General features: G+C 73.0%; 51 protein-coding genes (2 of these 51 cut by a window edge). 23 read left to right on the top strand and 28 right to left on the bottom strand.

What is annotated here, in order from left to right:
• From AB0C62_RS11340 to AB0C62_RS11325, 4 genes are all read right to left on the bottom strand, one after another.
• On the bottom strand, positions 1 to 1057 hold the 5' portion of the coding sequence (locus AB0C62_RS11340) for an LLM class flavin-dependent oxidoreductase (protein WP_355880174.1). The gene continues 62 nt to the left of window position 1, outside the view; 1057 of the gene's 1119 nt are visible here — the first part of the coding sequence; its start codon is at positions 1055 to 1057; the stop codon falls past the left edge of the window.
• A gap of 98 nt (positions 1058 to 1155) precedes the next feature.
• Complete coding sequence (locus AB0C62_RS11335; RefSeq protein WP_362971844.1) at positions 1156 to 1932, bottom strand: glucose 1-dehydrogenase; 777 nt, start codon at positions 1930 to 1932, stop codon at positions 1156 to 1158.
• 10 nt (positions 1933 to 1942) lie between these two features.
• Positions 1943 to 2884, bottom strand: coding sequence for a TIGR03619 family F420-dependent LLM class oxidoreductase (locus AB0C62_RS11330; protein ID WP_362971842.1), 942 nt, complete (start codon positions 2882 to 2884; stop codon positions 1943 to 1945).
• Positions 2885 to 2995: 111 nt separating this feature from the next.
• Positions 2996 to 4255, bottom strand: a complete 1260-nt coding sequence (locus tag AB0C62_RS11325) for an amidohydrolase family protein (protein WP_362971840.1) — start codon at positions 4253 to 4255, stop codon at positions 2996 to 2998.
• Between the two features lie 247 nt (positions 4256 to 4502).
• Between AB0C62_RS11325 and AB0C62_RS11320 the strand changes: the two genes are divergently transcribed.
• Both AB0C62_RS11320 and AB0C62_RS11315 read left to right on the top strand, forming a co-directional pair.
• Positions 4503 to 7460 carry a BTAD domain-containing putative transcriptional regulator gene (locus AB0C62_RS11320; protein WP_362971838.1) on the top strand — a complete coding sequence of 986 codons (2958 nt, stop codon included), beginning with the start codon at positions 4503 to 4505 and terminating at the stop codon, positions 7458 to 7460.
• Positions 7461 to 7703: 243 nt separating this feature from the next.
• Positions 7704 to 7883, top strand: coding sequence for a hypothetical protein (locus tag AB0C62_RS11315; RefSeq protein ID WP_362971836.1), 180 nt, complete (start codon positions 7704 to 7706; stop codon positions 7881 to 7883).
• Positions 7884 to 7989: 106 nt separating this feature from the next.
• Here AB0C62_RS11315 and AB0C62_RS11310 read toward each other — a convergent pair whose 3' ends face one another.
• Complete coding sequence (locus AB0C62_RS11310) at positions 7990 to 9588, bottom strand: FadD3 family acyl-CoA ligase (protein WP_362971834.1); 1599 nt, start codon at positions 9586 to 9588, stop codon at positions 7990 to 7992.
• Positions 9589 to 9687: 99 nt separating this feature from the next.
• Between AB0C62_RS11310 and AB0C62_RS11305 the strand changes: the two genes are divergently transcribed.
• The 3 genes from AB0C62_RS11305 to AB0C62_RS11295 are packed head-to-tail and all read left to right on the top strand — an operon-like array spanning position 9688 to position 12099.
• Entirely contained in the window at positions 9688 to 10836 is a 1149-nt protein-coding gene (locus tag AB0C62_RS11305; RefSeq protein WP_362971832.1) for a lipid-transfer protein, read from the top strand.
• Positions 10837 to 10849: 13 nt separating this feature from the next.
• Positions 10850 to 11275, top strand: coding sequence for a zinc ribbon domain-containing protein (locus AB0C62_RS11300; protein ID WP_362971880.1), 426 nt, complete (start codon positions 10850 to 10852; stop codon positions 11273 to 11275).
• The gene (locus tag AB0C62_RS11295) at positions 11272 to 12099 is read left to right on the top strand and encodes an enoyl-CoA hydratase/isomerase family protein (RefSeq protein ID WP_362971830.1); all 828 of its coding nucleotides are present in this window, start codon (positions 11272 to 11274) and stop codon (positions 12097 to 12099) included. The genes AB0C62_RS11300 and AB0C62_RS11295 overlap by 4 nt, the downstream gene beginning before the upstream one ends.
• 12 nt (positions 12100 to 12111) lie before the next feature.
• Here AB0C62_RS11295 and AB0C62_RS11290 read toward each other — a convergent pair whose 3' ends face one another.
• From AB0C62_RS11290 to AB0C62_RS11280, 3 genes are all read right to left on the bottom strand, one after another.
• Positions 12112 to 12753 carry a hypothetical protein gene (locus tag AB0C62_RS11290; RefSeq protein ID WP_362971828.1) on the bottom strand — a complete coding sequence of 214 codons (642 nt, stop codon included), beginning with the start codon at positions 12751 to 12753 and terminating at the stop codon, positions 12112 to 12114.
• 61 nt (positions 12754 to 12814) lie between these two features.
• Positions 12815 to 15142 carry a serine/threonine-protein kinase gene (locus AB0C62_RS11285; RefSeq protein WP_362971826.1) on the bottom strand — a complete coding sequence of 776 codons (2328 nt, stop codon included), beginning with the start codon at positions 15140 to 15142 and terminating at the stop codon, positions 12815 to 12817.
• A gap of 264 nt (positions 15143 to 15406) precedes the next feature.
• Positions 15407 to 16162, bottom strand: coding sequence for a VOC family protein (locus AB0C62_RS11280; protein WP_362971824.1), 756 nt, complete (start codon positions 16160 to 16162; stop codon positions 15407 to 15409).
• 157 nt (positions 16163 to 16319) lie between these two features.
• Between AB0C62_RS11280 and AB0C62_RS11275 the strand changes: the two genes are divergently transcribed.
• The gene (locus tag AB0C62_RS11275) at positions 16320 to 16967 is read left to right on the top strand and encodes a TetR family transcriptional regulator (RefSeq protein WP_362971822.1); all 648 of its coding nucleotides are present in this window, start codon (positions 16320 to 16322) and stop codon (positions 16965 to 16967) included.
• A 138-nt stretch (positions 16968 to 17105) separates the two neighbouring features.
• Here AB0C62_RS11275 and AB0C62_RS11270 read toward each other — a convergent pair whose 3' ends face one another.
• Together AB0C62_RS11270 and AB0C62_RS11265 are read right to left on the bottom strand one after the other, a co-directional pair.
• Complete coding sequence (locus AB0C62_RS11270) at positions 17106 to 17708, bottom strand: nitroreductase/quinone reductase family protein (RefSeq protein ID WP_362971878.1); 603 nt, start codon at positions 17706 to 17708, stop codon at positions 17106 to 17108.
• A gap of 632 nt (positions 17709 to 18340) precedes the next feature.
• The gene (locus tag AB0C62_RS11265) at positions 18341 to 19528 is read right to left on the bottom strand and encodes an acyl-CoA dehydrogenase family protein (protein WP_362971820.1); all 1188 of its coding nucleotides are present in this window, start codon (positions 19526 to 19528) and stop codon (positions 18341 to 18343) included.
• A gap of 142 nt (positions 19529 to 19670) precedes the next feature.
• Between AB0C62_RS11265 and AB0C62_RS11260 the strand changes: the two genes are divergently transcribed.
• Both AB0C62_RS11260 and AB0C62_RS11255 read left to right on the top strand, forming a co-directional pair.
• Positions 19671 to 20864 carry an acetyl-CoA acetyltransferase gene (locus AB0C62_RS11260; protein ID WP_362971818.1) on the top strand — a complete coding sequence of 398 codons (1194 nt, stop codon included), beginning with the start codon at positions 19671 to 19673 and terminating at the stop codon, positions 20862 to 20864.
• 62 nt (positions 20865 to 20926) lie between these two features.
• Positions 20927 to 21583, top strand: a complete 657-nt coding sequence (locus tag AB0C62_RS11255; RefSeq protein WP_362971816.1) for a pyridoxal 5'-phosphate synthase — start codon at positions 20927 to 20929, stop codon at positions 21581 to 21583.
• Positions 21584 to 21612: 29 nt separating this feature from the next.
• Here the strand turns inward: AB0C62_RS11255 and AB0C62_RS11250 are convergent, their stop codons facing one another.
• The 4 genes from AB0C62_RS11250 to AB0C62_RS11235 form a co-directional block, all read right to left on the bottom strand.
• Positions 21613 to 22524, bottom strand: coding sequence for a GNAT family N-acetyltransferase (locus tag AB0C62_RS11250; RefSeq protein ID WP_362971814.1), 912 nt, complete (start codon positions 22522 to 22524; stop codon positions 21613 to 21615).
• Positions 22525 to 22625: 101 nt separating this feature from the next.
• Positions 22626 to 23231 (bottom strand): GNAT family N-acetyltransferase, encoded by a 606-nt coding sequence (locus tag AB0C62_RS11245; RefSeq protein ID WP_362971812.1) that lies wholly within the window; start codon positions 23229 to 23231, stop codon positions 22626 to 22628.
• 31 nt (positions 23232 to 23262) lie between these two features.
• Entirely contained in the window at positions 23263 to 23664 is a 402-nt protein-coding gene (locus tag AB0C62_RS11240) for a Zn-ribbon domain-containing OB-fold protein (protein ID WP_362971810.1), read from the bottom strand.
• A 236-nt stretch (positions 23665 to 23900) separates the two neighbouring features.
• Positions 23901 to 24353, bottom strand: a complete 453-nt coding sequence (locus AB0C62_RS11235) for a DoxX family protein (protein WP_362971808.1) — start codon at positions 24351 to 24353, stop codon at positions 23901 to 23903.
• 414 nt (positions 24354 to 24767) lie between these two features.
• Between AB0C62_RS11235 and AB0C62_RS11230 the strand changes: the two genes are divergently transcribed.
• Complete coding sequence (locus tag AB0C62_RS11230) at positions 24768 to 25979, top strand: NAD(P)/FAD-dependent oxidoreductase (RefSeq protein WP_362971806.1); 1212 nt, start codon at positions 24768 to 24770, stop codon at positions 25977 to 25979.
• Between the two features lie 115 nt (positions 25980 to 26094).
• The gene (locus AB0C62_RS11225; protein ID WP_362971804.1) at positions 26095 to 26310 is read left to right on the top strand and encodes an FAD-dependent oxidoreductase; all 216 of its coding nucleotides are present in this window, start codon (positions 26095 to 26097) and stop codon (positions 26308 to 26310) included.
• A 65-nt stretch (positions 26311 to 26375) separates the two neighbouring features.
• On the opposite strand, the gene AB0C62_RS11220 is transcribed toward AB0C62_RS11225, so the two are convergent.
• Positions 26376 to 26801 (bottom strand): SRPBCC family protein, encoded by a 426-nt coding sequence (locus tag AB0C62_RS11220; protein WP_362971802.1) that lies wholly within the window; start codon positions 26799 to 26801, stop codon positions 26376 to 26378.
• A gap of 935 nt (positions 26802 to 27736) precedes the next feature.
• Here AB0C62_RS11220 and AB0C62_RS11215 point away from each other — a divergent pair.
• From AB0C62_RS11215 to AB0C62_RS11190, 6 genes are all read left to right on the top strand, one after another.
• Positions 27737 to 29299, top strand: a complete 1563-nt coding sequence (locus tag AB0C62_RS11215) for a DUF4331 domain-containing protein (RefSeq protein ID WP_362971800.1) — start codon at positions 27737 to 27739, stop codon at positions 29297 to 29299.
• 79 nt (positions 29300 to 29378) lie between these two features.
• The gene (locus AB0C62_RS11210) at positions 29379 to 30710 is read left to right on the top strand and encodes a tetratricopeptide repeat protein (protein ID WP_362971798.1); all 1332 of its coding nucleotides are present in this window, start codon (positions 29379 to 29381) and stop codon (positions 30708 to 30710) included.
• The gene (locus AB0C62_RS11205; protein ID WP_362971796.1) at positions 30707 to 32389 is read left to right on the top strand and encodes a sulfite exporter TauE/SafE family protein; all 1683 of its coding nucleotides are present in this window, start codon (positions 30707 to 30709) and stop codon (positions 32387 to 32389) included. Before AB0C62_RS11210 ends, AB0C62_RS11205 begins: the two co-directional genes overlap by 4 nt.
• Positions 32390 to 32451: 62 nt before the next feature.
• Positions 32452 to 32898 (top strand): profilin, encoded by a 447-nt coding sequence (locus tag AB0C62_RS11200; RefSeq protein ID WP_362971794.1) that lies wholly within the window; start codon positions 32452 to 32454, stop codon positions 32896 to 32898.
• Between the two features lie 109 nt (positions 32899 to 33007).
• On the top strand, positions 33008 to 35233 hold the full coding sequence (locus tag AB0C62_RS11195) for an acetate--CoA ligase family protein (RefSeq protein ID WP_362971792.1): 2226 nt from the start codon (positions 33008 to 33010) through the stop codon (positions 35231 to 35233).
• A 214-nt stretch (positions 35234 to 35447) separates the two neighbouring features.
• Positions 35448 to 36227, top strand: a complete 780-nt coding sequence (locus tag AB0C62_RS11190; protein ID WP_362971876.1) for an enoyl-CoA hydratase-related protein — start codon at positions 35448 to 35450, stop codon at positions 36225 to 36227.
• 109 nt (positions 36228 to 36336) lie between these two features.
• Here AB0C62_RS11190 and AB0C62_RS11185 read toward each other — a convergent pair whose 3' ends face one another.
• Positions 36337 to 37305, bottom strand: coding sequence for a hypothetical protein (locus AB0C62_RS11185; RefSeq protein WP_362971790.1), 969 nt, complete (start codon positions 37303 to 37305; stop codon positions 36337 to 36339).
• 158 nt (positions 37306 to 37463) lie between these two features.
• Between AB0C62_RS11185 and AB0C62_RS11180 the strand changes: the two genes are divergently transcribed.
• Positions 37464 to 38075, top strand: coding sequence for a flavin reductase family protein (locus AB0C62_RS11180; protein ID WP_362971874.1), 612 nt, complete (start codon positions 37464 to 37466; stop codon positions 38073 to 38075).
• A 14-nt stretch (positions 38076 to 38089) separates the two neighbouring features.
• Here AB0C62_RS11180 and AB0C62_RS11175 read toward each other — a convergent pair whose 3' ends face one another.
• Entirely contained in the window at positions 38090 to 39424 is a 1335-nt protein-coding gene (locus tag AB0C62_RS11175; protein WP_362971788.1) for an MFS transporter, read from the bottom strand.
• 71 nt (positions 39425 to 39495) lie between these two features.
• Between AB0C62_RS11175 and AB0C62_RS11170 the strand changes: the two genes are divergently transcribed.
• Positions 39496 to 40545, top strand: coding sequence for a helix-turn-helix domain-containing protein (locus AB0C62_RS11170; RefSeq protein WP_362971786.1), 1050 nt, complete (start codon positions 39496 to 39498; stop codon positions 40543 to 40545).
• An 81-nt stretch (positions 40546 to 40626) separates the two neighbouring features.
• On the opposite strand, the gene AB0C62_RS11165 is transcribed toward AB0C62_RS11170, so the two are convergent.
• From AB0C62_RS11165 to AB0C62_RS11155, 3 genes are all read right to left on the bottom strand, one after another.
• On the bottom strand, positions 40627 to 41676 hold the full coding sequence (locus tag AB0C62_RS11165; protein ID WP_362971784.1) for a Zn-dependent alcohol dehydrogenase: 1050 nt from the start codon (positions 41674 to 41676) through the stop codon (positions 40627 to 40629).
• 71 nt (positions 41677 to 41747) lie between these two features.
• The gene (locus AB0C62_RS11160; protein ID WP_362971782.1) at positions 41748 to 42983 is read right to left on the bottom strand and encodes an acyl-CoA dehydrogenase family protein; all 1236 of its coding nucleotides are present in this window, start codon (positions 42981 to 42983) and stop codon (positions 41748 to 41750) included.
• 44 nt (positions 42984 to 43027) lie between these two features.
• Complete coding sequence (locus tag AB0C62_RS11155) at positions 43028 to 43939, bottom strand: SDR family NAD(P)-dependent oxidoreductase (protein ID WP_362971780.1); 912 nt, start codon at positions 43937 to 43939, stop codon at positions 43028 to 43030.
• A 96-nt stretch (positions 43940 to 44035) separates the two neighbouring features.
• Between AB0C62_RS11155 and AB0C62_RS11150 the strand changes: the two genes are divergently transcribed.
• Entirely contained in the window at positions 44036 to 44962 is a 927-nt protein-coding gene (locus AB0C62_RS11150; RefSeq protein ID WP_362971778.1) for a cyclase family protein, read from the top strand.
• 430 nt (positions 44963 to 45392) lie between these two features.
• Here the strand turns inward: AB0C62_RS11150 and AB0C62_RS11145 are convergent, their stop codons facing one another.
• The 4 genes from AB0C62_RS11145 to AB0C62_RS11130 form a co-directional block, all read right to left on the bottom strand.
• On the bottom strand, positions 45393 to 45854 hold the full coding sequence (locus AB0C62_RS11145; RefSeq protein WP_362971776.1) for an ATP-binding protein: 462 nt from the start codon (positions 45852 to 45854) through the stop codon (positions 45393 to 45395).
• Between the two features lie 479 nt (positions 45855 to 46333).
• Complete coding sequence (locus tag AB0C62_RS11140) at positions 46334 to 47236, bottom strand: acyl-CoA dehydrogenase family protein (protein ID WP_362971774.1); 903 nt, start codon at positions 47234 to 47236, stop codon at positions 46334 to 46336.
• Between the two features lie 7 nt (positions 47237 to 47243).
• Positions 47244 to 48398, bottom strand: a complete 1155-nt coding sequence (locus AB0C62_RS11135) for an acyl-CoA dehydrogenase family protein (RefSeq protein WP_362971772.1) — start codon at positions 48396 to 48398, stop codon at positions 47244 to 47246.
• The gene (locus tag AB0C62_RS11130; protein ID WP_362971770.1) at positions 48398 to 49585 is read right to left on the bottom strand and encodes an amidohydrolase family protein; all 1188 of its coding nucleotides are present in this window, start codon (positions 49583 to 49585) and stop codon (positions 48398 to 48400) included. The genes AB0C62_RS11135 and AB0C62_RS11130 overlap by 1 nt, the downstream gene beginning before the upstream one ends.
• A 217-nt stretch (positions 49586 to 49802) precedes the next feature.
• Between AB0C62_RS11130 and AB0C62_RS11125 the strand changes: the two genes are divergently transcribed.
• Positions 49803 to 51335 carry an AMP-binding protein gene (locus AB0C62_RS11125; RefSeq protein ID WP_362971768.1) on the top strand — a complete coding sequence of 511 codons (1533 nt, stop codon included), beginning with the start codon at positions 49803 to 49805 and terminating at the stop codon, positions 51333 to 51335.
• A 96-nt stretch (positions 51336 to 51431) separates the two neighbouring features.
• Here the strand turns inward: AB0C62_RS11125 and AB0C62_RS11120 are convergent, their stop codons facing one another.
• Together AB0C62_RS11120 and AB0C62_RS11115 are read right to left on the bottom strand one after the other, a co-directional pair.
• Positions 51432 to 51944 carry an EF-hand domain-containing protein gene (locus AB0C62_RS11120; RefSeq protein ID WP_362971766.1) on the bottom strand — a complete coding sequence of 171 codons (513 nt, stop codon included), beginning with the start codon at positions 51942 to 51944 and terminating at the stop codon, positions 51432 to 51434.
• Between the two features lie 229 nt (positions 51945 to 52173).
• Complete coding sequence (locus AB0C62_RS11115; RefSeq protein ID WP_362971872.1) at positions 52174 to 52542, bottom strand: STAS domain-containing protein; 369 nt, start codon at positions 52540 to 52542, stop codon at positions 52174 to 52176.
• A gap of 548 nt (positions 52543 to 53090) precedes the next feature.
• Between AB0C62_RS11115 and AB0C62_RS11110 the strand changes: the two genes are divergently transcribed.
• Positions 53091 to 53672: a sigma-70 family RNA polymerase sigma factor gene (locus AB0C62_RS11110; RefSeq protein WP_362971764.1), complete on the top strand. Its 582-nt coding sequence runs from the start codon at positions 53091 to 53093 to the stop codon at positions 53670 to 53672.
• Positions 53669 to 55036 (top strand): zf-HC2 domain-containing protein, encoded by a 1368-nt coding sequence (locus tag AB0C62_RS11105; protein ID WP_362971762.1) that lies wholly within the window; start codon positions 53669 to 53671, stop codon positions 55034 to 55036. Before AB0C62_RS11110 ends, AB0C62_RS11105 begins: the two co-directional genes overlap by 4 nt.
• A 164-nt stretch (positions 55037 to 55200) precedes the next feature.
• On the opposite strand, the gene purU is transcribed toward AB0C62_RS11105, so the two are convergent.
• Complete coding sequence (gene purU, locus AB0C62_RS11100) at positions 55201 to 56085, bottom strand: formyltetrahydrofolate deformylase (RefSeq protein ID WP_362971760.1); 885 nt, start codon at positions 56083 to 56085, stop codon at positions 55201 to 55203.
• Between the two features lie 115 nt (positions 56086 to 56200).
• Positions 56201 to 56701 carry a hypothetical protein gene (locus AB0C62_RS11095; protein WP_355880060.1) on the bottom strand — a complete coding sequence of 167 codons (501 nt, stop codon included), beginning with the start codon at positions 56699 to 56701 and terminating at the stop codon, positions 56201 to 56203.
• A gap of 117 nt (positions 56702 to 56818) precedes the next feature.
• On the opposite strand from AB0C62_RS11095, the gene AB0C62_RS11090 reads away from it, so the two are divergent.
• A protein-coding gene (locus AB0C62_RS11090) for an ABC transporter substrate-binding protein (protein WP_362971758.1) crosses the window boundary here: on the top strand, positions 56819 to 57126 show its beginning. It continues 994 nt past the right edge of the window; 308 of the gene's 1302 nt are visible here — the first part of the coding sequence; its start codon is at positions 56819 to 56821; the stop codon falls past the right edge of the window.

The following is a 57126-nucleotide window of genomic DNA, read 5'->3' as shown; positions in this document are numbered from 1 at the left end:
CGTGTTCGCCGATCAGCCGGATCGTCTGGAGCGTCTCCTCCTTGGGGACACCGACGGGCAGACCGAAGCTGAGCTGGTCGGCGCCGGCCTGCTCCCAGCGCTTGCACTGGCTGAGCACCTCACCGGGGTCGCCACAGATCAACAGCTCCTCCTGGATGAGGAGTTCGACGAACTCGGCGTTGTACTCCGGGAGGGTCTCCGGCCAGACGGGGAAGCCCTCGGGGCGCGGGAAGGTGTCGTGGTAGCGGAAGACGAGGGAGGGCAGGTAGTGCAGCCCGCCGCCGACCGCGATGCGGATCGCCTCGTCGTGGGTGGGGGCGCAGATCGCGGTGGTGGTCACCATCACGTTGTCGTTGACGAAGTCGCCGATGGGCTCGGCGTTCACGACGGCGGTCTTGTACTGCTCCAGGACCCACTCCATGTCGGAGACCTTCTGCACGCTGAAGCCCAGCACGCCGAGCCCCTTGCGGGCGGCCATGGAGTACGAGGGCGGCGACCCGGCGGCGTACCACATCGCGGGGTGCGACTTCCCGTACGGCTTCGGCAGGATCTTGCGCGGCGGGAGCTGCCAGTGCTTGCCCTGGAAGCCCACGTACTCGTCCTGGAGCCACATCTTGGGGAACTCCGCGATGGTCTCCTCCCAGATCTCCTTCGTGTAGTTCATGTCGGTGATGCCGGGGAGGAAGCCGAGGATCTCGTGCGAGCCGGCGCCGCGCCCGGACCCGAACTCGAAGCGATTGCCGGTGAGATGGTCGAGCATGGCGACCTTCTCGGCGACCTTCACCGGGTGGTTGACCTGGGCGAGCGGGTTGAAGATGCCCGAGCCCAGGTGGATGCGGTCCGTGGCGTGCGCCAGATAGCCGAGGTAGACGTCGTTGGCCGAGAGGTGCGAGTACTCCTCCAGGAAGTGGTGCTCGGAGGCCCAGGCGTACTTGAAGCCGGACTTGTCCGCCTGGATGACGTACTCGGTCTCCTCCATCAGCGCCTTGTGCTCCGCGAGCGGATCGGTCTCGGCCCGCTTGCCCACGTATCCCTGTACAAAGAGCCCGAATTCCAAGGAGGTTCACCGTCCCCATCCCGTTATCTGACGAACCGTCAGATCGTGTGAGCCGACTGTTCCACCGTGCGCATGGACCGTCAATAGCTGACGCGGCGTCAGAGAACGCTGACGCCCGCGAGCCAGCCGCCGTCGACCACGAACGGCTGCCCGGTGATGTACGAGGAGTCCTCGCCCGTCAGGAACAGGGCGAGCCGCGCCACGTCCTCGGGCCGGCCGATCCGGCCGAGCGGCACCAGCTTGCTGTAGAACGCGTCCAGCGCCTGCGAGGCCTCCTCGGTGTCCGCGCCCGGCGAGAGCTGGGCCGGGTTGCTCATGGCCGTGTCGATCGCGCCGGGGCAGACCGCGTTGACGCGGATCCCCTTCTCGGCGAGTTCGAGCGCCGCCACCCGCGTGAGGCCCACGATGGCGTGCTTGGTGGCCGCGTACGCGCCCACGTACGCCATGCCGGTGAGCCCCGTGAACGACGCCGTGTTCACGATCGTGCCGCCGCCCGCCTCGGCGATCTCGGGCGCGAGGGTCTTGATCCCGAGGAACACCCCGACCTGGTTGACCTGCACGATCTGCAGGAACTCCTCGAGCGGGGTGTCGACGAGCGCGTTGAAGCGCAGGATGCCGGCGTTGTTGACCAGTCCGTCGATCCGTCCGTACGCGGCCTTCGCCGAGCGCGCCGCCTCCGCCCAGTCGGCCTCCTGGCTCACGTCCAGGTGGACGTAGTGCGCGCCGATCTCCTTGGCGAGCGCCTCCCCCTGCTCGTCGAGCACGTCCGCGACGACGACGCGCGCGCCCTCCGCCACGAAGAGCCGCGCCTCCTGTTCGCCCTGCCCGCGCGCCGCGCCGGTGACCACGACGACGCGCCCGTCCAGCTTGCCCATGACCGACTCCCTAGGTGAGGTGGGGTGCGACGTCCGAGCCGAACGCCGCCATCTGGTCGAGGAGTTCGGCGCGGTCCCGGCTGCGGAACCGCACCTGGATCTGGTGCACGCCCATCGCGCCGTACGCGCGCAGCGACTCGGCGAGCGCCTCGGGTGCGCCGTGCAGCGTGCGGCGCCCGACCTCCCAGCCGGGCTCGCCGACGTACAGCGGCTCGGTGATGGCGCCGACCGTGAGGGGTTCCTCGACGCCCGCCCCCTCGCGCAGCTCCTTCAGCCGGGCGATCTGGCCGGGCAACCGGTCGCGGGGATCGCCCTGCGGCAGCCAGCCGTCCCCGCGCAGGGCGGCCCGGCGGACGGCGGCGGGCGAGGATCCGCCCACCCACACGGGCACCCGCTCCTGTGCGGGCCGGGGGCGCTGGCCGAGTCCCTCGAAGTCGTACGTCTTGCCGTGGTGGACGGGGAACTCGTCCGGCCCGAGCGCGGCGCGCAGCGCGTCGATCGTCTCGTCGAGGACCGCTCCCCGGTGGGTGAAGTCCGCCCCGACCGCGGTGAACTCCTCCTCCACGTGACCGGCTCCGACGCCGAGGACGAGGCGCCCACCGGACAGGTGGTCGAGGGTCGCGTACTGCTTGGCGGTCACCAGCGGATGCCGGAGCCCGACGATCGCGACGTGGCTGAGCAGCAGGACCCGTTCGGTCACCGCCGCGAGGTGGGCGAGGGTGGCGACCGGGTCGTACCAGACGGTGCTCATGGCGTCGGCGAGCCGGTGCGGGATGGCGACGTGGTCGCAGGCCGCGACGTAGGCGAAGCCGGCGCGGTCGGCGGCCCGGGCGATCTCGACGAGGTCCGCGGGCCCGGCCCCGGCCTCCCACGCCTCCGCGTACATGGTGCTCTGCGACTGGACCGGGAGCTGCATCCCGTACGCCAGTCGCCCTTCGGGCAGTACCTGCATGGGCCCGCACCCCTTTGTCCGACGGACCGTCACGTGACGGTTGCCGCCATCGTCGTAGCTGACGGTCCGTCAGACAAGGGGTCGGCGGACACCGGACCGCCGACGGGCGCCTCAGCCGGCCCAGAGCCCCTCGGGAGTGAGCCCGAGGAGGTCGATCGCGTTGCGCCGTACGATCCGGTCGACCACGTCGGCGTCCAGGTGACCCATCTGGGCCTCGCCGACCTCGCGGGACTTCGGCCAGGTCGAGTCGGAGTGCGGGTAGTCGGTCTCGTAGAGGACGTTGCCGACGCCGATCGCGTCCAGGTTCTTCAGACCGAAGGCGTCGTCGAAGAAGCAGCCGTAGACGTGCTCGGTGAACAGTTCGGACGGCGGCCGGTGGACCTTGTCCGCGACACCGCCCCAGCCGCGGTTCTCCTCCCACACCACGTCGGCGCGTTCGAGGATGTAGGGGATCCAGCCGATCTGCCCCTCGGCGTACATCACCTTCAGGTTCGGGAAGCGCTCGAACTTGCCGCTCATCAGCCAGTCGACCATCGAGAAGCAGCAGTTGGCGAAGGTGATCGTGGAGCCGACGGCGGGCGGCGCGTCGGCCGAGGTCGACGGCATCCTGCTGCTGGACCCGATGTGCATGGCGATGACGGTGCCCGTCTCGTCGCAGGCGGCGAGGAAGGGGTCCCAGTCGTCGGTGTGCACGGAGGGCAGCCCGAGGTGGGGCGGGATCTCGGAGAAGGCGACCGCCCGGACGCCGCGCGCCGCGTTGCGCCGCACCTCCTCCGCCGCGAGCCGGGCGTCCCAGAGCGGGACGAGCGTCAGGGGTATCAGGCGCCCCTGGGCCTTCGGCCCGCACCACTCCTCCACCATCCAGTCGTTGTACGCCCTCACCCCGAGCAGGCCCAGCTCGCGGTCGGTCGCCTCGGTGAACGTCTGACCGCAAAAGCGCGGGAAGGTGGGGAAACACAGGGCGGACTGGACGTGGTTGACGTCCATGTCGGCGAGCCGCTCGGGCACGTCGTACGAGCCGGGGCGCATCTGCTCGTAGGTGATGATCTCCAGCTTGATCTCGTCGCGGTCGTAGCCGACGGCCGTGTCGAGGCGGGTGAGGGGGCGGTGCAGGTCCTCGTAGACCCACCAGTCGCCCACCGGCCCCTCGTCGCCCGGGGCACCCATGACGGGCGCGAACTTCCCGCCCAGGAAGGTCATTTCCTTCAGGGGTGCCCGGACGATGCGCGGGCCCGTGTCCTGGTACTTCGCGGGAAGCCTGTCCCGCCAGACGTCGGGCGGCTCGACCGTGTGGTCGTCCACCGAGATGATCCTCGGAAAGGCGGTCCCGTCGTCCGCCGAAGGGCTCTGCGGGGTTTCCGTGGTCTCCATACCGGCCACGGTAGCGCTGATCTGACGACCCGTCAGCTTCTCGTCGGGCACGCTGTGGGCGACCGCCGCCCGGCGGGTGATCGCGCGCGGAGCAGCACGGATGGCCACGGGCGGGTGCGGAGGCCGTGTGAGGACCCTGTGGGGTAGCCGTGCCCCGCCCTGTGATCGCTGTCTCGCACGGCTGACGCATCCCCCGAGAACAAGGCAAACTGGCCTCGTTGTACTGACGTTCGGCAGGGGGACAGCGATGGACGGTGTGCCGCGGGTACCGGAGCAGCGGCGCCCGGGCTCGGAGGAGCCCGCCGCGTTGCGCTTCAGCGTGCTCGGACCGGTGCGCGCCTGGCTCGGCGAGGACGCGTTGCCGGCCGGATCCCCGCAGCAACGCGCGCTGCTCGCCGCGCTGCTGCTCCGCGACGGCCGCACGGCCACGGCCGCCGAACTGATCGACGCCCTGTGGGGCGACGAGCCGCCCTCCCAGGCGCTGGCCGCCGTCCGGACGTACGCCTCCCGGCTGCGCAAGGCGCTCGGCCCCGAGGTCCTGGTCAGCGAGTCCGGCGGCTACGCGATCCGCTCCCTCGGCGAGGGAGCGCTCGACCACACCCGCGCCCAGGAACTCGCCGGACTCGCGGAGAAGGCGCGCGCCGAGGGCGATCTGCCCCGCGCCCGCGACCTGCTCCGGGACACCCTCGCCCTGTGGGACGGCGAACCCCTCGCGAGCATCCCCGGCCCCTACGCGGAGACCCAGCGGGCGCGGCTGGAGGAGTGGCGGCTGCAACTCCTCGAATCCCGGCTCGACATGGACCTGGAGCAGGGCGCTCACGCGGAGGCCGTCTCCGAGCTCACCGCGCTGACCGCCGCGCACCCGCTGCGCGAGCGGCTGCGGGAGCTGCTGATGCTGGCGCTGTACCGCTCCGGCCGGCAGGCGGAGGCGCTCGCGGTGTTCGCCGACACCCGGCGGCTGCTCGCCGACGAGCTGGGGGTGGACCCGCGAGCGGGTCTGCGGGAACTCCAGCAGCGCATTCTGCAGGCCGACCCCGGCCTCGCGGAACCCTCCGCCCCGGCGGCGGAACCCGCCGCGGCCCCCGTGCGCCCCGCCCAACTCCCTGCCACGGTGACCGACTTCACCGGGCGCGCCTCCTTCGTCCGGGAACTGAGCGACGTCCTCGCCGCCGCCTCCTCCGAGGAGGGCCGCGTCATGGCCGTCTCCGCGCTGGCGGGCATCGGCGGCGTCGGCAAGACGACCCTCGCCGTGCACGTGGCGCACCGCTCGCGCGCCGCCTTCCCCGACGGGCAGCTCTACGTCGATCTCCAGGGCGCCGGATCGCGGGCCGCCGAACCCGAGGCCGTGCTCGGCGCCTTCCTGCGCGCCCTCGGCACGGCGGACACCGCCATCCCCGACTCGCTGGAGGAGCGCTCGGCGCTGTACCGCTCGGTCCTCGACGGCCGCCGCGTCCTCGTACTGCTCGACAACGCCCGGGACGCCGCCCAGGTGCGTCCGCTGCTGCCCGGCACCGAGGGCTGCGCAGCGCTGGTGACCTCCCGGATGCGGATGGTGGACCTCGCGGGCGCCCATCTCGTGGACCTCGACGTGATGTCCCCCGAGGAGGCGCTGCAGCTCTTCACGAAGATCGTCGGCCAGGAGCGGGTCGCCTCCGAGCGGGAGGCGGCGCTCGACGTGGTCGCCGCGTGCGGGTTCCTGCCGCTGGCGATCCGCATCGCGGCGTCGCGGCTGGCCGCGCGGCGCACCTGGACGGTGTCGGTGCTCGCGGCGAAGCTCGCCGACGAGCGGCGCCGACTGGACGAGCTCCAGGCCGGCGACCTCGCCGTCAAGGCCACCTTCGAACTCGGCTACGGCCAGCTGGAGCCCGCCCAGGCCCGGGCCTTCCGTCTGCTGGGCCTGGCCGACGGCCCCGACATCTCCCTCGCGGCCGCGGCGGCGGTGCTCGACCTCCCGGCCGAGGACACCGAGGACCTCCTGGAGTCCCTGGTCGACACCTCGCTCCTGGAGTCCGCCGCCCCCGGCCGCTACCGGTACCACGACCTCGTCCGTCTCTACGCCCGTTCCTGCGCGGAACGGGACGAACAGCCCCCGACGGAACGGGCGGCGGCACTCTCCCGCCTGCTGGACTTCTACCTGGCCACGGCCGCGGGCGTGTACGCCCTCGAACGCCCGGGAGACCGGTTGGTGGACCATCTGGAGCCCACCCGGACCGAGGGCCTCGCCTTCGCCGACCGGAAGGCCTCCTGGGACTGGCTGTACTCGGAGGCCGTCCCCCTGCTCGCCTGCGTACGGCAGTCGGCCACCGGCCCGACACTGCGCCGCGCCATCGACCTGCTGTGGGCGGCGGTGGACCTCGCCGAGTCCGGTGCCAACTCCAAGGAGTACGAGGCGGCGGCCGCGGCCCTGCGCGACGCCGCCCGCGGCGCTTCGGACACCCGCGCGGAAGGGCGTGCGGGTGTCGTCCTGAGCAACGCGCTCCTGTTCTCCGGCGTGTTCGACCAGGCGTACCGGGAGGCCCAGCAGGCGCTCCGGCTCGCCGAGGCCTCCGACGACCCGCTGCCCTGCTGCTGGGCGGCGAACATCCTGGGCAGCATCGCCTTCTACCAGAAGCGCTACGCGGACGCGGAGGGCTACTTCAGCCGGGCCATCGAGGAGTTCCGCGGCTGCGGCGACCTCGCCGGGTCGGCGAGCCCGCTCTGCAACCTGTCGCGGCTGCACCTCGCGACGGGCCGGGCCGACAGCGCCGTCGTCCTCGCCGGGCAGGGCACCGAGATCTACGAGACCCTCGGCCACACGCTGCGCGTCGCCAACGGCCGCTACGCGCTGGGCATGGCCCTCGGCAAGAGCGGCCGGCACTCCGACGCGACGAGCGAACTGGAGGAGGCGCTGCGGGTCTTCCGCGACAGCCGGCAGCGCCTGTGGGAGGGCATGGCTCTGTGCCGCCTCGCGGAGGTCGATCTGGACGCCCGCAAGCCGGCCCGTGCGGCGAGCAACGCGGAGATGGCGCTAACCGTGCTGCGGGGCATCGGCGGTGAGTGGCGCCGGGGCAACGTCCTGACCGTGCTCGGCAAGTCACTGAGCGGAATCGGCCAGTCCGGCCGGGCGCAGGTCTGCTGGCGCGAGGCCCTGGAGATCTACGAGAAGCTGGACTCCCCGGAGGCCGCGGAGGTCCGCACCCTGCTGACTCCGGTTGCCGCCGCGTAGTGCCTGACGGGAGCGCTCGCCGCAAGGGGCCGGACCGCAGCGGGCGTTCATCGTTCGTTTATCGCCACGCGGCAGTCTCTGTCTTGTCGATCCGTCGCGTCGGGGGGCAGACGGACCGCCGAAGTGGTCGCCGAACTCGCAGTCTAGGGTGGGCGACCCGAGTGGCCCGCCCGGCCGTCCTCGGGGGAATGGCCGGGCGGGCCCCGTAGTCCCAGAAAGAGCCACCAAAGGGGAGGCAGCACCATGAGCGAGACCGAGAAGCCGATCGCCGAGCCGGACAACACGCACGTCACCGGTGGTGAGGACGGCGAGGAGATCACCCCGCTGAACACCCACGTGACGAGCAGCCCGATCAAGCCGCTCGCCGCGTCGGACGGCGAGGCCAAGCCGGACAACACCCACGTGACGGGCAACCCGGCCTAGAGCCGCACCACACGGGGACCGGAGGCCGCGGCGGCGCGGAGGGGGAGCCGCCGCGGCCGACGTGTGTCCGGGCGTCGCCGGTCTCCCGGTGGCGCCCGTTCGTTCGTCACCGCCCCCGCAACTCCCCCTTCAGCACCTTCCCGCTGGCGTTGCGCGGGAGTTCGTGGACGAAGTCGACCGTGCGGGGGACCTTGTAGTTGGCCATCTCCCGGCGGGACCAGGCGATCAGGTCGTCGGCGGTGAGGGTCGAGTGGGGGCGGCGGACGACGTAGGCGCGGCCGACCTCGCCGAGGCGGGTGTCCGGGGTGCCGACGACCGCGACGTCGGCGACGTCCGGGTGCAGGCCGAGGAGTTGCTCTATCTCGGCGGGATAGGCGTTGAAGCCACCGACGATGAACATGTCCTTGATCCGGTCGGTGATGCGGAGGTTGCCGGCGGGGTCCAGGACGCCCACGTCACCGGTGCGCAGCCAGCCGTCCGGTGACAGCACCTCCGCCGTCGCCGCCGCGTCCTCGAAGTAGCCGCTCATCACGTTGAAGCCGCGCACCAGCACCTCGCCGGGTGCGCCGGGCGGCGCGTCGGCGCCCGCGGAGTCCACCACCCGCACCTCGGTGTCCGGGACGGCCCGGCCCGAGGTCGTGGCGATCACCTCCGGCGGGTCCCCCCTGCGGCACATGGTGACGATGCCGCTCGCCTCGGAGAGGCCGTACGCCGTCAGGACCGTGGCCACGCCCAGTTCCCTGCGCAGGCGTTCCACCAGACGCAGCGGCACCACCGCCGCGCCGGTGACGACCAGGCGCAGCGCGGAGAGGTCGTACGCGTCCCGGGAGGGGTGGTCGAGCAGCGACTGGTGGAGGGTGGGCGGGCCGGGGAGGACCGAGACGCGTTCCGCGGCCACGTTCGCGAGGACCGTGTCCACGTCGAACACCGGCTGCGGGATCATCGTCGCCCCGCGCATCAGGCAGGCGATGATCCCGGCCTTGTAGCCGAAGGTGTGGAAGAACGGGTTCACGATCAGGTAGCGGTCGCCCTCGCGCAGGCCGGCGAGCTCGCTCCAGATCGCGTAGCCGCGCAGGGTCTGGGCGTGGGTGATCAGGGCGCCCTTGGGGCGGCCGGTGGTGCCGGAGGTGAAGATGATGTCCGAGGGGTCGGCACCGGACACGGCGGCGGCCCTGCGGCGGACGGCGTCGTCCCCCACCCCCTCCCCGTCCGCGAGGAAGTCCTTCCAGGTGCGGAAGTCGGCGGGGGCGTCGTCCGCGAGGACCACGACCTGCTCCAGGTGCGGGAGTCCGGGCAGCGGGCCGGAGCCGGGACCCTCGCCGGCCGCCCGCCGCAGCGAGGCCACGTACGAGGTGCCGAGGAACGTGCCGGTGACGAACAGCAGCCTCGCCCGGCTCCGGTCCAGTACGTACGCCGCCTCGGCGCCCTTGAAGCGGGTGTTGAGCGGCACCAGGACCGCGCCCGCCGACACCGCGCCGAGGGCGGAGACGATCCAGTCGAGCGTGTTCGGGGCCCAGACGGCCACCCGGTCGCCGGGCCGGACACCGCTCGCCATGCAGGCCGCCGCCGCCCGCTCCACCCGGGCTCCCAGCTCCTCGTAGGAGACACGGGTCCGGCCCTCGACGACCGCCTCGCGGCCGGCGAAGCGGGTGGCCGCCGACCGCACCAACCCCGGGACGCTTCCCCACTCCAGGTCACCGCGCATCGAGCACCTCCCGCTGCAGCACCACTAGCTGACTGACCGTCAGATTAGCTGTAGCCTGACGACCTGTCAGCAGCCGGGACCGTGCGCGGAGGTGCACCCATGCCAGGGATCAAGGACGCCACGGCCGTCGTCGGCATCGGCCAGACCCCCTTCGCCAGACAACTCCCCGACTCCGAGAAGACCTTGGCCTGCCGCGCCATCCTCGCCGCGCTCGACGACGCCGGCATCGCGCCCGCCGAGGTCGACGGCCTCGCCTCGTACACCATGGAGGAGACCGACGAGGTGGAGGTCGCCAAGGCCGTCGGGTTCGGCGACCTCAGCTTCTTCAGCAAGGTGGGCTACGGCGGCGGCGGTTCGTGCGCCACCGTCGCGCATCTCGCCGGGGCGATAGCCTCCGGCCAGGCGACGGTGGGGGTGGCCTGGCGGTCACGGAAGCGGGGTTCGGGACCCCGGCCGTGGAAGAACACGGCCGTACAGCTCCCCACCCCGACCCAGTGGACGCGGCCCTTCGGACTGCTGCGGCCCGCCGACGAGATCGGGATGCTCGCCCGCCGCTACCTGCACGAGTTCGGCGCGACCCGCGACCACCTGTTCAACGTGGCACTGGCCTGCCGCAACCGCGCCAACCAGAACCCCGCCGCGATGATGTACGAACGCCCGCTGACCCGCGAGATGTACATGACCTCCCGCTGGATCAGCGAACCCCTCTGCCTCTTCGACAACTGCCTGGAGACGGACGGCGCGCTGGCCTGCGTGATCGTCTCCGCCGAGCGCGCCCGCGACTGCCGGCAGCGGCCCGTGTACGTCCACTCCGCCGCCCAGGGCCTGCCCGCCCAGCACCACGGCATGGTCAACTACTGGAACGACGACCCGCTCACCGGCCCCGCCTGGGCCGCCGCCCGACACCTGTGGAAACACGCCGACTTCACACCCGAGGACGTGGACGTCGCGCAGATCTACGACGCGTTCACCCCGCTCATCCCGCTGTCCCTGGAGGGCTACGGCTTCTGCGGCCGGGGCGAGGGCGCGGCCTACACGGAGGGCGGCGCGCTGGAGATCGGCGGCCGGCTGCCCCTGAACACCGGGGGCGGCGGGCTCAGCGAGGCCTACGTGCACGGCTTCAACCTCATCAACGAGGGCGTGAAGCAGTTGCGCGGCACGAGCACGGCGCAGGTGCCGGGTGCGGCGACCTGCCTGGTCACGGCGGGGGAAGGGGTTCCCACCTCCGCTCTCCTGCTGAGGAGTTGAGATGGACGAGTCCCTGCTCTCCCCCGTCCTCGACGACGACGGCGCGCCCTTCTGGGAGTACGCGGCCCAGGGCGAACTGCGCGTCCAGGGCTGCGCCGACTGCGGTGAACTGCGCTTCCCTCCCCGGCCCTGCTGCCCGCACTGCCACTCCTTCGCGAGCGCGTGGCGCCGGATGACCGGGCGGGGGAGGATCTGGTCGTACGTCGTCCCGCATCCGCCGCTCCTGCCCGCCTACGCGGAGCTGCCCGGCTACAACGCGATCGTGGTGGAACTGGCCGACGCGCCACGGATCCGGCTGGTCGGGAACCTGGTGAGCGGTCCGGACGCGGCCCTCAACTCCGTCTCCCCGGACCGGATCCGCATCGGGGCACGGGTGCAGGCGGTGTTCACCGAGGTGAACGGCATGACCGTGCCGCGCTGGGTCCTGGAGCGGGCGTGAGCGCGGACGGGCCCACCGGCGCCGGGGGCCCGGGGGGCGGCGAAGGCGGCCGGGGTCTCGCGGTCGCCGTCGACAAGGACACCGGTGTCGCCGTCCTCACCCTCGACCGGCCGCACCGGCTGAACGCCATCGACCTGGCCACGGCCGCCGAACTGGCCGACACCTGGCGGGCGTTCCGGTTCGACGACACCGTGCGGGCGGTCGTCGTCACGGGCGCCGGGCCGCGCGCCTTCTGCACCGGCATCGACCGGGACGCGCAGGTGCCGCAGCCCTCGTCCCCGTACATGGTGGACGACCCGCTCGCCACGATCGGACCGAAGGCCAACGACCTGTGGAAGCCGGTGATCGCCGCCGTGCACGGGATGGCGTGCGGCGGCGCCTTCTACCTGCTCGGCGAGGCGGAGTTCGTGGTCGCCGACGAGACGGCGGCCTTCTTCGACCCGCACACGACGTACGGCATGGTCAGCGCGTACGAGTCGGTCTACCTCGCCCAGCGCATGCCGTTCGGGGAGGTAGCCCGGATGGCGCTGATGGGGACCGCCGAACGCATCTCCGCCCGGCGCGCGTACGAGGTCGGACTGGTCTCCGAACTCACGCCCCCGGGAGGCGCGGTGGCGGCGGCCGTGGCGTGCGCGGCCGTCATCGCGTCCTATCCGGCCGACGCCGTCCAGGGCACCGTGCGGGCGCTCTGGCAGGCGCAGGAGGCGACCCGGGCGGCAGCCCTCGCGCACGCCCCGCAGCTCGTCTCCCTCGGCAACCTGCCGGGCGCCCGTCAGGCGGAGCTGTTCGCGGGGCGACGCCCGGGCGGATTCCGGACGCGGTGAGCCGCGTCGAGGTCAATACCGGTCGACAGTGGCGCGTCGATCGACCTCGCAGTGGTCGAGCCGGTCCAAAGCCCCTGTACTGGCGGCAGCCACCCGGAGGGTCGCCTTGCCGTTCGCGGGCACCGACACCTGGTCGGTGGTGTCGGCCATGGTGAAGCCGGTGTCGTCCTTGTAACCGACCTTCACGGTGAAGAGAGCCTCGCGGCCGTTCGGATTCCTGACCTCGACGGTCGTGTACGGGTCGTCCGTGCTCGCGCACCGCTTGAGCACCGCGGTGCCGTCCTTCAGCGGCCGGGAAGTGCCGGACGAGGTCGCGGTGGGAGTGGAACGGTGGGTGGGCCGCGAACGGTACGTGCCGCCCGTGCCGCCACTGGTGCTCGTCCCGGAGCCGTACGCGTCGTCGGACGAGCCGCCGTACGGGTCGCTGGACGAACCACCGTACGGGTCGCTGCTGGACGAGCCGCCGCCGTACGAACCGCCGCCCGACGTCGATGTCGACGACGAACTGTCGTGGTCCTGGCGGGAACTGCTGCACCCGCCGCCGCTGCTGTGATGGCTGCGGCTCCCGTGACGGCCGGTCGAGAAGCCGGTCAGAGCCAGCACGACCATCACCGACACCGCTGTGAACCTGAGTGTGCGCCCCCGCGTGTACATGACCTCACCCTACCCAGGGCGGCCGAACGCACTCCGCCGAGGGACGCACCGGCACCGGGCCTCAGGTCGTACGAGCCGTAGCGGTCCCCTTCTCCGCGTCGAGCGCGTACACGCAGCGGTCCTTGCTGCACGCGTACACCACACCGTCCTTGACGACGGGGGCGCCGGTGATCTCGCCCCCGGTCGCCAGCTTCCAGCGCAGCCGGCCGTCGTCGGCCTTCAGCGTGTACAGCAGGTGGTCGGTCGAACCGAAGTGGATGCGGCCCTCGGCGACCGCGGGGGCGCCGACCAGGTCGCCGCCCGCCTGGAAGCGCCACTTGGGGGTGCCGGTCACCGCGTCCAGCGTGTACAGACCCTTGCCGCTGCCCACGTGGACGTGGCCCGCGGCGACGAGGACCGGCTCCACGGAGGCGCGGGACTCGGTGGCGATGCGCCAGCGGTCCCGGCCGTCGGTGGCGTCGAGGGCGTACACCGTGCCGAGGTAGTCGGCGAGGTAGACCCCACCGCCCGTCACGGCGGGACCCGGCGCGAAGGTGGGCGGGCTGAGGAAGACGGCCGGGGCCTCGAAGTGCCAGCGGACCCGGCCGCTCGCCACGTCGACGGCCAGGACGCGGGTGCCGGCGGAGATGTACACGTAGCCGTCGGGGGCGGGGGTGATCCGCACCGGCACACCGCCGCAGGAGGCCGCGTCGCCGATGGGGTACGACCAGCGTTCCTCGCCGGTCCGGGCGTCCAGGGCGCGCAGCCGGGCGTCCTTCCAGACGTACACCGTGCCGTCGTGGACGGACGGGCCGGCCTCCGGCGACTCGAAGTCCGTCTGGGCCCCGCTGATCTCCCAGAGTTTCTGGCCGTTGGAGGCCTCCCATGCCTGGACGCCGCCGCCGCGCGTGCCGGTGACGACCGTGCCCCGATCGGCCTTGAGCGAGTAGACCCAGGCGTCCGTGGACAGCCGCCACAGGTCGGCGCCCTCGCGGGCGTCGAGAGCGAACAGGGTCGGCCCGTCGGAGGCGTGGATCCGGCCGTCCGCGACGGCCATCGACCAGGCCACGTCCCGCGTCTTGAAGCGGCGCCGACCGGTCGCCACGTCGAGGGCGTGCACCTCGAAGGAGGTGACGTAGACGAGGTCACCGGCGACCGAGGGGGTGCCCCACACGTCGTTCGACATGCGGAAACGCCACGGGCGCCAGCCGGCGGGCGCCTCGGGCGAGGGGGCGGGCGGCGCGACCGTGGGCGCCAGGTCGGCGCCGTTCACCCCGACGCGCGGCCGGGACCAGGACGCCGCGAGACCGGCCTCCGGCGGGGGCGCCTTCACGGCGGCGGCGCGGGCGTCGGCGACGCGCGGGCCGGGGCCGATGGACACCTTGGCGCCCGCCAGGCGCACCGGACCGGTGTCGGGCGCGCCGACGGCGACCGGGGCGTGCGACGGGGGCGGCGGCACCGCGGGGCGTCCGCCGCCGCTGCGCGCCCCGCCGGACGCGGGCTTCACCGGCGGACGGCCGCCACGGCGCGTCTCGATGAGGCCCACCGCCCGCTCGGGCAGCCACGCCGACGCCGTACCGCTGTCGTCGGAGCCGGAGCCGAAGAGGTGGGGGGCGAGCTGGGCCTGGAGGTCGGCGGGGTTGGGGCGGCCCGTGGCGTCCATCTGCATACAGGACTCGATGAGCGGGCGCAGCTCGTCCGGGAGGCCTTCCAGGTCCGGTCCCTCGCGGAGCAGCATGAACACCGTCTCGACGGGGTTCGCGCCGTGGAAGGGCGCGTGTCCGGTCGCGGCGAAGACCAGCATCGAGCCGAGCGAGAAGACGTCGCTCGCGCCGGTCACGCTGCGCGAGTCCTTCGCCTGCTCCGGCGACATGTAAGCGGGGGTGCCGACCGCGACGTTCGTCATGGTCAGACGGGTGTTCGAAACGCCGGACGCGATACCGAAGTCGATCACCCGCGGTCCGTCCTCGACCACCAGGACGTTCGACGGCTTCAGGTCACGGTGGACGAGTCCCGCGCCGTGGATCGACTGGAGCGCCTCCGCGACGCCCGCCGCGAGCCAGCGCACCGCCTGGGCCGGGAGCGGCCCGCACTCGTTCACTATTTCCTCGAGCGAGGGGGCGGGGACGTAGGCGGTGGCCAGCCAGGGCACCGCGGCGCGCGCGTCGGCGTCGACCACGGCCGCCGTGTAGAAGCCCGACACGGCGCGGGCCGCCTCGACCTCGCGCGAGAAGCGGACCCGGAACAGCTGGTCCTCGGCGAGTTCCGTCCTGACCGTCTTGATCGCCACGCGCCGGCCGGAGGCCGAGCGCGCGAGATAGACCAGCCCCATGCCGCCGGCACCCAGCCGTCCCAGCACCTCGAACGGCCCGATCCGCCGCGGATCGTGCTGCGTCAGCTGATCCACCACTTGCCTGCCACCTCCCCGTACGGGTCGCGTCATCCACGTGTGAACGCGGCCCAGTGCAGCGTCTCACCACCGCACCGCCGTGGCGGCACGCACCCCGATTCTTCCTGGCCGAGCCACAGGTTGCGAACCCGGACGCGGATCGGGGTGTCTCATGACAAAACACCCGCTCCAGGAGGAGTACGGGCGGTCCGGCCCGGCCGTTCACGGCCGAATGACGCCCCTCGTCCCGGATGTACCCCGTCCTCCGGCGCCGGATGTCCCCCTTCAGCGTTCGAGGACGGCGAACGACGCCCCCTGATTGTCCGTGACCACGGCCACCCGTCCGTACGACGTGTCGAAGGGCGGCACCTGGACCCGGCCGCCGAGCCGGTTCACCGTCCCGAGCGCCTCGTCGCAGTCGCCGACCCCGAAGTGCACGAGGAAATGGGGCGGCATCTCGGCCGGGAAGACGCCGGAGACGGGGACGCGGCCGAAGTCGGGCGTCGCGTCGGGCCCGAAGAGCGCGTCGTGGAACAGGGTGCCGTAGAAGCGGTCGACGGTCGCGGTGTCCCGCGCGTACAACTCCGCCCAGCAGAAAGTACGGCGTTCGTGACGCCGGCCGAATCCGGCGTGGCTGCCGGGCTGCCACAGGCCGAACACGGCACCCTCCGGGTCCGTGACGAGTCCCGCGCTGCCGAAGTCGCCGGAGGGGCCGGGCATCTCGGTCGGCGCGGTGATGACCTGGCCGCCCGCCGCCGTGATCCGGCGGGACAGCGCCCGCGCGTCCGGCGTCGCGAAGTACACCGTCCACACCGTGGGCATGCGGCCGTCCCGCTTGGGCGTGAGCCCGGCGACCGGCGCACCGTCCAGTTCCGCCAGGGCCATCGGGCCGGCCCCCGCGGTTCCCTCGGCCGCCTCCGGGAACGTCCAGCCGAACAGCTCGCCGTAGAAGCGCTTTCCCGCCTCCACGTCGGGCAACTGGGCGTCGACCCAGCAGGGCACACCCTCGGAGAACCCGGCGACAACGGCAGATTCGGCCATGCGATCAAGCTAACGGCCCCGGGCTCATCGCGCAGAGCGGGCGCATCCGCACCGGTGACACCCCGTAGGAGACCTCCACGACCCCTGTGACGGACGGCCGCACCCCATTTGCAGTCGGCCGAATCGCGCTCCGATCACCCCTCGGTAAGCTGACGGCATGACAGGACAAGTGCGTACCGTCGACGGCCGCGTGGCCGGACGACGTGGGCAGGCGACCCGGCAGAAGCTGCTCGACTGCCTCAGCGAGATGCTCAGCTCGTCGCCCTACCGGGATGTCAAAGTCATCGACGTCGCCCGGAAGGCGGGCACGTCGCCGGCGACCTTCTACCAGTACTTCCCGGACGTCGAAGGCGCCGTCCTGGAGATCGCCGAACACATGGCCACCGAGGGCGCCGGGTTGACCCAGCTGCTCGAAGGGCGCTCGTGGGTCGGCAAGGCCGGCTGGCAGACCGCGCAGGAACTCGTGGACGGTTTCCTGGAGTTCTGGCGGAAGAACGACGCGATCCTGCGCGTGGTCGACCTCGGCGCCGCCGAGGGGGACAAGCGCTTCTACAAGATCCGCATGAAGATCCTGAACTCCGTGAACAACTCGCTCACGGACTCGGTGGCCGACCTCCAGGCCAAGGGCAAGGTCGACAAGGACGTGAACCCGGCGGCCATGGCCGGTTCCCTCGTCGCCATGCTCGCCGCGGTCGCTTCGCACCAGAGGGGCTTCCAGACGTGGGGCGTCAAGCAGGCTGAACTCAAGCCGAACCTCGCGCTGTTGGTGCATCTGGGCGTGACCGGGAAGAAGCCGACGAAGTAACTTACCCAACCTTTTCGCCCCAACTCCTGTCATGCGGGCGGCAGTTCACTCCGGAGGCATGCTCCGGCGAACTGCCGCCCGCTGCGCTGTACGGACACGGGAGCACAGGGCGGCGGTCCGGGCATCCGGCGGGGCCGGCTACCCGGGCGGCGGTCCGTCCACGGCGTCCGGGGTGGCGGTCGTGTGCCGCCGGACGATCCTGAAGAGCCGGATCTCCCGGTCCACCCTCGCCTGGTAGGTGGCGTAGGGCGGCCAGAAGGCCAGCGCCGTCCGCCACACCCCGGCCCGTTCCTCCCCCGTGAGGAGCCGCGCGGTCACGGGGATGTCCTCGCCCTTCCAGCTGATGACCGCGTCGGGGTGCGCGAGGAGGTTGGCGGTCCAGGCGGGGTGGCCCGTACGGCCGAAGTTGGAGCCGACGAGGATCCAGCCGCTCTCCGGAGCGCCCGCGACCCCCTCGGCGTCCGTGGAACCCACGGTGTGCACGGCCCCTACGGCACCCGTCTCGTCCGGGGCCCGCGCCGCTCCGGCCTCCGGCATGCAGGCCAGGGGTGTGCGGCGCTCCAGGCCGCTGCGGGCGCCGCGGGCGGTGAGGACGATCCCCGGCAGCATCTGGGCGCTGAGCAGCACCTTGCCGCGGGTCAGGCGGTGCACGGCCCGGTCGAGGGCCGGGATGAGATGGGGGGCCACCTTGGCGAAGGTCCGCGTGGAGGAGACCCGCTGCACCAGCCGGACCCCGGGCACCCTCCGCGCCCCGGTCCCGACACCGGGCCCGACGGCGCCACCGACACCGGGCACCCCTCCACCCGGCCCCCCGTCACCGCTCACCCCGGACGACTCTCCGGCCCGGCTTCCTTCACCACTTGTCCCGGGCACCCCTCCGCTCGGGCCCCCCTCACTGGTCGCCCCCGTCGACCCTCCGCCCGCGCCCGCGCCCGCGTCACCGCTCACCCCGGACGACCCGGCCGGAGCCTCGGCAGCGCTCCCCTCAGGCGACCGTCCGGTGGGGCCCACATCACCGCTCACCCCGGGCGATTCTCCGCCCGCGCCCCCGTCACCGCTCACCCCGGACGACCCTCCACCCGGACTCACATCTCCGCTCACCCCGGGCGACTCTCCGGCCAGGCTTCCGTCGCTGTTCACTCCAGGTGACCCTCCGCCCGGGACCTCACCCCCACCTGCCCCCTCCGCCCCGCCACCGGAGGGCCCGCCGTCCCGACTCCCTGCACCGCCCGCTGCGCCGGCCTCCGCCTCGCCACCGCTCACCTTGTCGCCCTCCGCCCCGCCACCACTCACCGCGTCCTCCCCTGCGTGGGTACCGCTCCCCATGTCCTCCCCCGGGTCCTCCCCGGGACCCGGGTGCCTGGCCGGCGGCATCAGACCCTCACCTCTGCGGCGTCGAAGAGGCGGGCCGTGTCGGCGGCGTGGGCGCGCAGTCGGTGGACGGGGCCGAAGAGGAGTTCGTCGCCCGCGGCGCGCTTGAAGGAGAGGTGCGCGTCGTGCTCCCAGGTGAAGCCGATGCCGCCGTGCAACTGGATGCCTTCGGAGGCGGCGGCGCGCAGCGCCTCCAACGCCTGGGCCAGGGCGAGTCCGCCCACACGCTCGGCGCCGGTTCCCGCGGCCCAGGCCGCGTAGTAGGCCGCCGAGCGGGCCGCCCTCACGCCCACGTACACGTCGGCGAGCCGGTGCTTGACCGCCTGGAAGGAGCCGATCGCGCGACCGAACTGCTCGCGCGTCCGCACGTGTTCGACGGTGCGCTCCAGTGCGCGGTCGGCGGCGCCCACGGCCTCGACCGCGAGGACGGCGGCGGCGGCGTCTCCGGTGGCGGCGAGGGCGGCGGGCACGTCGGCGCGCTCGTCGCCCAGCAACTCGGCTCTCACGTGACGGAGTTCGATCCGGGCCTGGGGGCGGCTCGCGTCGAGAGAGGTCTGCCGTACGCGGACCATGCCCGCGGCCTCGGCCCGCACCAGGAAGAGCAGGGTCCGGGACCGGGCGAAGCCGCCGGTGTGCGCGGCCACCACCAGCAGTCCGGCGCTGTGTCCGTCGAGGACCTGCGTCGCCTGCCCGTAGAGCCGCCACCCGCCGTCCGCGCGGCGGGCCTGGACGCCTCCGGCGCGGCCGCCGCCCGCCCAGTCGCCGTGGTTGTCGTCGACCAGCGCGAGCGCGGTGGCCAGGCCCGCGCCCGGCACCGCGAGTGCGGCGGTCAGTTCGCCGGAGGCCAGCCGGGGAAGCAGGGCGGCGCGCTGGGCCTCGTCGCCGAGGGCCAGGATCAGCGGGGCGGCGAGGGCGGCGGTGGCGAGGAGCGGGGCGGGGGCGAGGAAGCGGCCCGACTCCTCGAAGGCCAGGGCGAGTTCGGTCACCGAGCAGCCGATCCCGCCGTACCGCTCGGGCAGGGCGAGGCCGGGCAGTCCGAGCTGCCGGGACAGGGTCTCCCAGAGTGACCGGTCGTGGCCCTCGGGGCTGTGTGCGGCGGCCCGGAGGTCGTCCGGGCCGCACCGTTTGACCAGCACCTCCCGCAGGGTGCGCCGGATCTCCTCCTGCTCCGCGGTGAGACGGGCGTCCATGGGCGGGCTCCTCCCTGGGGCAGCCTGCGGGATCCGCCGATCCCCTGATCTGACGGGCCGTCATGTTAGGTCGGACGGTTCCAGATGCACAGGGGTGCGGACACCTCCCGGCGGCCCAGTTATCTGATGTACCGTCAGATTCATGACGCATGCCACCCCGGGCCGGAGCGGTCGCAAGGTCGCCGTCGTCGGCATATCCCTCTCCGACTGCGGTCGCGTGGACGAGGCGACTCCCTACGCGCTGCACGCCCAGGCGGCCCGCCGCGCGCTCGCCGACTCGGGTCTGGACCGCTCGGTGGTCGACGGTCTCGCGTCGGCGGGCCTCGGCACCCTCGCCCCCGCCGAGGTGGCCGAGTACCTGGGGCTGCGGCCCACCTGGGTCGACTCGACCTCCGTCGGCGGGTCCACCTGGGAGGTCATGGCGGCGCACGCGGCCGACGCCATCGCGGCGGGCCACGCCAACGCCGTCCTGCTCGTCTACGGTTCCACCGCCCGCGCCGACGTCAAGACGGGCCGGCGCACCGGGAACCTGTCGTTCGGCGCCCGGGGACCGCTCCAGTTCGAGGTCCCGTACGGGCACACCCTGATCGCCAAGTACGCGATGGCCGCCCGCCGTCACATGCACACCTACGGAACCACGCTCGAACAGCTCGCGTCGGTCGCCGTCCAGGCCCGCGCGAACGCCGCCCACAACCCGGAGGCGATGTTCCGCTCCCCCGTCACCGTCGACGACGTCCTGTCGGGGCCGATGATCGCGGACCCCTTCACCAAGCTGCACTGCTGCCTGCGCTCCGACGGGGGCGCGGCGGTGCTGCTGGCGGCCGAGGAGTACGTACGCGACTGCCGCACGGAGCCCGTGTGGGTGCTCGGCGCCGGGGAGCACGTCTCGCACACCAGCATGTCCGAGTGGGCGGACTTCACCGTGTCCCCGGCGGCGGTCAGCGGCCGGCTCGCCTTCGAGCGCGCCGGGGTCCGGCCCGCGGAGATCGACGTCGCCGAGATCTACGACGCCTTCACCTACATGACCCTGGTGACCCTGGAGGACCTCGGCTTCTGCGCGAAGGGCGAGGGGGGCGCGTTCGTGGAGGCGGCGAAGGGGCGGCTGCTGGTGGGCGGGGAGCTGCCGGTGAACACCGACGGGGGCGGACTGTCGGCCCAACACCCGGGCATGCGGGGGCTGTTCCTCCTGGTGGAGGCGGTACGACAACTGCGCGGCGAGGTGCCGGAGGCCCGCCAGGTGCGTCGGGCCGACGGCACTCTCCCGCAGCTGGCGGTGGCGTCCGGGACGGGCGGCTGGTTCTGCTCGTCGGGAACGGTGCTGCTGGGCCGGGGGTGAGAGGGCGCGTGCACCTGCCCGGCGACGGCGTGCGTCCGCGCTCCAGGGCGATACTCGACGGCATGGAACCGGATCTTCATGAGCTGCTGAGATCGCTGCGGGTGTGGGACACGGAGCTGCCGGGCTTCGAGCCGGACGACGCGCCGGCGGACCCGCTGACCCTGTTCGCCCGGTGGCTCGCGGAGGCCGCGGCGGCCGGGCAGACCGAGCCGCACACGATGTCGCTGGCGACGGCGGACGAGGACGGTCTGCCCGACGTCCGCACGGTGATGCTGCACGGCGCGGACGACCGGGGCTGGGCGTTCGCCACCCACGCGACCAGCCGCAAGGGCCGCCAGCTCGCCGCCCGCCCGTACGCGGCCCTCGGCTTCTACTGGCCCGCGCAGGGGCGCCAGGTCCGGCTCCGGGGCCCGGTCACCGTCGCCTCTGCGGAGGAGAGTCAGACGGACCTGCACGCCCGCTCCACGGGCGCGCTGGCCGCGGCCCTGGTGGGCCGGCAGAGCGCCGTCCTGCCCTCCCTGGCGGACCTGGACCGCGCGTCGGACGCGGCCTGGAAGCAGGCCGAGCAGTCCCCGGACACCCCGGCCCCCACCTGGACCCTCTACCGGCTCCACCCCACGGAGGCGGAGTTCTTCCAGGGCGACCCCCGCCGCCGCCACGTACGCCTCACGTACCACCGCACGGCCGAGGACTGGACGACGGAACTGTTGTGGCCGTGACGCAGCCGGAGCGGGTCCCGCGCGCCGCTCTAGCTTCCGCCGCGTGAGCCGTCCGTCCCGCTGCCTCGTCCCCGGCCGCCCGTGAAGGCGTAGGCGGCGAAGTCCGCGACGGGGCGGTAGCCGATGCGCTGGTAGAGGCCGTTGCTCGTGGGATTGGCGAGGTCGGCGAAGAGCAGCACCTCCTGGGCGCCGGCCGCCCGCGCGGCGCGGCTCACCTCGGCGGTGACGGCACCGGCGTATCCGCGGCCGCGCAGGGAGGCCGGGGTGTAGACGGGCGCGACGCGTATCTGACCGGCGACCAGTGGTGTCGCGCCCGCCATGGCGACCGGGGTCCCGTCGGGTGTCTCCCAGAGGGAGACGCCACCGTAGGAGATCCGGTCGTCAGCCCACTCCCCTCCGTCGCGCTGCGCGCTTCCGCCGATGACATCCGCGAAGTCCCGGTACCAGCGGGCGAGCAGCTCCCGGTCGGTCTCGTTCGCCACCCTGACGCGCCCGGCAGGCGCGGGAGCGGGGGGCGTCAGGTCCACGAGCCGGTACAACCGTTCGCTGCGATCCCGAACGGCCGTCGCCCCCGTGCGTCGGCGCCAGGCCTCGGCGAAGGCGCCAGCAGTGTCCGGCTCCGCCGTGGCGCCGGGCAGCGTGGTGTCCAGGTCCGCGAGCAGTGCGGCGAGGGCGTCCGCGTCCCGCTCGTCCACGGCCGTGAGGTTCAGGCGGTACGGCGGCGTACGGAAGAACGTCGCACGGACGGCACCGCCCCGCTCCAGCACACCGAAGAGCGGGGGCTCCTCGCCCCACCCGCCCAGCCCCCGCCTGCGCAGGGCGTCCGTGACCGTCAGCGGAACCGTGTGCCGCGCTGGCCTCGCCCGCAGGAAGTCCGTGGCCCGGCCGAGGAACTCGTCGAGGTCACGGGTGAGCTGCCAGTCGTACGCAACGGACGTCATGCTCGATGATCCCGTGCGCCCGCGGCCGGACGCCTCAGGTTTTCGGCGGTCGTCCGCCACCGAGCCCACACCCGGAGTCTCCGGCGGCCGCCGAGGCATCCTCACCCCCCGACAGCGGGCTCCGGGTCCCCCGTGACGCGGCCGTGCAGGTGGACGTCTCGGAACGCGTCGTGGCGGCCCGCCTCGAACATGGCGCCGCGCAGGGTTCCCTCGGCGCGGAAGCCGCAGCGTTCGGCGACGCGGCAGGAGACCTCGTGGCCCAGGGCGTGGCCGAGTTCGAGGCGGTTCAGGGCCAGGTCGGCGAAGCCGTAGCGGGCGGCGAGGGTCAGGGCGCGGGTGGCGACGCGGCGGCCCCGTGCGTCCGGGAGGACCCAGTAGCCGACGCGGGCGCAGCTCATGACGTGGTCGATCTCGTTGACGCCGATGTGGCCCAGCGTCTCGCCGCTCTCCGCGTCCGTGACGCAGAACGAGACGTTGGTGCCGCTCGTGGCGCTCGCGATCCGGGACCGCAGCGCCTCCCGGGCGCCGTCGATGTCCCGGATGAACCGGAGCGGGGTGTTCCAGCGCTGGAACTCCGGATCGGTCAGTCCGCGCAGATACGCCGAGACGTCGGCGTCCGACTCCGCGTCCCAGGCGCGCAGCCGAAGACCGAGCCCGCTCAGCTCGGGGAAGGGGCGGACGGCGAACTGTTCGTGGACCTCGGCCATCCAGCCATTGAAACCCCTCCGGGCACCGGGGTCACGTCCGGGGCAGTCCGGGCCCGCTCGCCCCGGTCGGCCGGAAGACGGGGATCCCGGACCGGAACGCGACCTTCAGGTCCATGCCGATCAGCAGGTCGGCCGGCTCGCATCCGACGACCTCGGTCATCATCCGGGGCCCCTCCGCGAGGTCGACGACGGCGGCGACGTACGGCACACGGCTCCCGAACGGCGGCAGGTCGTTCCGGTGGACGACGGACCAGGTGTAGAGCGTGGCGCGGCCGCTCGCGGGCCGCCAGCTCACGTCCTCGCTCCAGCAGAGCGGGCAGAACTCCCGGGGGTAGTGGTGGGCGCGGTCGCAGGCCCCGCAGTGCCGGATCAGCAGCCGCCCCTCGGCCGCCGCGTCCCAGTAGGGGCGGGTGAACCCGTCCACCTCCGGCACGTCGGAACCGGGGGCGGGGGATGCGGCGGGAGCGGTGGAGGCAGCGGGGGCGGGGCGAGCCGAGAGAGCGGGGCGCGGGGAGGGGGCGGGTGCCGGTGACTCCGTGTCCGCGACCGGTGTGTCCCGCGATCCCGGCGCGCGCCCTGCGGTGGGTGTGGCCGCCGCGGGTACCCGCGGCGGTACGGTCGCGGCGGTCCCCGCGGGCTCCGTCCCGCCCCGCCCCGTACGCGGCCCGCTCATCGGAACAGTCCCAGCGCGTCGTCCAGCGACCAGGTCTGCCAGGCCATCCCGAACAGCGCGACGACCGAGATCAGCGCCATCATCGCGTTCTGCCCCTGCTCCGCCCAGTCGTGGATCATCAGCGTGAAGTAGAGGAGGTTGAGGAGCAGGCCCGCGATCAGGGCGACGGGGGTGAGGAGTCCGGCCACCAGGCCGAGGCCCAGGGCCAGTTCGGCGTACACGACGACGTACGCCATCGCCCGTGGGCGCGGGGCGACGACGGTGTCGAAGCCCGAACCCACCGCGCTCCACCGGTGCTTGTGCGCGACGTCCGCCGCCCACGCGATGCCGGTCCCCCGCTCGAACCAGCCCTTCCTGTCCTTGTGCCGCCAGCTCTCCAGCCACCACAGCCCGAGGCCGATCCGCAGCACGGCCAGCCACTCCGCCCCGCCGAGCCAGATCGTGTCCATGGAGCAACCTCCCGCGGAAAGCCGTGGATGCGGCCGGCCGAAGCCCGATCCGACCACCTCATCTGACGGTACGTCAGTTTCGGTGTTCCGGGTGCGCGCGCGCAAGGGACGTGACGTGGACACCGGTGCGGGCGGGGCGAGTTCGGCCGCGCGGTTCGCCGTCCGCGCGCAGCCGCACGCGCGGCGGATCCGCCCGCCGGCGAAGGCGCACCGGCCGCGACCCCCGTCGCCCGCACCCGGCCCGCGGCCCCCCGCCCCCACCTGCCACGATCACCGCCTCGCGCCCTCTCCCGCCCCGATGAGGTGACCTACGCCACCGGCCGCACCCCCTCCTCCACCAGCCGTGATCAGTTCGCAACCGATTCCGGTCTTGACCGAGACCTATCAACCGAAGTCGTGATTACGCTCGCGCACATGGCCGACTCGACTGCTTCCACGACATCCCGCCCGGTGCCGTCCCACGAGGACCGCCCCGTGTACGTGATCGGGGGCGGCCCCGGCGGACTCGCCGCGGCCCACGCGCTGCGCGCCCGGGGTGTACGGGCCGTCGTGCTGGAGAAGTCGGACCAGGTCGGCGCGTCCTGGCGACGGCACTACGACCGGCTCCACCTGCACACCACCCGGCGGCTCTCGGCGCTTCCGGGGCTCCCGATGCCGCGCAGGTTCGGACGCTGGGTGTCGCGCGACAACGTGGTCCGCTACCTGGAGAAGTACGCCGAGCACCACCAGCTGGAGATCGTCACCGGCGTCGAGGTCTCACGCGTCGAGCCCGCCCCGGGCGGCGACGGCTGGCTGCTGCACGCCACCGGCGGCCGGGAGCTGACCGGCAGCGCCGTGGTCGTCGCCACCGGCTACAACCACACCCCGCGCATCCCCGACTGGCCCGGCCGCGACACGTACACCGGTGAGCTGCTGCACGCCGGCGAGTACCGCAACCCCGCGCCGCACGCCGGCCGCGACGTCCTCGTCGTCGGCGCCGGCAACACGGGCGCCGAGATCGCCGTGGACCTGGTCGAGGGCGGGGCCGAGCGCGTACGGCTCTCGGTGCGCACCGCGCCGCACATCGTCCGGCGCTCCACGGCCGGCTGGGCGGCGCAGTTCACGGGGATCGCCGTACGACGTCTCCCGGTGCGTCTGGTGGACGCGCTCGCCGGTCCGATGGCGAAGCTGAGCGTTCCCGACCTGGCCGCGCAGGGCCTGCCCCGGCCGGACATCGGGCTCTACTCCCGGGTCAACGAGGGATCGATCCCGGTGCAGGACGTCGGCCTCATCGACGCCGTCCGCAAGGGGAAGGTCGAGGTCGTGGCCGCGGTGGAGGGGTTCGAGGACGGCAAGGTGGTCCTCGCGGACGGCGACCGGATCGGCCCGGACACCGTGATCGCCGCGACCGGATACGACCGCGCCCTGGAGGGCCTCGTCGGGCACCTCGGTGTGCTCGACGGCCGTGGCCGTCCGGCCGTGCACGGCGCGCGCACCCCGAAGAGCGCGCCCGGCCTGTACTTCACCGGGTTCACCAACCCGATCAGCGGCATGTTCCGCGAACTCGCCCTGGACGCCGAGAAGATCGCGAAGGCGGTCGCCCGGCACACCTCCGGACGCCGGAAGACCGCCGCCGACGCCGGCTGAGCCGCCCACCCCTCCACCCGGACCCCGGCGTGCGGCGCACCGCCCCGCACGCCCCGAGTGCCGCCGCGCGGCGGCGTGGGCCGCGCCGGGCGGATCCGCGCCGCCAACTCCCCCGGTGCTCCAGCGGTGGGACGACGCGGCCACCTCCCGCGGCGGTCCGGTCGCCTACGCCCCGCCGGGCGTCCTCACCGGATACGGCCCGGCCCTGCGCAGGCCCCGCGGCGGCATCCACCGGGCGGGTACCGGGACCTCCACCTCCTGGGACGGCTGCGTGGACGGCGCCGTCCGCTCCGGCGAACGCGTCGCGAAGGGGATCCTGGCCGCCCTGTGACGGCCCACGGCCCACGGCCCCCGCCTGACATCGGCAGGCGGGGCGCCACCGCCGCGCGGGGCCGGTCAGGAGGCCGCCGTCAGCTCCGCCAGCTTCTGGAACTCGCCGAGGTCGTAGTTGGCGAGCGTCGAGTCAAGGTTGGTGAGCGCGCCGAGCCTCTCGACGAAGCCCTTCGGGTCGTACTCGATCTGCACGGTGACGCGGCTGGTCGTGTCGCTCAGCCGGTGGAAGGTGACCACTCCGGCGTGTTCGACGCCCTCCACGGTGTGCCAGGCGATGCGGTCCTCCGGGACCACCTCGGTGAGTTCCGCGACGAAGTTCTTGTCGGCGCCCGGCAGTTGGAGCTGCCAGGCGAATTGCTGTCCGTCGAGCCTGTCGACCCGGCGCACGTGACTCAGGAAGGCCGGCCACCGGGTGACGTCGCTCCACAGTGCCCATGAGACGGAGACGGGGGCCTGGACATCGACGGTTTCGACCAGAGAGGCGGACAAGGCGACTCCTCACAGATTCCGGGCTCCGGGCGGAGCGTTCCGGCGGTTTCGGGTACCCGCGCCGGGACCACGCATGCGGGCGCGACGGTGGAGAGACCGGTGGCGACCGAGCCACCCGGGCCCGCGCAGCCCCGGTGCCCGTGCGCGGGCCGGGCGGCGGGCGGGTCGTCCGAACGGGCGAATCACGGGCTCGTGGCCAATCCGCCGCGCGTGCCGTACCGGAGTCATCGACGAGGGCCCGTCGAAGGTGGGGCCCGTCGGCCGTGCCCAGACTTCGCACGCCGCACGTTGGCATCTCCGGTGAAGGCCCGAGATCTCCAGTCCACCGCCGCTGACGGGGTGGCGCGGACTGGACGGTCCCCGTGGCCCGGTCGAGGCGGCGCAGTACGTCGCCTCGGCCGAGGCCGCGTTCACGGGGACTCGTGCGGGTGGCGGATTCGGCACCGCCACCCGCAACGACCCCGCCGCGATCCGACCGGCGGAAGGACTCCGCCGCGTCAGGGGGGCCGACGCACGCCCGCGGAGGCGGACTCCTCACGGCAACCGATCCGTCCCGTAAGCCCATGGCCCATCGATGGCAACAGGGTCGCGCCTCCCCGTACGGCCTAAGGGGCTCCACCGTGTCGGTGTCGGAATCCCGGGCGGTTCCCGGTCCGCCGACCCCCCTCCCACCTGTGAATTCTCCGTGAGGGTGGGCCAGGTGACGCGGCCTCGGGGGAACCGGTGCGAACCTCCGGGGTGCTCGGCGTGCTTTCCTGCGGCTTGCGCAGCGATGCGTGGTGGTGTGTCCCTGGCCGGCAGTCCCCGTTGCCTTTCCTGCCGTCCTGGACAGTGCGAGTTCTCTCGCCGCGGTGCCGACCGTCAGTGCCACCTCACCCATGCCCCCTGTTCCGCCGCACGGCGCGAGGCGGGGGCCTGTGTCCGGAAGGAACTCTGTGAAGGCAACGACCACCGGGCCGCGTTCGCGACGCGTCCTGGACCACTCCCTGCTCGTGCTCGGCACCGGCGCCCTGGCGTGCGCGGTGAGCGTCCTGAGCCTGGCGCCCGGCGTCAGCGAGGCGTCCAGCCACCGCGAGGCGCCGCTCATCGCCGGTGACCCGCGGGCGGACAACACCGACGTCTACGCGTTCACCAGCCGCGACAAGTCCGACAGCGTCACCTTCGTCGCGAACTGGATCCCGTTCGAGGAGCCCAACGGCGGCCCGAACTTCTACGCCTTCGCGGACGACGCCCGCTACAACATCAAGATCGACAACGACGGTGACGGCAAGGCCGACCTCACCTACACCTGGCACTTCCGCAACCAGGTCCGGGACGCCGCCAACCAGTTCCTCTACAACACCGGCCAGGTCACCTCGCTCACCGACCCGGACCTGAACTTCCGTCAGGTCTACGACCTGGTCGTCACCAAGAACGGCCGGAGCAGGACCATCAAGGCCAACGTGCCGGTGGCGCCGTCGCGGGTGGGTCCGGCTTCCATGCCGAACTACGGCGCGCTGCGGAACCAGGCTGTGAGCCCGCTCGCCGGCGGCGGCAAGACGTTCGCCGGCCAGGCCGACGACCCGTTCTTCGCCGACCTCCGCGTCTTCGACCTGCTCTACGGCGGCAACCTGTCCGAGCGGGGCCAGGACACCCTGGCCGGGTACAACGTGAACTCCGTCGCGCTGCAGATCCCCAAGAAGCAGCTCGCCCTCAGGGGCAACAGCTCCCGCAACCCGGTCATCGGCGTCTGGTCCACGACCGACCGCAAGGGCGTGCAGATCTCCGACTCCCGCACCCGGCACGACACGTGGCGCCAGGTGTCCCGGCTGGGCAACCCGCTGGTCAACGAGGTCGTCGTCCCGCTGAAGTACAAGGACGCCTTCAACACCCTCAACCCGGACCAGGACCGCACCGTGAAACCGGTCGTGGACAAGGTCTACGACCCGATCCTGCCCAAGCTGATCCAGAAGGTCTACGGGATCCCGGCGCCCGCCACGCCTCGCAACGACCTCGCCGACATCTACCTGACCGGCATCTGCAAGGCGTGCGGCCCCATCAAGGCCGACCTCAACGCGCACCGGCTGAACAAGGACGCGAGCCCGCGGCGGATCGTGCCCGCCGAGGAACTGCGCCTGAACATGGGCGTGCCCGCCACCGCGAACCCCCAGCGGTACGGGGTGCTCGCGGGTGACCTGGCCGGCTTCCCCAACGGCCGTCGTCTCACCGACGACGTCATCGACATCTCGCTGCAGGCCGTCGAGGGCGCGGCCCAGACCGGGACGCTCGTCCCCGCGCTGGCCGACGGCGACAAGGTCGACGCCAACGAGGTGCCGTTCGGCACGTCGTTCCCCTACCTGGCGCTCCCGCACACCAAGTCCGTGAACAGCGGCCCCGGTGGCAGCGAGACGCGCCAGTCGTCGCTGAAGACCCCCAGCGCGGCCGGTGCCGGCGTTCTGGGCTCCCTGATGCTGGGCGTCGGCGGCTGGCGACTGCGTCGCCGGAACAAGACCAGCTGACGCCTCCCGTCACGAGGCATCTCGCCGGTGCCCGTCCCGCCACGCGGGCCGGGCACCGGCTCATCAGCAGGGAGCCCTCATGCACGACCACACCTCCACACCCGGCCCGACGCGGTCCGGCAGCCGGGTCCGCAGCGCCGTCGTCGCGCTGACGCTCGGCGCGGCCCTGTTCACCGCCGGAGCCATCGGTCTGGCGCCGGACGGAAACACCACGGCGCGGTCCGGCCCGCGCACCGCACCGGCCAGGGGCTCACTCGGCGCCCTCCAGGCCCGGGTACGCAAGACGCCGAAGGACGCGGGCGCGTGGGCGGCCCTCGGCATGTCCTACGTCCAGCAGGCCCGCACCACCGCCGACCCGGCGACCTACGATCGCGCCGAGAAGGCACTGCGCCGCTCGCTGGCCGAGCAACGCGACGACAACACCAACGCGCAGATCGGCATGGGCGCCCTCGCGGCGGCCCGCCACGACTTCCCCACCGCGCTCGCCTGGGCCCGGCGGGCCACCGCGACGGACCCGTACAGCTCCGTCGCCTACGGGGTGCTCGCCGACGCCTACACCCAACTCGGCCAGTACCCCGCCTCCTACCGGGCCGTCCAGCGCATGAACGACCTGCGTCCCGACGCGCCCGCCCTCGCCCGCGCCTCGTACACCTTCGAGCTGCGCGGCAGGACCGACCAGGCCGTCACCCTCATGCGGCGGTCGCTGGACGCCGCCTCGACCACCGGTGAACGCTCCTTCGCCCACACCGTCCTGTCCACCCTGGCCCTGCAGACCGGCGACACCCGCCGGGCGTTGCGGGAGGCCGAGACCGGACTGCGGAACGCGCCGGGCGACTCGGCCCTCCTCGAAGCCCGCGCGCGTGCCCGGGCAGCGCTGGGACGGACGCGGCAGGCCGTCGGCGACTATCAGGCCGCGATCGCCGTCGCACCGCTCCCGCACTACCTCCTCGGACTCGGCGAACTCCAGCAGTCGCTGGGGCACCGGGAACAGGCCGAGGCCCAGTACGCCGTCCTGCGCGGGCAGGAGACCATCCGCCGGACCGGCCGCACCCCCGCCGACACGGACGCGATCCTCTTCGAAGCCGACCACGGAAGTCCCGCACGCGCGGTCACGATGGCCCAGGAAGCCCTGAGAGCAAGGCCGTTCATCGCGGTGCACGACGCCTGCGCCTGGGCCCTGCACCGGGCCGGCCGTGACGGGGAAGCGCTCCGACAGGCCGATCAGGCTCTCGCCCTCGGCACCCGCAGCGCGCTCTTCCGGTATCACCGCGCGGTCATCCGGCACGCCCTCGGCGACGACACCGCGGCACGCTCGGACCTCGAGGCGGCGCTGCGCACCGAGCCGCACTTCCACCCTCTGCACGCGGCCACGGCACGTGCCCTGCTCCAGCGGATCGACGAGACTCCATGACCCACACCGTGCGGCGCGCCGCGCTCACAGCAGCCTTTGTCGCCCTGGCCGGCGCGGTCGGCCTCCCTTCGGCCGGCGCCGCGCCGGCCCACCCCCTGGGCAACTTCACCGTCAACTACCACACGGGACTCAGCCTTCGTCCCGACCGTCTCGACGCCGAGGTGGTCGTCGACCGCGCGGAGATCTCGACGCTCCAGGAACGCGCCGAGGTCGACGCCGACCACGACGGCACCGTCTCCCCCGGCGAGAGGCGCACGTACGCCGGGGCGTCCTGCGCCTCGCTCGGCCGGCAACTTCACACGTCCGTGGCGGGAACCCCCGTCCTCTGGTCGACCGTCTCGGCCGGGATGACGTACGAACCCGGCCAGGCCGGCCTCAGGACCAGCCGCCTCACCTGCGCCTTCACCGCGGCCGCCGACCTCTCCCGCCCCACCGACGTCGACGTCCGCACCGCCTACGACACCCAGCGCATCGGCTGGCGCGAGATGACCGTCCAGGGCCACGGCGTCCGGACCACCGGCACCGGCCTGCCCGCCGTCTCCCCCACCGACGAACTGCGCCACTACCCCCGCGACCCTGCGGCCGGTCCGCTCGACCAGCGCACCGCCCGGATGCACACCACGCCCGGCGCCGGCCCCGCGGCGGCCCCCGGCCGCACCGTCCTGCCGGGAACCGGCTGGCTCAGTCGGGCTCTCGGGGCGACGTCGGCCGTCTTCGACTCACTGGTCGGCAGCCGTGAACTCACCGTCCCCATCGGGCTGCTGGCGCTTCTGCTGGCCTTCGTCCTCGGCGCCTCGCACGCCGTCCTCCCGGGCCACGGCAAGACGATCATGGCGTCGTACCTCGCCGGCCGTCGCGGAACCCGACGGGACGCGATCACCGTAGGCGCCACCGTCACGCTGACCCACACCGCGGGCGTGCTCGTCCTGGGCCTCGCCCTCCCGGCCGCCACGCATCTGGCCGGCGAGACCGTCCTGAACATGCTCGGAGCGGCAAGCGGCCTGATCGTCACCGGCATCGGACTCTGGCTCCTCACCTCCGCCCTCCGCGACAAGCCCCCTCACGGTCACCACCACCATCACGGCGCGGCCCACGGCCATCACCACCACGGCGACGCGAACAGCGGTCACCACCCCGGCCGTAGCCGTCACGGTCACGACGGTCACGAGTCCGACGGCCACGACCACGGCGCCACCGGTCACACCCCCAGCCCCGGAACACAGCTCCCGCAGATCCCCCAGCGCCGTGCACCGCAGCCGACGGGCGCGGGCGTGGCCACACTCGTGGAACCGGCGGACAGCCCGTCCACCGACACGGCCCACCACTCCACCGCACCACCGCATCGCACCGGCCGGGGCGGCCTCATCGGGATGGGCATCGCGGGCGGCCTCGTCCCCAGCCCGTCCGCACTCGTCGTCCTCCTCGGCGCCGTAGCCCTCGGCCGTACCGCCTTCGGCGTGCTCCTGGTCTTCGCCTACGGCCTCGGCATGGCCGCGACGCTCACCCTCGTCGGCCTTCTCCTCGTGCGCCTGCGCGAACGTCTGGAAAGCCGCATGAAGTCCCCGTCCGAGAGCCGCCACCGCGCCGTTCGCGCACTCACCCGCCTCGGCCCCACGGCGACCGCCCTCCTGGTCGTGATCGTCGGCCTCGGCCTCACCCTGCGCGCGGTGTCGGCCTGAACCCGCGGCGACCGCGGGAGCCGATCGTGGTCGTGCGTCCCATCCCGTTCACGAGGAGACCTATGGATGCGTGGCAGTCGTACGTGGACAGGGACATCCTGGGAGCCGGTCTGACGCAGGGCGCCATCCTCGGGACGGACCGCGCCGCGTGGTCGACCTGGGCCGCCTCGCCGGGTTTCACGGTCTCGGACGCCGAGCGGGAGACCCTGCTCAACGGCTTCGAGGACCCGGCGGCCGCCTTCACCTCGGGAATCGGCGTCAACGGCGGGACGCACCTGACGATCAAGGCGGACGCCCGGTCCCTGCACGGCAGGAAGGGCCCTGACGGCGTGGTCGCGGCCAGGACGGGCGGGGCGATCGTCGTCGGCGTCTACACGAACACCATCACCCCCGGGGCGGCCACGAGCGCCGTGGAAAGGCTCGCCGACCACCTGGCGGAACACCACGACCGACCTCACCCGACCGACGAGGACCCGTGCGGAAACCGCGCGCCGGGAACCCACCCCTGATCCGCGCTCCGAGCCTTTGCCTGCACAACTATTCCTGACACGGCGTCAGTTACGTAATCTGACAGTGCGTCAGTTATCAGTTGGCTGTCACACAGGAGCGGGCGGACCGATGCTTGGATCAACCCACGGCACCCTCACCACCGACTCCCGCCGGGCCCGGGTCATCGCCTGCGGCGAGCAACCGTCGCCGGTCGTGCACGGCCGGCCGGCCGAGGTCGACGACCTGGACGTCAGCGGGCGCCCGCTGTACGCCGACGCACCCGACCTGGACCGGTTCTTCCGGCCCGAGTCGGTGGCCGTGATCGGCGCCTCCGACACGGAGGGCCGGCCGAACACGGGGATCACCCGGCAGCTGATCGGCTGGGCCGAGCGGGTCGGCGCCCGGCTGCACCCCGTGCACCCCACCCGCGGGTCCGTCTTCGGCCTGCCCTGCCTCCCCTCCGTCGCGGACCTGCCCGAGCAGGTCGACCTGGCGGTACTGCTGGTGGCCGACCCCCTCCCGGTGATCGAGGAACTCGCCGAGGCGAAGGTACGGTTCGCGGTCGCCTTCGCCTCCGGGTTCGCCGAGACCGGGGACGAGGGCGCCGCCGCGCAGACCCGGCTCGCCGCCGCCGTGCGCCGCTCCGGGCTGCGGCTGCTCGGGCCGAACACCAACCTGAACGCCTTCGAGCACTTCCGCGACGACCTGGAGGGCCCCGCGGTCGCCCTGATCACCCAGTCCGGCCACCAGGGGCGCCCGGTGTTCGCGATGCAGCAGCTCGGCGTCCGTCTCTCGCACTGGGCGCCCACCGGCAACGAGGCCGACCTGGAGACCGCCGACTTCATCTCCTACTTCGCCGAACGGCCCGAGGTCGGTGCCATCGCCTGCTACGTCGAGGGCCTCAAGGACGGCCGTTCCTTTCTGCTCGCCGCCGACCGTGCCGCCCGGCGCAAGGTGCCCGTCGTCGCGGTCAAGGTCGGCCGCACCGAGACCGGCTCCCGCACCGCCGCCTCGCACACCGGCAAACTGACCGGCGCCGACGCGGTGGTGGACGCGGCGATGCGGCAGTACGGCGTGATCCGCGTCGACGGACTCGACGAACTCCAGGACACCGCCGCCCTGCTGGCCCGCGCCCGGGCTCCGCGGGCCGACGGGGTGGTGGTCTATTCGATCTCGGGCGGCACGGGCGCGCACTTCGCGGACCTGGCCAGCGCGGCGGGCCTCGACCTGCCCGTGCTGTCCGACGCCAAGCAGGCCGAACTGCACACGTGGATACCGGACTACCTGAACGTCGCGAACCCGGTCGACAACGGCGGCCACCCCGTCGGCGACTGGCGCGGCCGGAAGATCATCGACGCGCTCCTGGCCGACCCGGCCGTCGGCGTGCTGATCTGCCCCATCACTGGACCCTTCCCGCCGATGAGCGACAAGCTGGCGCAGGACCTGGTGGACGCGGCGGAGCAGACGGACAAGCTGGTGTGCGTGGTGTGGGGGTCGCCGGTCGGCACCGAGGACGCCTACCGCACGACGCTGCTCGGCTCGTCCCGGGTCGCGACCTTCCGCACCTTCGCCAACTGCATCACCGCCGTCCGCGCCCACCTGGACCACGCGCGGTTCACCGCCGCGTACCGCTCGCCCTTCGACGAGGCCCCGCGCACCCCCTCGCCGTCCTTCCGCAAGGCGCAGGCCCTGATGCGCCCGGGTCACCAGCTGAGCGAACACGCGGCCAAGCAGCTGCTGCGCGCGTACGGGATCCGGGTGCCGCGCGAGCAGTTGGTGACCAGCGCGGCGGCGGCGGTGCGCGCGGCGAGCCAGGTCGGCTACCCGGTGGTCATGAAGGCGTCCGGCGCGCAGCTCGCCCACAAGACCGAACTCGGCCTCGTGAAGATCGGGCTGACCTCCGCCAGCCAGGTGCGTGACACCTACCGCGAGCTGACCGACATCGCCCGCTACGAGGGGCTGCCGCTGGACGGTGTCCTCGTGTGCCAGATGGTCGAGCGGGGCGTCGAGATGGTCGTCGGGGTGACGCACGACCAGCTCTTCGGGCCGACCGTGACCGTCGGGCTCGGCGGGGTGCTCGTCGAGGTGCTGCGGGACGCCGCCGTACGCGTGCCGCCCTTCGGTGACGACCAGGCGCGGGCCATGCTGTCGGAGCTGCGCGGCCGGGCCCTGCTCGACGGGGTGCGCGGAGCCCCGCCGGCGGACGTGGACGCGCTGGTCGAGGTCGTCGTCCGGGTACAGCGGATGGCGCTCGAACTCGGCGACGAGATCTCCGAGCTGGACATCAACCCGCTGATGGTGCTGCCCCGCGGACAGGGGGCGGTGGCCCTGGACGCCCTGGTGGTGTGCCGCTGAACGCCACCGGAGCCCCGGCCGACCGCGTGAACACCCCCGTACGAAACGGAGCAGCCCCGTGACCGACTCCCGTACGCCCGAACCCCCCGCGTCCGACTCCCTCACGCCCGTCTCCCCCCGTGCGTCCGGCGCCGCGCCCCGTGTCTCCACGGAGTCCGCAGGCACCACCGAACCGGCCGATTCCCCCGAACCAGCCGAAAAGCCCCTCGACTCAGTGATACGGCACACCACTGACAACGCCGTCTCGTGGATCACCCTGGACCGGCCCGAGGCGATGAACGCGCTCACCTGGGACCAGCGGGAGCGGGTGATCGCGCTGCTCGCGGACGCGTCCGCCGACCCGGGGGTGCGGGCGGTGGTGATCACGGCGACCGGCCGCGGGTTCTGCGCGGGCGCCGACCTGCGGGGAGGTCCGCCGTCGGGGGCCCGGGTCGCCGGCGACGTCGCCCGGACCATCCGGCTGGGCGCGCAGCGGCTGATCGGCGCCGTCCTCGACTGCGAGAAGCCGGTGATCGCGGCGGTCAACGGCACGGCGGCCGGGATCGGCGCGCACCTCGCCTTCGCGTGCGACCTCGTCCTGGCGGCCGAACCGGCCCGGTTCATCGAGGTGTTCGTGCGCCGCGGCCTCGTACCGGACGGCGGCGGGGCCTACCTACTGCCGCGGCTGATCGGTCCGCAGCGGGCCAAGGAGCTGATGTTCTTCGGCGACGCGCTGAGCGCCACGGACGCGGAGCGGATCGGTCTGGTCAACAGGGTTCTACCGGCGCAGGAGTTGGAGAAGACCGCACGCGCGTGGGCCGAGCGGCTCGCCACCGGGCCGACCCGTGCCCTGGCGCTGACGAAGCAGCTCGTCAACTCCTCACTCGACACCGACCGCACCGCGGCCCTCGCCGCCGAGGCCGCGGCCCAGGAGATCAACATGACGACGGCGGACGCCACCGAGGGCGTCGCGAGCTTCGTGGAACGGCGGACCCCGCGCTACGAGGGCCGCTGACCGGACCCGCCCCGGCCGCGCGCACGCCGGTCCGGTCCCGCACAGTCCGGTCCCGTCAGTCCCGTCAGTCCCGTCAGTCCCGTCAGTCCCGTCAGTCCCGTCAGTCCCGTCAGTCCCGTCGCAGGATGCGCAGGTCGCCCGAGTCGGGGTCGCCGAAGAGGACGAAGAGTTCGGGGCGGGCGGCGGTGCCGCCGATCGTCCAGTACGTGTCGTGGCCGCAGTCGGCGACGCGGACGACGACTCCGTCCCGCTGTCGGGAGGTGCCCCCGTCGGCGTACGGGTCGTAGCGGCCCCCGGTGTCGAGGAACCAGCGGCCGGTACCGTCGCAGCGCGTGAACTCCCGCGTGGTGACGTCCTCGAACTCGGGTTGGGCGGGCACCCGGGTGAGCCGGGCCCGGCCGCCGGGACCCAGCCGCAGCACGGCCCCGTGGTCGCCGCGCCAGACACCGGCGAGCCGGTCGGCGCCGAGCTTCGGGGGCTCGTACTCCCGGATGAGTCCCGTGGCCAGGCCCACCGCGCCCGCACCGGCGATCAGGACGCACGCCCCGAGGGCCGCGAGCGCGGCGCGGAGCCAGACGCGTCGGCCGCTCGGCGGGCGTCCGGTGCGCCGCTCGCGTCGCCGCACGTGGGCGACGGCCAGGGAGGGCAGGACCCCGGACCCGGCGATCAGCAGCGCCGGGGCGCCGGTGGCGGAAAGGCCGCCGAGCGCGACGGCGAGCACGGCCCAGAACGCGCCGAGCGAGAGGGCGGACGCCACGTGCCAGCCGGCCTCGGGGACGGAGGTGCGGCGGGCCGCGAACCGGGCGGCGGAGGCCGCCGGCATCGTGACGGCCGCGGCGTGCAGGGTGCCCAGGGCGGCGAGGAGCGCGGGGCCGAACACCAGCACGCACAGCAGGCCGACGGCGGCGAGAGCGCCGCCGGACCCGACGCCGTGGTCGTCGTCGTCGAACGTGCCGACCCAGGACACGGCGGTGACGGCCGCGGCCTGCGCCGCGCAGACCGCCGCCGCGAGGTTCACCTCGGCGCCGTCCCATCGCGGCCGGGAACGCGCGGGCGCCCCGGACTCTGCCCACCCCATGGGGCGAAAGATACGGGGCGGCGGGTGCGCGGCCGACGGGTGGGCCTCGCCCGGACGTCACCCCGTCCGCGCCGACCGGGCCGGCCCCGCGGCACCCCGTCACCGCGGCTCCGCACCCCTTCCAATCTGACGCACCGTCAGCTTCAATGGCTGGTGTGATGGGACACGCAGGGATGGCCGCCGCCGCCGTCCGCTACCTCAGGTCGGCCGGGGCCCCCACCGTCGCGGGGCCCGTCGAGGCGCTGCCGCGCCCGGTTCTGCGCGCGGTCGGCGACGACGAACGCGCGCCCGTCGACCCGGCGGAGTTCCGACGGGTCCTCGGGCACTTCGCGACCGGTGTCACGGTGGTGACGGCACCGGCCTCCGGCGACGGGGACCCGGCGGGCTTCGCCTGCCAGTCCTTCGCGTCCCTCTCCCTCGACCCGCCGCTGATCTGCTTCATGGTCGGCCGTACGTCGACGACCTGGCCGCGCATCGCCCGCGCCGGGGTCTTCTGCGTGAACGTCCTCGGGGCGCACCAGGGGGACCTGTGCCGGGGCTTCGCGGTGAGCGGCGCCGACAAGTTCGCCGGGGTCGAGCACGACGCCGCCCCCGCCTCCGGCTCCCCGCGCCTCGCGGGCGCGGCGGCGTGGATCGACTGCACGGTCCACGCGGTGCACACCGGCGGGGACCATCTGATCGTGGTGGGCCGGGTGGACGCGCTCGGCACGGGCGGGGCCGGCGACGGCGTACCGCCCCTGCTGTTCCACAAGGGGCGGTTCCTGAGCTGACCCGAACCGCCCGGTCAGGCGGTCGCGGGCGCCACCCTCACCTTCCGCGCGGCGGCCGGGCGGTTGCGCCGGATCACCAGCGCCATCAGCGCCGCCACCGCGCACAGCGCGCCCGAGGCGTACCAGACCACGTCGTAGGAGCCGAAGCGGTCGCGGGCGACACCGCCGAGGAAGGCGACGAGAGCGGCGCCGACCTGGTGGGAGGCGAGGACCCAGCCGAAGACGATGGCGCTGTCCTCGCCGTACTGCTCGCGACACAGGGCCAGGGTGGGCGGGACGGTGGCGACCCAGTCGAGGCCGTAGAAGACGATGAAGAAGATCATCGGCGGGTGCACGCTCGGGGCGAGCAGCATCGGCAGGAAGAGCAACGAGACGCCGCGCAGGGCGTAGTACACGGCCAGCAGGCGGCGCGGCTCGAAGCGGTCGGTGAACCAGCCCGAGGCGATCGTGCCGACCACGTCGAAGACGCCGATGACCGCGAGGAGCGAGGCGGCGGCCGTGATGGGCATGCCGTGGTCGTGGGCGGCGGGCACGAAGTGCGTCTGGACGAGGCCGTTGGTCGAGGCGCCGCAGATCGCGAACGTGCCGGCGAGGAGCCAGAAGGGGCCGGTGCGGACGGCGGACGACAGCACGCCGATCGTGCGCCGGGCGGCTCCGCGCACCGGCTCGGGCTTCGGCACGAACTCCGTGGCGCCGTACGGCTTCTGGCCCACGTCGGCGGGGTGGTCGCGCAGCAGCAGCCAGACGAAGGGGACGACCGCGAGGGCGGCGAGGGCGACGGTGACCGCGGCCGGACGCCAGCTGTGCTCGGTGACGATCCAGGACAGCACCGGCAGGAAGATCAGCTGGCCGGAGGCCGAGGCCGCCGTGAGGATGCCCGTCACCAGGCCCTTGCGCTCGGTGAACCAGCGGTTGGTGACGGTCGCGGCGAAGGCGAGCGCCATCGAGCCGGAGCCGAGGCCCACCAGCAGGCCCCAGCAGAGCAGCAGTTGCCAGGCCGCCGTCATCCACACGGTGAGGCCGGAGCCGACGGCGATCACGGTCAGCGCGACGGCGACGACGCGGCGGATGCCGAAGCGGTCCATCAGGGCCGCGGCGAACGGCGCGGTGAGCCCGTAGAGCGCGAGGTTGATGGAGACGGCGAGTCCGATGGTGCCGCGCGACCACTGGAACTCGGCGTGCAGCGGGTCGATCAGCAGTCCCGGCAGCGACCGGAAGGCCGCCGCTCCGATGATCGTCACGAAGGTGACGGCGGCGACGAACCACGCGCGGTGGATGCGGTGCTCGGCGGCAGGGCGGACGGGCCGGGCGTCCTCCGCGACGGGTGCGGCTTCGCTTGTCTCTGTCACGTCCTCGAGCTTCGGGCAACGGAACGGGCCGGACCACTGGCCCGAAGGACAGCATTCGCTAGGATCGGGCCATGGCCCCTTCGGGAACGTTCCGCCCGCACCGTGTCGTCGTCCTCGCCCTCGACGGCCTGCTCCCCTTCGAGCTGGGCATCCCCCAGCGCATCTTCGGCAAGGCGCGGGACAGTGCCGGGACGTCGCTGTACGAGGTGGTCACCTGCTCGGCCCGGCCGCCGGGCCCGGTCACCACGGACGCCGACTTCGAGGTGCTGGTCGCCCACGGACCCGAGGCGCTCGCCACCGCCGACACGGTGGTCGTCCCGGCGTCGCACGAACTCGGCCCCGTCGAGCGGTACGGCGTCCTGACCCCCGAGCTGGCCGCCGCCCTCACCCACCTCCGCCCCGGCACCCGGCTGGTCTCCATCTGCACCGGCGGCTACGTGCTGGGCGCGGCCGGCCTTCTCGACGGCCGCCCGGCCACCACGCACTGGATGCACGCCGAGCACTTCCAGCGGCTCTTCCCGAAGATCCGCGTGGACGCGGACGTGCTGTTCATCGACGACGGGGACGTGCTGACCTCGGCCGGGGTCGCCGCCGGGATCGACCTGTGCCTGCACATCGTGCGCCGCGACCACGGCGCGGCCGTCGCCAACGACGTGGCCCGCCGCACCGTCGTCCCGCCGCACCGGGACGGCGGCCAGGCGCAGTTCGTCCAGCGGCCCGTCCCGGAGGCGCAGTCGGCCGGCACGACGACCGCGCGCGCCTGGGCGCTCGGCCGTCTCCACGAGCCGATCCAGCTCCGCGACATGGCCGAGCAGGAGTCCATGTCGGTGCGCACCTTCACCCGGCGGTTCCGCGAGGAGGTCGGCGTGAGCCCCGGACAGTGGCTGACCCGGCAGCGCGTCGAACACGCCCGGCACCTGCTGGAGTCAAGCGGTCTGTCCATCGACCAGGTGGCCCGCGACGCCGGGTTCGGCACGACCCAGTCGATGCGCCAGCACCTCCAGGCCACCCTCGGTGTCACCCCCACCGCCTACCGGCGCACGTTCCGGTCGGGCGCCGGGGTCGGGAGCGGGGACGGGGACGGGGACGGGGAGAGCGCCGCCGCGGCGGCCCGGGTGTGAGGCACGACCCGCGGCCGGGCGGGCGGCCCTGCGTCGCGCCCGCGCGGGTCCGAGGTCCGGACGCCCCCGGCGGGGCGCCGGTCAGAACGTGAGCACCGCCCGCGCCACCTTTCCGGCGTGCGCGTCCTCGGCGGCCCGCTCGAAGTCCTCGACCGGGTACGTCGCGGTGACCAGCTCGTCGAGCAACAGGTGTCCCGCGCGGTACAGGTCGGCGTACAGGGCGATGTCGCGCTGCGGGCGGGACGAGCCGTAGCGGCAGCCCAGGATGGACTTGTCCAGGTACATGGAGGAGACGAGGAAGGACGCCTCGGCGGTCGCCGGGGGCACTCCAAGGAGGACGGCCTGGCCGTGCCGGTCGAGCAGGTCGATCGCCTGCCGGATCAGCTCGACGCGTCCGACGCACTCGAAGGCGTGCTGGGCGCCGGTGGGCAGGATGTCCTTCACCCCGTCGGTGGAGGTCAGGAAGTCGGTGGCACCGAACCGGCGGGCCACCGCCTCCTTCTCCGGGTTGGAGTCGACGGCGACGATCCGCAGGGCGCCCGCGATCCGCGCGCCCTGGATGACGTTGAGGCCGATACCGCCGGTGCCGATGACGAGGACGGTGTCGCCGCGGTCGACCCGTGCCCGGTTGAGCACGGCCCCGACCCCGGTGAGGACCCCGCAGCCGATGAGCGCGGCCGACGTGAGCGGGATGCCCTCGGGAATCCGGACCGCCTGCACCGCCTTCACCACCGTCCGTTCGGCGAAGGAGGAGTTGGCGGCGAACTGGTACAGCGGCTGCCCGGCCCGGCTGAACGGCCGCTGCGGCATGCCGATCGCCTTGCGGCACATCGTGGGCCTGCCCCGGTCGCACTCGGCGCAGGCCCCGCAGTTGGCGAGCGTGGACAGCGCCACGTGGTCGCCGGGCCCGACATGGGTGACGCCCGCGCCGACGGCCTCCACCACGCCCGCGCCCTCGTGGCCGAGGACCACGGGGACGGGGAAGGGGATGGTGCCGTCCACCACGGACAGGTCGCTGTGACAGAGTCCCGCCGCGGAGACCGCCACCCGCACCTCCCCGGGCCCCGGGTCCCGCAGCTCCAGGTCGTCCACGACCTCGGTCCGCTTCCCGTCGAAGATCACGCCTCGCATCGCGCCAGCTCCCCTCTTCCCGGGCCGTCCCCGGGCTGTGCCGTTCCTGGGCCGTGCCGGGCACGCGGTGGCTAGCCCCTGGGTTCCTTCGGCAGGCCGAGCGCGCGCTCGGCGATGATCGTGCGCTGGATCTCGTCCGAGCCGCCGTAGATCGTGTCGGCCCGGCTGAACAGGAACAGGTGCTGCGCCGCGTCCAGTTCGTACGGTGCTTCCGGCGACCAGTCCGAGGGACCGACCGCCGCGCCCGGCCCCCGTACCCGCACGGCCAGTTCACCGAGCCGGCGGTGCCAGCCGGCCCACAGGAGCTTCGCCGCGCTGGGTGCCGCCCCGTCCGCCGGCTCACCCGAACCGCCAAGCGTACGCAGGGCGTTCCAGCGCATGGTGCGCAACTCGGACCACAGGCGCACGAGCTGGTCGCGTACGACGGGGTCCGTGGCGGCGCCGGTCGCGACGGCGGTCCGCAGGACGCTCCCCAACTCCTCGGCGAAGCCGATCTGCTGGGCGAGGGTGGAGACCCCGCGCTCGAATCCGAGCAGGCTCATGGCGACGCGCCAGCCGTTGCCGGCCCCGCCCACCACGTGCTCGGCGCGGGCGACGGCACCGTCGAAGAACACCTCGTTGAACTCGCTGGTGCCGGTCATCTGGCGGATCGGCCGGACCTCGACGCGGCCCGGCTGGTCCATGGGCAGGAGGAGGAAGGACAGGCCGTGGTGGCGGGTGGAGGCCTGTTCGGTCCGGGCGAGCACGAAGCACCAGTCGGCCTCGTGGGCGAGCGAGGTCCAGATCTTCTGCCCCGTGACGCGGTACACGCCCGAGGGCGCCCCCGTCTCCCGCACGGCGGACGGCGGCGCGGAGTCCGTGCCGGCGGCCGGAGACACGGAGCCGGCCTCGTCATCCGTTCCCCGCACGGCGGTTGTCCGGATCCCCGCCAGGTCGGAGCCCGCGCCGGGCTCGCTGTAGCCCTGGCACCACAGCTCCCGGCCCTGGGCGACCGGGGGCAGGAAGCGGCGCTTCTGTTCCGGTGTCCCGTGCGCCAGGAGGGTGGGGGCGAGGAGGTTCTCACCGATGTGTCCGGACCGCGGGGGTGCCTTCGAGCGGGCGTACTCCTCGGCCCACACGACCTGCCGGGTGAGACCGGCGCGCCGGTTCCCGTACCCGTCCTCCGCCCAGCCGAGCCCGATCCAGCCGGCCCGCCCGAGCTCCCGCTCCCACTCGCGGCGCCCCGGTGCCCCGGTCAGGTGCTCCGCGAGCCAGGCCCGCGTCTCGCGGCGGAACTCCTCGTCCTCGGGGCCGAATGCGAAATCCACGCGCTCTCCTCCCACCGGGCCGCGGCTGGTGTCCGCGGGCTCCCTCACGCGTTGGGTCGGCCCTTGTCGGCCGCCGCGCGCGCCATCGCCTCCACCTGTTCCAGCAGCGGCATCGGATCGACGCCGACGGTGCCGGGGAGGAAGTCGGCGATCCGCTCCGGGGTCCAGGCGCCCTCGGCGTATCCGGCGCGCAGTTCGCGGGGCTGGGCCCAGACGGCGATCTTGGGTCCGGCGATCGTGTAGACCTGCCCGGTGATGCGTTCCGCGCGGGCCCGCTCCGACAGCAGGTAGACCACGAGCGCGGCCACGTCCTCCGGCTCGCCGATCTCCTTCAGCTCCATGGGCACGTTCGCCGACATCCGCGTACGGGCCACCGGTGCGACCGCGTTGGCGGTGACCCCGTACTTGTGCAGCCCGAGGGCCGCGCTGCGCACCAGCGAGATGATGCCGCCCTTGGCCGCGCTGTAGTTGGCCTGGGCGACCGACCCCTGGTGGTTGCCGCTGGTGAACCCGATGAGCGTGCCGGACCCCTGTGTGCGCATCACCGCCGAGGCGGCCCGGAACAGGGTAAAGGTGCCTTTGAGGTGGGTGGCGACGACCGGGTCCCATTCCTGCTCCGACATGTTGAAGAGCATGCGTTCACGCAGGATGCCGGCCACGCAGACCACTCCGTCGATCCGCCCGTACGCGGCCAGCGCGGTGTCGACGACCCGTTGTCCGCCCGCCATCGTCGAGATGTCGTCGGCGACCGCGACCGCTTCGCCGCCCGCTGCCTCGATCTCCTTGACGACGGTTTCGGCGACCGAACTCGTGGGCTCCGCGCCCTCGACGGACACCCCGTAGTCGTTGACGACGACGCGTGCCCCCTCGCCGGCCGCGGCGAGGGCGACCGCCCGGCCTATCCCCCGCCCCGCGCCCGTGACGGCGACGACCTTGCCCGCCAAGAAGTTCCCCACGCCCGGCCCCTTCCCGCAGTTTCTGACGGTCCGTTAGATTTAACTCGGATTCTACGACCCGTCGGATACCTGGAGACAAGCCCCCGGGGAGCACTCATGTCACTGCCTGCCGAGTTCCACGAGATCGCCAAGCGCGTGAACAACTGGGGGCGCTGGGGGGCCGACGACGAGATCGGGACACTGAACCTGATCACCGACGAGGTGGTGCGCCGGGCGGCGGCGACCGTGCGCAGCGGACGCCGCGTGCCGCTCGCGCTGCCGCTCCAACAGGACGGCGTGCAGACCGGGATGATCCCGGGCCGGGTCAATCCGCTGCACGCGATGGTGCAGATCAACCAGGAGATCTTCGGGCACGGCACGGTGGCGTGCAGCGACGACGCGGTGACCATGGGCCTGCAGGCGGGCACCCACTGGGACGCGCTGACCCACGTGTCGCACTCGGGCAAGCTCTACAACGGCCGCCCGGCCGGGACGGTCACCCCGCACGGCGGCGCCGAGTTCAGCGGGATCGACAAGCCGCGGCACGTCGTCTCGCGCGGCGTCCTGCTCGACGTGGCGCGGGCGCGCGGCGTGGACCGGCTGCCCGGCGGACACGCGGTCACCCCGGAAGACCTGCAGGCCGCCGAGGAGTTGGCGGGCACGCGGGTGCGGGCGGGCGACATCGCGCTCGTACGGACCGGGCAGATCCAGGTGTATCTCGCGGGTGACAAGCACGGGTACGGGTATCCCTCGCCGGGCCTGTCGGTGCGCACCCCGGAGTGGTTCCACGCGCGCGACGTGGCGGCGGTCGCCAACGACACGCTCACCTTCGAGATCTTTCCGCCCGAGATCGAGGACCTCTGGCTGCCCGTGCACGCGCTCGACCTGGTGGAGATGGGGATGCTGCAGGGCCAGAACTGGAATCTCGAAGAGTTGTCCACAGCCTGTGGACAAGAAAAGCGGTACGCCTTCCTGCTGTCGGCGATGCCGGAACCCTTCGTGGGCGGCACCGGCACCCCGGTGGCCCCGGTGGCCCTTCTGTAGACGGCACCGCTCACCCCTCCCCCGGCACCCGATTCCGGCACGAGGTCCGGCTGGCGGCGCGCTTCCCCCACTCTCGACTGCGCCCGTCCGCGGGGTCCCCACCCCGCTCCGGGCACGGCACGCGCGCCGCCATCCGCCTCCGGCGTACTCGCCCCGCTCCTCAGCCCCTTGAGAAGCCGACGCCGAATCGCGACCCGCACTCGCCGAGGACCCCCGTCACCGGAGCCCTCGCCGTCCCCTCGCGGCGAATCGCTGAACACAAGCGTGATCAAACGGACACGTCACGTCAACACCGGATCGACGATTTACCCCGTACATCCCTTATGAGCCAGCGCGCACGGAAGCACGGCCCGGCGCATTCGGCCGCCGCCGTGGCCGTGTACAGCGCTTTCGTGCATACATGCACGAAAGCGCGGGCGGGCAGGGCGAACTAGACCGCCTCGTACGCGAAGTCCTCGTAGGCCGGGTACGCGGATCCGGACGGGGCACCCGAGACACAGCGGTCCACCTCGCACCAGATGCGCTTGCCGGCGCCCTCGGGATTCCAGCCCCAGCGGTCCGCGAGGCCGTCGACGAGTTCCAGGCCGCGGCCGTTCGTCTCGTCGCCGTCGGCGTGCCGGGGGATCGGCGGCCGGGCGCAGGAGTCGGCGACCTCCAGGCGAACCGTGGCGGCCTCACCACCGCCCGGCAGGCACAGCCGCAGCACGGCCGGACAGCCGGTGTGCACCACGGCGTTGGTGACGAGCTCGGAGACGAGCAGGATCAGCGTCTCGGCGAGCGGCTCGTCGGCCTCTATCCCGGAACCCGCGAGCCGAGAACGGGCCCACCGTCGGGCCCGCCCCACCTCTGCGGGGTCGGGCCGGATCTCCAGCTGCACTTGAAGCACCTGCACCGCTCACACCATCCGAACCGGCGGACACATCGCCTCGCGCCTCACAAGGGCCACGATCGTAGCCATTTTCTGCATGGCCAGAACAAGGATCACGGAACGTGATTCCCTTGCGAGACAGCATGGTTGACGTACAGTCACCCCAACAAGCGCTTCGGGCATATTCCAGCGCGAAGGAGTACGCGTGCGGCATACTGTGCGACGCTCGCCACGGGGAGTCGAACAAGCAGGTACGGGGATTCGTCCTGCCTCGCGAGCGGCGCGCATCGCCGTCTCCGGCGCCGCCTCTGGGGCAACACCGGGCCGGCTCAGCCTCGGAACCACTCGCATCCCACACAAGGTACCGGAGCACGCCGCCGACTCCGGGCCGTGACGAGTCACGCGTAGGACACAACCCGATATCGACGCTCCGTGATTCCGGTGTGCCACGTTCCGCGACATCCCTCCGCGTCGTTTTCCCGGCGCCGCAGGACAGCGGCCCGTCAGACCGGTCCGGCGACCAGATCGTCCGCGAGTGTTTCCTCACTCTGTGTGCCCCCGCCCGCACGGTGGGTCCGGATCCATGCCCTCTTCAGGTGCAGATGGATGTCGGACTCCCAGGTGAAGCCCATGCCGCCGTGCACCTGGAGGCAGTCGCGGGCGCCGCGCACGGCGGCCTCGTCGGCGAGCAGCCGGGCGGCCGCGACGTCGGTGGGGTCGGCGGTGACGGCGGCGGCGTAGACGGCGGCGCGCGCCAGCTCGACCCGGACCAGCATCCCCGCGCAGAGATGCTGGACCGCCTGGAAGGACCCGATCGGCCGACCGAACTGTTCCCGGGTCCGGGCGTGTTGCACGGCCGTCTCGCAGGTCCGGGCGGCGCTGCCGAGTTGTTCGGCGGCGGTGAGCAGGGAGACGAGGAGGGTGTCCGCGAGGGGCCGGTCCGGGGAGGCGGGCAGCCGGTGCAGGGGGGTCAGCGGGTCCAGCGCGGCCAGGGGTTCGGCACCGGCGGTGTCCCCGCGGACGACGTCGGCCTCGTCCAGCCATTCGACGAGGCCGGGGCCGGCGGCCGTGACGACGGCCTCCCCGGTGGCCGCCCCGGGCACGACGCCCGCGGCGAGGTGGGTGGCGATCAGGGGGCCGGGCAGCAGGACGCGGCCCGCCTCCTCGAAGACCAGCACGGCCTCCGGGAGCCCCTGTCCGACGCCGCCGGCCGCCTCGGGCAGGCACAGGGCGAAGAACCCCGCCGTCCCGAGTTCGCGCCACAGCGCCCGGTCGAGGACGTCCTCGCCCGCCGTCTCGGCGCGGTCGGCCGCCGCGCGCAGCGCGTCCCGCCCGAACCGGCCCTCCAGGAGTTCCCGTACGCCCTGTCGCAAGGCCTTCTGGTCCGGGCCGAGTTGGAAGTCCATGGCCGGTTCACCTTCCCCGGGGCAGGCCGAGGATCCGCTCGGCCACGATGTTCCGCTGGATCTGCGAGGTACCGGCCGCGATGGTGTACGACAGGGACGACAGCCGGTCCAGGGTCCACTCACGGCCGGGGTCGAGGGACTCGGGGCCGAGCACCTCGGCGGCGGCGTCGTACAGCTCCTGGCGGGCGTGCGAGTAGCGGAGCTTGAAGACCGAGCCCCCGACGCCGGGCACTCCCCCGGTCCGCTGGGCCTCGCCGACGTTCCACTGGGTCAGCCGCCACAGGGCGCGGAACTCGGCGTTCAGCCGGCCCAGACGGCGGCGCAGCACGGCGTCGTCCCAGCGGCCGTTCTTCCGTGCCTCGCGCGCCACCTCGGCCAACACACGTCGGCAGGCGACGACTTCGCCGACGAAGGCGGTGCCACGTTCGTAGGACAGGGTCACCATGGTCACGCGCCAGCCGTCGTTCTCCGCGCCGACGCGGTGGGCGACCGGGACGCGCACCTCGTCGAGGAAGACCTCCGCGAACTCGGTGGAGCCGGCGAGGGTGCGCAGCGGGCGGACGGTGATGCCCGGCGCGTCCATGGGCATCGCGAGCCAGGTGATCCCGCGGTGGCGGGGGGCGTCGGGGTCGGTGCGCACCAGCAGTTCGCACCAGTCGGCGACCTCCGCGTGGGACGTCCAGATCTTCGACCCGCTCACCACGTAGTCGTCGCCGTCCCGCCACGCGCGCGTGCGCAGCGCCGCGAGGTCGGAGCCGGCGTCCGGCTCGCTGAAGCCCTGGCACCAGACCTCCTCGCCGCGCAGCACGGACGGCAGCCAGCGGGCCCGCTGTCCGGCGTTCCCCTCGGAGGCGATCGTCGGGCCGGCGTGCAGCAGCCCGACGAAGTTCGCCCCGACGTAGGGGGCGCCCGCCTTCTCCGTCTCCTCCAGGTAGATGAGGTGCTGGGTCGGGGTCGCGCCCTGCCCGCCGGCGTCGACGGGCCAGTGCAGGCCCGCGTACCCGGCGTCGTACAGCCTGCGCTGCCAGCCGAGGTCGTAGGCGCGGCGGGCGGGCCAGTCGGCGGGGGACGGTTTCGGCGGCAGGGCGGGGAGGACTCCGGCGAGCCAGTCGCGCAGGCGGGCGCGGAACTCCTCCTCCTCGGGCGTGTACGTCAGGTCCACTACAGGTCCAGGTCCAGCATGCGGATGGCGTTGCCGCGCATCAGCTTGTGGATCGTCTCGTCGTCGAGGCCCTTCACGTGGTCGAGGGCGACCTCCTTGGTGTGCGGGAAGGTCGAGTCGACGTGCGGGTAGTCGGTCTCGAAGGTGGCGTTGTCGCGGCCGACGACGTCCAGTGACGCGACACCGTGCTTGTCGCGGAAGAAGCAGCAGAAGATCTGGCGGTAGTAGTACGTCGACGGCGGCTCGGGGATCAGGTCCTTCACGCCGCCCCAGGCGCGGTGCTCGGACCAGACGTCGTCGGCGCGTTCCAGGGCGTAGGGGATCCAGCCCATCTGGCCTTCGGAGTAGGCGAGTTTGAGGCGCGGGAACTTCACCAGGACGCCGCTGAACAGGAAGTCCATCATCGAGGCCATGGCGTTGTTGAAGGACAGCGAGGCCTGAACGGCGGGTGGGGCGTCGGGAGAGGCGGCCGGCATCTGCGAGGACGAGCCGATGTGCATGTTCACGACCGTGCCGGTCTCCTGGCAGACCGCGAAGAACGGGTCCCAGTAGCCGGAGTGGATGGAGGGCAGGCCCAGGTAGGTGGGGATCTCGGAGAAGGTGACGGCCTTCACGCCGCGGGCCGCGTTGCGGCGGATCTCGGCGACCGCGAGGTCGATGTCCCACAGCGGGATGAGGCACAGCGGGATCAGCCGGCCGCCGCTGTCGCCGCACCACTCCTCGACCATCCAGTCGTTGTAGGCCCGCACACAGGCCAGGGCGACCTCCTTGTCGTGGGCCTCGGCGAAGGTCTGGCCGCAGAACCGCGGGAAGGTGGGGAAGCAGAGGCTGGCCTCGACGTGGTTGAGGTCCATGTCCCTGAGCCGTTCGGCGGGGTCCCAGCAGCCGGGCCGCATCTCGGCGCGGGTGATGCCCTCCAGCGTCATCTCGTCGCGGTCGAAGCCGACGGCGGCGATGTTGCGCTTGTACGGGAACTTGAGGTCCTCGTAGATCCACCAGTCCGTCGGTGGTCCTGCCGGGTCCATGGTGATCTGGTACTTGCCCGCGACGTACGCGAGTTCGCCGATGCCGGCGGTGAGCGGCCGCGGCCCGCGTTCCCGGTACTTCCGCGGCAGCCAGGTCTCGAAGAGGTGCGCGGGCTCGATCACGTGGTCGTCGACGCTGATGATGCGGGGCAGTTCGGTCATGGTCCCCTCCGCCTGGCGTACGGGTTCGTCCGCGGGTCTCCCCACCGACGTATCCGACGTATCTGATGGGTCGTCAGATCACTGTCCACAAGCAGGCTAGCCCCGCGCCTATGGACCGACAAGGCGGCGAGCCCTACGCTCTGCGCACGATCTGACTGACCGTCAGTTCCGGCCCGTGCGACACGGGTGCCGAGGCGAACGCCCCCGGGGGGTCGAAGTGAACGACACCGCACACGCGCTGAGTTCCGCCCGCACGCTGTGGGAACTGGTCGACCGGCGCGCCCAGCTCACCCCCGACCGGCCCGTCCTGCTCCAGGGCGACCGCTCGCTGACCTTCGGTGAGCTGCGCGAGCGCTCCGAGCGGGTGGCGGCCGGCCTGTACGAGCGGGGCGTGCGCCCCGGCACGGTCGTCGCCTGGCAGCTGCCCACCCGGATCGAGACCGCCCTGCTGTCCTTCGCGCTGGCCCGCGTCGGCGCGGTGCAGTCCCCCGTCATCCCCTTCTACCGGGACCGTGAAGTCGGCTTCGCCGTGCGGGAGTCGAAGGCCGAGTACTTCGCCGTGCCGGGCGAGTGGCGCGGCTTCGACCACACCGCGATGGCGCACCGGCTCGGCGCGCGGAACGTCTTCGAGGCGTACGACGACCTCCCGGACGGCGACCCCGCGGTGCTGCCCGCCCCGCCCTCGAACGGCACCACCGTCCGCTGGATCTACTGGACCTCGGGCACCACCTCCGACCCCAAGGGCGTGCTGCACACCGACCGTTCCCTGATCGCGGGCGGCTCCTGCCTCGCGCACGCCCTGCGCCTGTCCGCCGACGACGTGGGCTCGATGGCCTTCCCGTACGCGCACATCGCCGGCCCCGACTACACGGTGATGCTGCTGCTGTACGGCTTCCCGGCCGTGATGTTCGAGCACTTCGCGCTGCCCGCCGCCCTGGAGGAGTACCGCAGGCACGGCGTGACGGTGGCGGGCGGGTCGACCGCCTTCTACGCGATGTTCCTCGCCGAACAGCGCAAGCGGCCCGGCGAGCCGGTCCTGCCCGCCCTGCGGCTGCTCGCCGGCGGCGGAGCGCCGAAACCGCCCGAGGTCTACCACGCGGTCGTCCGGGAGATGGGCGTGCAGCTCACCCACGGGTACGGGATGACCGAGGTCCCGATGATCACGATGGGCGCGCCGGACGACACGGCGGAGAACCTCGCCACCACGGAGGGCCGGCCGCCGGACGGCATGGAGATCCGGATCGTGGACGCGGCGGGAGCGCCCCGGCCGGCCGGCGTCGACGGGGACGTGCGGCTGCGGGGCGAGGCCGTGTGCCGGGGTTATCTGGACCCGGCGCAGACGGCGGAGGCCTTCGACGAGGACGGGTTCCTGGTCACCGGGGACGTCGGGCATCTGACGCAGAGCGGGCATCTGGTGCTCACCGGGCGGGTGAAGGACATCATCATCCGCAAGGGCGAGAACATCTCCGCGAAGGAGATCGAGGACCTGCTGCACCGGCATCCGGCCGTCGGGGACGTCGCGGTGATCGGCCTGCCCGACGCCGACCGCGGGGAGCGGGTCTGCGCGGTGGTCGAACAGCCGCCGGGGTCGCCGGAGTTGACGCTGGGCGCCATGACCTCGTATCTGCGCGGTGAGGGCCTGTCCGTGCACAAGCTGCCGGAGCAGCTGGAGGTGGTCGACGCCCTTCCGCGCAACGAGACGCTGCGCAAGGTGCTCAAGTACCGGCTCAGGGAGCGGTTCTCGGCATGAGGAGGAAGGCCGGGACCCCGTCGTCCGGGCCGTCCTCCGCGGGCGGGTGCGGCGCCGCCGGTCGTGTCGCCGCGCGGGTGCCGTGGGCGCGGCGAGCTACTCGGGCACCGTGAAGTAGCCGGCGAAGGCGGCGACGACCTCCGTCTCGCCGATCCGTCCGTCGGTGTCGGCGTCGAGGGCGGCGGCCGCCGCGGCCGCGGCGTCCTCGTCCGCGCCGAGGGCGGTGAGGACGCGCCGGGTCTCGTCGACCGTGGCCGTGCCGTCCCCGTCGGTGTCCGCCACCGCGAGGGCCGCGTGCAGGAAGGGGCGGGCGATCTCGGCGAACCGCTCGGGGTTGTCCCGCAGCCGCTTCACCGCGCCGCTCACGAACTCCTCGCGGGTGATGCGCTGGTCACCGTCCCGGTCCGCTATGCCGGCCATGCCCTGCCAGAACGCCTCGGCGCCGATGTACAGGGCCTGGCCCTTGTCCGACCGGGCGGTCGTACCGAACTCGGAGAGCACGGCCTTGGCCGCGGCGTTGAAGTCCTCCCGGTCGATGTAGCCGTTGCCGTCCTGGTCGAATCCGGCGAACCGGGCGGCAATCCTGCGTTCGTACTCGCTGCTGACCATGGTGTGTTCGGACCGCCTCACTGCTCAGCCGGCCGTGGCCGGACTGCGGTTCATCTGGCACGGAGCGTACGACGCGCGGGCCGCGGCCGGAGCCGAAAACGACGGTTGCGCCAAGACCGCGGGAATTCCGGGACAACGATGTGGCAGTGCGTCGCACGGTGCGCCGGGGACGTCACGGGGGGCGAGACCCGGGAGGGCGGGGTGACGGACCGCACACGGACCGCGGTGATCAGGCCGACAGCGGCCGGGAGTCCTCGTCGAGAGCCTCTTCGACGTCCGGGTACACGTCGAAGAGACGGCGCACGCCGAGCGCCGCGAGCACACGGTTGACGTGGGAGCCCTCCACCGCGCCCTGGGCGGGCAGGATCAGCCGCAGCCGGCCCTGGCAGGAACGCATCAGGCGGCGGGTGGCGATCAGGACGCCGACGCCGCTGGAGTCGCAGAACAGGACCTCGGAGAGGTCCAGCACGATGCTGTGCCGCCCCTCCGCCACCACGTCGTGCACGCCCTGGCGCAGCGCGGGCGCCGTCACGAGGTCGAGCTCACCCGACACCCGTAGCACGGCCCACTCGCCCACGTCGCGGCTCACCGCGTCCAGGCCGTCCGCGCGGCCCGTACCCGCTCTGCCGCGCGCGCCGCCCTCGCTGTCGGTCACGTCGGTCACCTCGGTCACCTTGAGCGTCACCGCCACGCCTCTCGCTCGCCTCGTCCCGCAGAACCGGAAGCCGTTCGTACGCTTCCTTCCAGCGCGGCTGCCCAGCCGTCATGACGCGAAACACCGTTCCGCGGTTCCGTGAATCGGCCTTCCATGAAACACGGATCCCGCCCGGAAGAAACGCCGGTCTACGGTCGAAAATGCTCGACGAAGGACCTGTTTCGGTCGTGTACGGACTCATGTGGTCATGTCCGGGGGTGGAAGGGGCGCGCTTCTACCATCCGTGGCTGGTTCGGGGGCGCACATTGACGCAAAGGGGCGTGCGCTGTCGGACGTGCCGACTACATTCAGGACAGCAGGAGCGCACAGGCTGGACGGCGAACCGCATGGCTGCCCGGCGAATGGGGACACGTCGGTACACAGGCAGGACACAGGCAGGACACGGACAGGCGCCGGACACGACGGCGCACGACGAGGGGTCAGGGGGCCGCATGGCGACGCAGGACGCACCGCCCCGCTGGGACCGCAAGATGCAGCAGCGGCTCGCACGCGGGGAGGCGGCGGCGCTCGGCGAGTTCTACGACCGGTTCGCCTCGCTCGTGCACGGCCTCGCCCACCGCGTGCTGGGCGACGAGCGGGCCGCCGACGGCATCACCCGCGAGGTCTTCACCCACGTCTGGGAGAACCCCGACGCGTACGACCCCAAGCAGGGGCCACTGCGCTCCTGGGTGGCCGGTCTGACCCACCGGCTGGCCGTGCAGCGGCTGCGCGCCACCGAGACCGCGGCCCTCGCGCAGGGCGGCCACGGCACGGCCGAGGAGCTGGAGCGCAAGGTGCGCAGCGCCTCCATCGCGGCTCGCGCGGACTACATCGTGACCTCCATGCCGTCCCCGCTGCGGGCCGCGCTGGACCTCGCCTACTTCCAGCGCCGGGACTACCGCCAGGCGGCGGCCGACCTCGGCGTCACCGAGGACGAGGCCCGCCGCCGGCTCCGTCTGGGCCTCCAGCTCCTGTCCACCGCCCACGACGCGGGACCCACCGGCCCGCCGTCGCCGTACGGGGGTGCGCGGTGAGCGGAGAAGCGGACCGCTCCGGGCCGCCCGGCCACGGTGACGATCCCCACGACGGCCACGACGGCGACTGCCATGGCGGGGGACGCCACCGGGAGCACCGGGATCCGGAGAAGCCGGAGGAGTACCCGGAGGCGGGGATACCCCTGCCGCGTTCCTCCGTGGAGGACACCGGACTGCCGCTGCCCGAACCGGCCGCGGCGTCCCTCGCCGTGCCCGTCCCGGCGCCGCTCGTCCTCGAACACCACGTCCTGAAGTCACTGCTCGGCGCGTGGGCGCTCGCCGCCTGCTCGGCGGACGAGACGACCGCCGTCGAGGAACACCTCGGGGAGTGCGGCGCGTGCGCGGACGAGGCGCTGCGGCTGCGCGGGGCGGTCGGCCTGCTGCACCCGGCGGAGAGCCTCGACCTGGACCCGACGCTGCGCACCCGGGTCCTGGCGGGCTGCCTCGACCGGCGCCCGCCGCGCATCCCGGTCCCCGAGTGGGCCGCTCCCTACGACGCGGAGAGCGCGCGGCTCGACGCGCTGCTGCAGGACATCGGCGGTGCCGAGTGGCACGCCCCGGTGCGGCTGCGCTGGTTCGACGGCGACGCTCCCACCAGCCGCCGTACGACGGTGGCGGGTGTGATCGCCCACCTGTTGAGCGTCGACGGTCTCGTGGCCGTCGCGCTCGGCCTGGACGATCCGCTCGGCGACGCGGGCTCGCCGGGGCAGACCCCGCAGGGGCGCACCGAGACGTACTGGCGCGCCTCGCACTTCCCGCCCACCCGGTCCGTGCGCGGGCCCTGGCGGGCGCAGAGCCACCACATCGTGCGGACGGTGTCGTTCGTGGACGGCGGCGGCTCCTCCCGCTCGGGCGGGGACCGTTCCGGCGGTCTGACCGTGCCGTACGGCGGTTTCGACCTGCCGCTGAGCGACTCGATGCTGGACCGGGCCTTCGAGTGCTGGGTGCACGCCTGGGACATCGCGGAGGCGGTGGACTACCCGTACGAGCCGCCCGCCGGCCGGCATCTGCACCGGATGATCGACCTGGCCGCGCGGATGCTGCCCGGTTCGCTGGCCGAGCGGCGCAGGGCGGGGCTCTCGGCCCCGCCGGTGCGGCACCTGGTCGCCGCGGGCACCGGCGGACGCAGTCTGCGCCTGGAGATCGAGGGGTCCGGGGGCGGCGAGTGGCTGATCCCGCTGGACTCCCCGGGCGCCGTCGGGTCCGCCGCGCACGAGGTGGCCCATGTCGCGCTGGACGGCGTGGAGTTCTGCCGGCTCGCGGCGGGCCACGTCTCCCCGGAGGAGGCGGCCGCCGGACAGGACGGCGACCGCGAGGCCATCAGGGACGTCCTCTTCGCGGCGGCGTCACTGAGCCGGATGTGACCACGCCCGGACCGCCCGCGCCGCACCGGCCCGTACGCGCCTGAGTCCGCGGGCGGCTGGGGGCCGGTGTCCGTGGCCGGTTGTCCGTGACCGGTGGCCCCTGCGCCCGTGGTTCCGTGGGCCACCGCCCGCTGGGCCCGGGACGGCGTGGCCGCCCCGCCGCGCTACGCGAAGATGACCGTGCGGCGGCCGTTGAGCAGGATGCGGCGTTCCGCGTGCCACTTCACCGCGCGGGCGAGCGCCTGGCACTCGACGTCCCGGCCGATGGCGACGAGCTGGTCGGGGGTGACGTCGTGGCCGACGCGCTCGACCTCCTGCTCGATGATCGGGCCCTCGTCGAGGTCGGCGGTCACGTAGTGCGCGGTGGCGCCGATCAGCTTCACACCCCGGGCATGCGCCTGGTGGTAGGGCTTCGCGCCCTTGAAGCTCGGCAGGAACGAGTGGTGGATGTTGATGATGCGGCCGCTGAGCTGCTTGCAGAGGTCGTCCGAGAGGACCTGCATGTAGCGGGCGAGGACGACCAGTTCGACGCCCTGCTCGCGCACCAGCTCCAGCAGCTGCGCCTCGGCGTCCGCCTTGGTGTCCTTCGTCACCGCGATGTGGTGGAAGGGGACGTCGTAGGAGCCGACCAGTTCGGCGAAGTCCGTGTGGTTGGACACGACGGCCGCGATGTCGACGGGCAGGGCGCCGATCCGGGCGCGGAAGAGCAGGTCGTTCAGGCAGTGGCCGAACTTGCTGACCATGAGGACGATCCGCATCCGGTCCTCGGCCCGGTGGATCTGCCACTCCATGTGGAAGGCGTCGCCGATCGCCGCGAAGCTCGCCCGCAGCTTCTCCACCGTCACCGGGGACTCCGCGGAGAAGTGCACGCGCATGAAGAACAGGCCGGTGTCGTGGTCGCCGAACTGCTGACTGTCCTCGATGTTGCAGCCGGTCATGAACAGATAGCTCGACACGGCGTGCACGATGCCCTGCTTGTCGGGGCAGGACAGGGTCAGGACGTACTGCTCGGCGGCGGGCGCGCTCCCGCGGACGGACGGCTCATTCATGCGGGACAGGTTCCCATACCGGGCCCCCGCGGGGCACTGCCGTCCCGCGGGGCGGACGCCCCCGGCGCGACGGGAAGGCCACGACGGGAAGGCCACGGGCCTCCGGCCGGGACCGCTACGCGGAACGCGTCAGGATGCGCAGGACTTCCAGCGTGCGCGGCGGCACGTCGGGGTCCTCGGCGTCGCTGGTCGCGAGCCGGACGTGCGCGGCGCGCGCGGCGTGCACGGCGTCCGGCCACGCCTGGTGGTCGACGTAGGCGGAGACGGGGGCGTCGGGGCCGACCTGGTGCATGATCCGCAGGACGCGCAGGACGGCGGTGTCCACGAGGACCGCCTCCTCGGAGTCCCGGAAGATCGTGCCGACGTACTTCTCGGCGGACCAGTTGTCGAGCCAGGTGTCCTCGACCAGGCGGTACACGGCGTCGGTGACGTCCCCGTACCCGTCGACGCCGGCGAGCCAGACGTCGCGCTGGAAGGCGGGGTCGGAGAGCATGTGCAGCGCGGAACGCACATTGCTGCGCCAGCGCCACCACGGCATGTCGTTCAGTGGCATGCCGCCCATGGTGGATGAGTGACGGCCGCGACGGGAAGAGTTCTCCGAACCTTGCACGGTCACCGATCGTACGTTCCCTGTGAAAACCACCTCACCGGCCCCCTTCCTTCACCTCTGCGTCATCTCCTCTTGACCCCGAGTCACTCAGGGGTTCGCCGTGTGAGGGAATCGTGCATGTCCATGACCGGTAGGCGACGTACGCGCACCACCTCCCCCGTCCCGCGCCGTCGGCCCCTGAAGGCCGTGCTGCTGTCCGCGTGCGCGCTGGGGGCGTGTGCGTCGATCGCCGTCGGGTGCGGGGTCGTCCCCGGTGCCACGGGGGGCTCCGGGGACGGCACGATCAAGGTGATGACCTGGGCGCCGGAGAAGACGGCCGCGACCAACCAGCCCGGCATGCCCGCGATGGCCCGGGCCTACGCCCGCTGGGTCAACGCCCACGGCGGCATCGGCGGCCGCAAGCTGGAGGTCCTCACCTGCAACGACCACAA

This window comes from Streptomyces sp. NPDC048643, assembly GCF_040650615.1.
Taxonomy (GTDB): domain Bacteria; phylum Actinomycetota; class Actinomycetes; order Streptomycetales; family Streptomycetaceae; genus Streptomyces.
Note: the sequence above shows the minus strand (reverse complement) of the source record. Positions and strands in the feature narration are given on the sequence as shown.

Bases quoted from the DNA above. Each gene is read 5' to 3' on its own strand.
- AB0C62_RS11180 (WP_362971874.1), top strand. From the start codon at position 37,464: ATGGGACACGCAGGGATGGCCGCCGCCGCCGTCCGCTACCTCAGGTCG.
- AB0C62_RS11305 (WP_362971832.1), top strand. From the start codon at position 9,688: ATGCCAGGGATCAAGGACGCCACGGCCGTCGTCGGCATCGGCCAGACC.
- AB0C62_RS11195 (WP_362971792.1), top strand. From the start codon at position 33,008: ATGCTTGGATCAACCCACGGCACCCTCACCACCGACTCCCGCCGGGCC.
- AB0C62_RS11245 (WP_362971812.1), bottom strand. From the start codon at position 23,231: ATGGCCGAGGTCCACGAACAGTTCGCCGTCCGCCCCTTCCCCGAGCTG.
- AB0C62_RS11120 (WP_362971766.1), bottom strand. From the start codon at position 51,944: ATGGTCAGCAGCGAGTACGAACGCAGGATTGCCGCCCGGTTCGCCGGA.
- AB0C62_RS11140 (WP_362971774.1), bottom strand. From the start codon at position 47,236: ATGGACTTCCAACTCGGCCCGGACCAGAAGGCCTTGCGACAGGGCGTA.
- AB0C62_RS11260 (WP_362971818.1), top strand. From the start codon at position 19,671: ATGACGCATGCCACCCCGGGCCGGAGCGGTCGCAAGGTCGCCGTCGTC.
- AB0C62_RS11335 (WP_362971844.1), bottom strand. From the start codon at position 1,932: ATGGGCAAGCTGGACGGGCGCGTCGTCGTGGTCACCGGCGCGGCGCGC.
- AB0C62_RS11170 (WP_362971786.1), top strand. From the start codon at position 39,496: ATGGCCCCTTCGGGAACGTTCCGCCCGCACCGTGTCGTCGTCCTCGCC.
- AB0C62_RS11110 (WP_362971764.1), top strand. From the start codon at position 53,091: ATGGCGACGCAGGACGCACCGCCCCGCTGGGACCGCAAGATGCAGCAG.
- AB0C62_RS11265 (WP_362971820.1), bottom strand. From the start codon at position 19,528: ATGGACGCCCGTCTCACCGCGGAGCAGGAGGAGATCCGGCGCACCCTG.
- AB0C62_RS11130 (WP_362971770.1), bottom strand. From the start codon at position 49,585: ATGACCGAACTGCCCCGCATCATCAGCGTCGACGACCACGTGATCGAG.
- AB0C62_RS11200 (WP_362971794.1), top strand. From the start codon at position 32,452: ATGGATGCGTGGCAGTCGTACGTGGACAGGGACATCCTGGGAGCCGGT.
- AB0C62_RS11235 (WP_362971808.1), bottom strand. From the start codon at position 24,353: ATGGACACGATCTGGCTCGGCGGGGCGGAGTGGCTGGCCGTGCTGCGG.
- AB0C62_RS11315 (WP_362971836.1), top strand. From the start codon at position 7,704: ATGAGCGAGACCGAGAAGCCGATCGCCGAGCCGGACAACACGCACGTC.
- AB0C62_RS11320 (WP_362971838.1), top strand. From the start codon at position 4,503: ATGGACGGTGTGCCGCGGGTACCGGAGCAGCGGCGCCCGGGCTCGGAG.
- AB0C62_RS11230 (WP_362971806.1), top strand. From the start codon at position 24,768: ATGGCCGACTCGACTGCTTCCACGACATCCCGCCCGGTGCCGTCCCAC.
- AB0C62_RS11210 (WP_362971798.1), top strand. From the start codon at position 29,379: ATGCACGACCACACCTCCACACCCGGCCCGACGCGGTCCGGCAGCCGG.
- AB0C62_RS11280 (WP_362971824.1), bottom strand. From the start codon at position 16,162: ATGGCCGAATCTGCCGTTGTCGCCGGGTTCTCCGAGGGTGTGCCCTGC.
- AB0C62_RS11310 (WP_362971834.1), bottom strand. From the start codon at position 9,588: ATGCGCGGTGACCTGGAGTGGGGAAGCGTCCCGGGGTTGGTGCGGTCG.
- AB0C62_RS11185 (WP_362971790.1), bottom strand. From the start codon at position 37,305: ATGGGGTGGGCAGAGTCCGGGGCGCCCGCGCGTTCCCGGCCGCGATGG.
- AB0C62_RS11330 (WP_362971842.1), bottom strand. From the start codon at position 2,884: ATGCAGGTACTGCCCGAAGGGCGACTGGCGTACGGGATGCAGCTCCCG.
- AB0C62_RS11325 (WP_362971840.1), bottom strand. From the start codon at position 4,255: ATGGAGACCACGGAAACCCCGCAGAGCCCTTCGGCGGACGACGGGACC.
- AB0C62_RS11165 (WP_362971784.1), bottom strand. From the start codon at position 41,676: ATGCGAGGCGTGATCTTCGACGGGAAGCGGACCGAGGTCGTGGACGAC.
- AB0C62_RS11150 (WP_362971778.1), top strand. From the start codon at position 44,036: ATGTCACTGCCTGCCGAGTTCCACGAGATCGCCAAGCGCGTGAACAAC.
- AB0C62_RS11255 (WP_362971816.1), top strand. From the start codon at position 20,927: ATGGAACCGGATCTTCATGAGCTGCTGAGATCGCTGCGGGTGTGGGAC.
- purU (WP_362971760.1), bottom strand. From the start codon at position 56,085: ATGAATGAGCCGTCCGTCCGCGGGAGCGCGCCCGCCGCCGAGCAGTAC.
- AB0C62_RS11250 (WP_362971814.1), bottom strand. From the start codon at position 22,524: ATGACGTCCGTTGCGTACGACTGGCAGCTCACCCGTGACCTCGACGAG.
- AB0C62_RS11275 (WP_362971822.1), top strand. From the start codon at position 16,320: ATGACAGGACAAGTGCGTACCGTCGACGGCCGCGTGGCCGGACGACGT.
- AB0C62_RS11290 (WP_362971828.1), bottom strand. From the start codon at position 12,753: ATGTACACGCGGGGGCGCACACTCAGGTTCACAGCGGTGTCGGTGATG.
- AB0C62_RS11205 (WP_362971796.1), top strand. From the start codon at position 30,707: ATGACCCACACCGTGCGGCGCGCCGCGCTCACAGCAGCCTTTGTCGCC.